Source organism: Hydrogenophaga sp. L310, assembly GCF_055703065.1.
Genome location: NZ_JBVPZA010000016.1, coordinates 1 through 56,245 on the forward strand (window position 1 = coordinate 1; position 56,245 = coordinate 56,245).

General features: G+C 66.6%; 49 protein-coding genes and 1 pseudogene (1 of these 50 cut by a window edge). 15 read left to right on the top strand and 35 right to left on the bottom strand.

What is annotated here, in order from left to right:
- On the top strand, window positions 1-797 hold a 797-nt coding region (locus tag AC0GNO_RS20260), incomplete at its 5' end, for an IS5 family transposase (RefSeq protein WP_472904386.1).
- A gap of 98 nt (window positions 798-895) precedes the next feature.
- On the opposite strand, the gene AC0GNO_RS20265 is transcribed toward AC0GNO_RS20260, so the two are convergent.
- The 4 genes from AC0GNO_RS20265 to AC0GNO_RS20280 form a co-directional block, all read right to left on the bottom strand.
- On the bottom strand, window positions 896-1,558 hold the full coding sequence (locus AC0GNO_RS20265; protein ID WP_472905266.1) for a hypothetical protein: 663 nt from the start codon (window positions 1,556-1,558) through the stop codon (window positions 896-898).
- Window positions 1,559-1,638: 80 nt separating this feature from the next.
- Window positions 1,639-2,097, bottom strand: a complete 459-nt coding sequence (locus AC0GNO_RS20270; RefSeq protein ID WP_472905267.1) for a hypothetical protein — start codon at window positions 2,095-2,097, stop codon at window positions 1,639-1,641.
- 4 nt (window positions 2,098-2,101) lie between these two features.
- Complete coding sequence (locus tag AC0GNO_RS20275; RefSeq protein WP_472905268.1) at window positions 2,102-2,263, bottom strand: hypothetical protein; 162 nt, start codon at window positions 2,261-2,263, stop codon at window positions 2,102-2,104.
- A gap of 243 nt (window positions 2,264-2,506) precedes the next feature.
- On the bottom strand, window positions 2,507-2,755 hold the full coding sequence (locus AC0GNO_RS20280) for a hypothetical protein (RefSeq protein ID WP_472905269.1): 249 nt from the start codon (window positions 2,753-2,755) through the stop codon (window positions 2,507-2,509).
- A gap of 145 nt (window positions 2,756-2,900) precedes the next feature.
- On the opposite strand from AC0GNO_RS20280, the gene AC0GNO_RS20285 reads away from it, so the two are divergent.
- Window positions 2,901-3,740 carry a ParB N-terminal domain-containing protein gene (locus tag AC0GNO_RS20285; RefSeq protein ID WP_472905270.1) on the top strand — a complete coding sequence of 280 codons (840 nt, stop codon included), beginning with the start codon at window positions 2,901-2,903 and terminating at the stop codon, window positions 3,738-3,740.
- 20 nt (window positions 3,741-3,760) lie between these two features.
- Here AC0GNO_RS20285 and AC0GNO_RS20290 read toward each other — a convergent pair whose 3' ends face one another.
- Both AC0GNO_RS20290 and AC0GNO_RS20295 read right to left on the bottom strand, forming a co-directional pair.
- Window positions 3,761-4,714 (bottom strand): extracellular catalytic domain type 1 short-chain-length polyhydroxyalkanoate depolymerase, encoded by a 954-nt coding sequence (locus AC0GNO_RS20290; RefSeq protein WP_472905271.1) that lies wholly within the window; start codon window positions 4,712-4,714, stop codon window positions 3,761-3,763.
- A gap of 235 nt (window positions 4,715-4,949) precedes the next feature.
- A complete protein-coding gene (locus AC0GNO_RS20295; RefSeq protein ID WP_472905272.1) occupies window positions 4,950-9,080 on the bottom strand; it encodes a PAS domain-containing protein in 4,131 nt (1,376 codons plus the stop codon).
- Between the two features lie 580 nt (window positions 9,081-9,660).
- Between AC0GNO_RS20295 and AC0GNO_RS20300 the strand changes: the two genes are divergently transcribed.
- The 4 genes and pseudogenes from AC0GNO_RS20300 to AC0GNO_RS20315 all read left to right on the top strand — a co-directional run bounded on the left by AC0GNO_RS20300 (window position 9,661) and on the right by AC0GNO_RS20315 (window position 10,976).
- Window positions 9,661-9,927, top strand: a complete 267-nt coding sequence (locus AC0GNO_RS20300) for a hypothetical protein (protein ID WP_472905273.1) — start codon at window positions 9,661-9,663, stop codon at window positions 9,925-9,927.
- Window positions 9,928-9,944: 17 nt separating this feature from the next.
- Window positions 9,945-10,274, top strand: a pseudogene (locus AC0GNO_RS20305) (hypothetical protein); the annotation flags it as partial.
- A 111-nt stretch (window positions 10,275-10,385) separates the two neighbouring features.
- Entirely contained in the window at window positions 10,386-10,781 is a 396-nt protein-coding gene (locus AC0GNO_RS20310; RefSeq protein ID WP_472905316.1) for a CBS domain-containing protein, read from the top strand.
- Between the two features lie 51 nt (window positions 10,782-10,832).
- Window positions 10,833-10,976 carry a hypothetical protein gene (locus tag AC0GNO_RS20315; RefSeq protein WP_472905274.1) on the top strand — a complete coding sequence of 48 codons (144 nt, stop codon included), beginning with the start codon at window positions 10,833-10,835 and terminating at the stop codon, window positions 10,974-10,976.
- A gap of 1 nt (window position 10,977) precedes the next feature.
- Here AC0GNO_RS20315 and AC0GNO_RS20320 read toward each other — a convergent pair whose 3' ends face one another.
- On the bottom strand, window positions 10,978-11,811 hold the full coding sequence (locus AC0GNO_RS20320; RefSeq protein ID WP_472905275.1) for a hypothetical protein: 834 nt from the start codon (window positions 11,809-11,811) through the stop codon (window positions 10,978-10,980).
- A gap of 49 nt (window positions 11,812-11,860) precedes the next feature.
- Here AC0GNO_RS20320 and AC0GNO_RS20325 point away from each other — a divergent pair, with 49 nt between their 5' ends.
- A complete protein-coding gene (locus tag AC0GNO_RS20325) occupies window positions 11,861-14,206 on the top strand; it encodes an ATP-dependent DNA helicase (RefSeq protein WP_472905276.1) in 2,346 nt (781 codons plus the stop codon).
- 115 nt (window positions 14,207-14,321) lie between these two features.
- Here AC0GNO_RS20325 and AC0GNO_RS20330 read toward each other — a convergent pair whose 3' ends face one another.
- The 4 genes from AC0GNO_RS20330 to AC0GNO_RS20345 all read right to left on the bottom strand — a co-directional run bounded on the left by AC0GNO_RS20330 (window position 14,322) and on the right by AC0GNO_RS20345 (window position 17,444).
- Window positions 14,322-15,293 (bottom strand): PDR/VanB family oxidoreductase, encoded by a 972-nt coding sequence (locus AC0GNO_RS20330; protein ID WP_472905277.1) that lies wholly within the window; start codon window positions 15,291-15,293, stop codon window positions 14,322-14,324.
- A gap of 20 nt (window positions 15,294-15,313) precedes the next feature.
- Window positions 15,314-16,354: an aromatic ring-hydroxylating dioxygenase subunit alpha gene (locus AC0GNO_RS20335; RefSeq protein WP_472905278.1), complete on the bottom strand. Its 1,041-nt coding sequence runs from the start codon at window positions 16,352-16,354 to the stop codon at window positions 15,314-15,316.
- A gap of 88 nt (window positions 16,355-16,442) precedes the next feature.
- Complete coding sequence (locus AC0GNO_RS20340; RefSeq protein ID WP_472905279.1) at window positions 16,443-16,940, bottom strand: MarR family winged helix-turn-helix transcriptional regulator; 498 nt, start codon at window positions 16,938-16,940, stop codon at window positions 16,443-16,445.
- Between the two features lie 84 nt (window positions 16,941-17,024).
- Window positions 17,025-17,444: an Lrp/AsnC family transcriptional regulator gene (locus AC0GNO_RS20345; RefSeq protein ID WP_472905280.1), complete on the bottom strand. Its 420-nt coding sequence runs from the start codon at window positions 17,442-17,444 to the stop codon at window positions 17,025-17,027.
- 153 nt (window positions 17,445-17,597) lie between these two features.
- Here AC0GNO_RS20345 and AC0GNO_RS20350 point away from each other — a divergent pair, with 153 nt between their 5' ends.
- Entirely contained in the window at window positions 17,598-18,698 is a 1,101-nt protein-coding gene (locus tag AC0GNO_RS20350) for an ornithine cyclodeaminase (protein ID WP_472905281.1), read from the top strand.
- A gap of 12 nt (window positions 18,699-18,710) precedes the next feature.
- Here the strand turns inward: AC0GNO_RS20350 and AC0GNO_RS20355 are convergent, their stop codons facing one another.
- The 3 genes from AC0GNO_RS20355 to AC0GNO_RS20365 form a co-directional block, all read right to left on the bottom strand.
- Entirely contained in the window at window positions 18,711-21,002 is a 2,292-nt protein-coding gene (locus AC0GNO_RS20355; protein ID WP_472905282.1) for a nitric oxide reductase activation protein NorD, read from the bottom strand.
- Window positions 21,003-21,018: 16 nt separating this feature from the next.
- Entirely contained in the window at window positions 21,019-21,822 is an 804-nt protein-coding gene (locus AC0GNO_RS20360) for an AAA family ATPase (RefSeq protein ID WP_472905283.1), read from the bottom strand.
- Window positions 21,823-22,266: 444 nt separating this feature from the next.
- A complete protein-coding gene (locus tag AC0GNO_RS20365; RefSeq protein WP_472905284.1) occupies window positions 22,267-23,646 on the bottom strand; it encodes a ribulose-bisphosphate carboxylase in 1,380 nt (459 codons plus the stop codon).
- A 114-nt stretch (window positions 23,647-23,760) separates the two neighbouring features.
- On the opposite strand from AC0GNO_RS20365, the gene AC0GNO_RS20370 reads away from it, so the two are divergent.
- Window positions 23,761-24,714, top strand: coding sequence for a LysR substrate-binding domain-containing protein (locus tag AC0GNO_RS20370; protein ID WP_472888391.1), 954 nt, complete (start codon window positions 23,761-23,763; stop codon window positions 24,712-24,714).
- 107 nt (window positions 24,715-24,821) lie between these two features.
- Here AC0GNO_RS20370 and AC0GNO_RS20375 read toward each other — a convergent pair whose 3' ends face one another.
- The 5 genes from AC0GNO_RS20375 to AC0GNO_RS20395 all read right to left on the bottom strand — a co-directional run bounded on the left by AC0GNO_RS20375 (window position 24,822) and on the right by AC0GNO_RS20395 (window position 30,517).
- Window positions 24,822-25,139: a hypothetical protein gene (locus AC0GNO_RS20375; RefSeq protein ID WP_472888392.1), complete on the bottom strand. Its 318-nt coding sequence runs from the start codon at window positions 25,137-25,139 to the stop codon at window positions 24,822-24,824.
- 14 nt (window positions 25,140-25,153) lie between these two features.
- On the bottom strand, window positions 25,154-27,511 hold the full coding sequence (locus tag AC0GNO_RS20380) for a nitric oxide reductase activation protein NorD (protein WP_472905285.1): 2,358 nt from the start codon (window positions 27,509-27,511) through the stop codon (window positions 25,154-25,156).
- Window positions 27,512-27,518: 7 nt separating this feature from the next.
- Window positions 27,519-28,322, bottom strand: a complete 804-nt coding sequence (locus tag AC0GNO_RS20385) for a CbbQ/NirQ/NorQ domain-containing protein (protein ID WP_472905286.1) — start codon at window positions 28,320-28,322, stop codon at window positions 27,519-27,521.
- Window positions 28,323-28,609: 287 nt separating this feature from the next.
- Window positions 28,610-28,963, bottom strand: coding sequence for a ribulose bisphosphate carboxylase small subunit (locus tag AC0GNO_RS20390; RefSeq protein ID WP_472888395.1), 354 nt, complete (start codon window positions 28,961-28,963; stop codon window positions 28,610-28,612).
- Window positions 28,964-29,095: 132 nt separating this feature from the next.
- Window positions 29,096-30,517 carry a form I ribulose bisphosphate carboxylase large subunit gene (locus tag AC0GNO_RS20395; protein ID WP_472888396.1) on the bottom strand — a complete coding sequence of 474 codons (1,422 nt, stop codon included), beginning with the start codon at window positions 30,515-30,517 and terminating at the stop codon, window positions 29,096-29,098.
- Window positions 30,518-30,700: 183 nt separating this feature from the next.
- Here AC0GNO_RS20395 and AC0GNO_RS20400 point away from each other — a divergent pair, with 183 nt between their 5' ends.
- Complete coding sequence (locus tag AC0GNO_RS20400; RefSeq protein WP_472905287.1) at window positions 30,701-31,609, top strand: LysR family transcriptional regulator; 909 nt, start codon at window positions 30,701-30,703, stop codon at window positions 31,607-31,609.
- 16 nt (window positions 31,610-31,625) lie between these two features.
- Here AC0GNO_RS20400 and AC0GNO_RS20405 read toward each other — a convergent pair whose 3' ends face one another.
- On the bottom strand, window positions 31,626-32,924 hold the full coding sequence (locus AC0GNO_RS20405) for a hemolysin family protein (protein ID WP_472905288.1): 1,299 nt from the start codon (window positions 32,922-32,924) through the stop codon (window positions 31,626-31,628).
- 9 nt (window positions 32,925-32,933) lie between these two features.
- On the opposite strand from AC0GNO_RS20405, the gene AC0GNO_RS20410 reads away from it, so the two are divergent.
- Window positions 32,934-33,773 (top strand): symmetrical bis(5'-nucleosyl)-tetraphosphatase, encoded by an 840-nt coding sequence (locus AC0GNO_RS20410; RefSeq protein WP_472905289.1) that lies wholly within the window; start codon window positions 32,934-32,936, stop codon window positions 33,771-33,773.
- Window positions 33,774-33,778: 5 nt separating this feature from the next.
- Here the strand turns inward: AC0GNO_RS20410 and AC0GNO_RS20415 are convergent, their stop codons facing one another.
- From AC0GNO_RS20415 to AC0GNO_RS20470, 12 genes are all read right to left on the bottom strand, one after another.
- On the bottom strand, window positions 33,779-35,254 hold the full coding sequence (locus AC0GNO_RS20415; protein ID WP_472905290.1) for a DEAD/DEAH box helicase: 1,476 nt from the start codon (window positions 35,252-35,254) through the stop codon (window positions 33,779-33,781).
- Between the two features lie 133 nt (window positions 35,255-35,387).
- Window positions 35,388-36,287, bottom strand: a complete 900-nt coding sequence (ypfJ, locus tag AC0GNO_RS20420; RefSeq protein ID WP_472905291.1) for a KPN_02809 family neutral zinc metallopeptidase — start codon at window positions 36,285-36,287, stop codon at window positions 35,388-35,390.
- A 106-nt stretch (window positions 36,288-36,393) separates the two neighbouring features.
- Window positions 36,394-36,969, bottom strand: coding sequence for a dCTP deaminase (gene dcd, locus AC0GNO_RS20425; protein ID WP_472888402.1), 576 nt, complete (start codon window positions 36,967-36,969; stop codon window positions 36,394-36,396).
- Window positions 36,970-37,103: 134 nt separating this feature from the next.
- On the bottom strand, window positions 37,104-38,378 hold the full coding sequence (gene guaD / locus AC0GNO_RS20430; protein WP_472905292.1) for a guanine deaminase: 1,275 nt from the start codon (window positions 38,376-38,378) through the stop codon (window positions 37,104-37,106).
- Window positions 38,379-38,475: 97 nt separating this feature from the next.
- Entirely contained in the window at window positions 38,476-39,579 is a 1,104-nt protein-coding gene (locus AC0GNO_RS20435) for a BMP family ABC transporter substrate-binding protein (protein WP_472888404.1), read from the bottom strand.
- Between the two features lie 100 nt (window positions 39,580-39,679).
- On the bottom strand, window positions 39,680-40,717 hold the full coding sequence (locus tag AC0GNO_RS20440; protein ID WP_472905293.1) for an adenosine deaminase: 1,038 nt from the start codon (window positions 40,715-40,717) through the stop codon (window positions 39,680-39,682).
- 72 nt (window positions 40,718-40,789) lie between these two features.
- A complete protein-coding gene (locus AC0GNO_RS20445; RefSeq protein WP_472905294.1) occupies window positions 40,790-41,851 on the bottom strand; it encodes a Rieske 2Fe-2S domain-containing protein in 1,062 nt (353 codons plus the stop codon).
- 158 nt (window positions 41,852-42,009) lie between these two features.
- Window positions 42,010-43,155, bottom strand: a complete 1,146-nt coding sequence (locus tag AC0GNO_RS20450) for a BMP family ABC transporter substrate-binding protein (protein ID WP_472888407.1) — start codon at window positions 43,153-43,155, stop codon at window positions 42,010-42,012.
- 61 nt (window positions 43,156-43,216) lie between these two features.
- On the bottom strand, window positions 43,217-44,137 hold the full coding sequence (locus AC0GNO_RS20455) for an ABC transporter permease (protein WP_472905295.1): 921 nt from the start codon (window positions 44,135-44,137) through the stop codon (window positions 43,217-43,219).
- A complete protein-coding gene (locus AC0GNO_RS20460; RefSeq protein WP_472888409.1) occupies window positions 44,137-45,192 on the bottom strand; it encodes an ABC transporter permease in 1,056 nt (351 codons plus the stop codon). Before AC0GNO_RS20460 ends, AC0GNO_RS20455 begins: the two co-directional genes overlap by 1 nt.
- Complete coding sequence (locus AC0GNO_RS20465; RefSeq protein WP_472905296.1) at window positions 45,179-46,729, bottom strand: ABC transporter ATP-binding protein; 1,551 nt, start codon at window positions 46,727-46,729, stop codon at window positions 45,179-45,181. The genes AC0GNO_RS20460 and AC0GNO_RS20465 overlap by 14 nt, the downstream gene beginning before the upstream one ends.
- On the bottom strand, window positions 46,726-47,697 hold the full coding sequence (locus tag AC0GNO_RS20470) for a LysR family transcriptional regulator (protein ID WP_472905297.1): 972 nt from the start codon (window positions 47,695-47,697) through the stop codon (window positions 46,726-46,728). The genes AC0GNO_RS20465 and AC0GNO_RS20470 overlap by 4 nt, the downstream gene beginning before the upstream one ends.
- A 94-nt stretch (window positions 47,698-47,791) precedes the next feature.
- On the opposite strand from AC0GNO_RS20470, the gene xdhA reads away from it, so the two are divergent.
- Window positions 47,792-49,315, top strand: coding sequence for a xanthine dehydrogenase small subunit (gene xdhA / locus AC0GNO_RS20475; protein WP_472905298.1), 1,524 nt, complete (start codon window positions 47,792-47,794; stop codon window positions 49,313-49,315).
- Window positions 49,312-51,714, top strand: a complete 2,403-nt coding sequence (gene xdhB, locus AC0GNO_RS20480) for a xanthine dehydrogenase molybdopterin binding subunit (RefSeq protein ID WP_472905299.1) — start codon at window positions 49,312-49,314, stop codon at window positions 51,712-51,714. Before xdhA ends, xdhB begins: the two co-directional genes overlap by 4 nt.
- 18 nt (window positions 51,715-51,732) lie before the next feature.
- On the opposite strand, the gene AC0GNO_RS20485 is transcribed toward xdhB, so the two are convergent.
- Window positions 51,733-52,152: an enoyl-CoA hydratase-related protein gene (locus AC0GNO_RS20485; protein ID WP_472905300.1), complete on the bottom strand. Its 420-nt coding sequence runs from the start codon at window positions 52,150-52,152 to the stop codon at window positions 51,733-51,735.
- Between the two features lie 27 nt (window positions 52,153-52,179).
- The gene (locus AC0GNO_RS20490) at window positions 52,180-53,472 is read right to left on the bottom strand and encodes an aspartate aminotransferase family protein (protein WP_472905301.1); all 1,293 of its coding nucleotides are present in this window, start codon (window positions 53,470-53,472) and stop codon (window positions 52,180-52,182) included.
- Between the two features lie 80 nt (window positions 53,473-53,552).
- Between AC0GNO_RS20490 and AC0GNO_RS20495 the strand changes: the two genes are divergently transcribed.
- Window positions 53,553-54,290, top strand: a complete 738-nt coding sequence (locus AC0GNO_RS20495; RefSeq protein ID WP_472905302.1) for a TetR/AcrR family transcriptional regulator — start codon at window positions 53,553-53,555, stop codon at window positions 54,288-54,290.
- A gap of 43 nt (window positions 54,291-54,333) precedes the next feature.
- Complete coding sequence (locus tag AC0GNO_RS20500; protein WP_472905303.1) at window positions 54,334-55,278, top strand: ketopantoate reductase family protein; 945 nt, start codon at window positions 54,334-54,336, stop codon at window positions 55,276-55,278.
- 56 nt (window positions 55,279-55,334) lie between these two features.
- Here the strand turns inward: AC0GNO_RS20500 and AC0GNO_RS20505 are convergent, their stop codons facing one another.
- Window positions 55,335-56,245, bottom strand: partial view of an NAD(P)-dependent alcohol dehydrogenase gene (locus tag AC0GNO_RS20505; RefSeq protein WP_472905304.1) — the 3' portion only. It continues 187 nt past the right edge of the window; 911 of the gene's 1,098 nt are visible here — the last part of the coding sequence; the start codon falls outside the window, past its right edge; it ends in the stop codon at window positions 55,335-55,337.

The window sequence follows — 56,245 nt, forward strand, 5'->3', positions numbered from 1 at the left end:
TGCGCATTCATTTTTTGCAGCAGTGGTTCGGCCTGTCGGACCTGGCCATGGAAGAAGCCCTGTTCGAGACGCCGCTGTACCGTGAATTCGCTGGTCTCTCGGGCAGCGAGCGCATTCCGGATCGCGTGAGCATCCTGCGCTTTCGCCACCTGCTCGAAGAGCACCAACTCAGCCTGCAGATACTGGCCACCGTCAACAGCACGCTGGCCGCCAAAGGGCTGCTGCTCAAGAACGGCACAGCCATCGACGCCACGCTGATCGCAGCACCCAGCTCGACCAAGAACAGCAGCGGCGAGCGTGATCCTGAGATGCACCAAACGAAGAAGGGAAACCAATGGCACTTCGGCATGAAGGCGCACATTGGCGTGGATGCCGATTCGGGACTGGTGCACACGGTGGTGGGCACAGCGGCCAACGTCAACGATGTGACGCAGGCCGGCGCGCTGGTGCATGGTGAAGAGAGCGATGTGTTCGCTGACGCAGGCTACCAGGGTGTGGCCAAGCGCGAGGAGACGCAGGCGATCAATGCCAACTGGCACGTGGCCATGCGCCCGGGCAAACGCAAAGCGTTGGACAAGAGCACGCCCATGGGCGCGATCATGGACAAGCTCGAACATGTGAAGGCCAGCATCCGGGCCAAGGTGGAGCACCCGTTTCGGGTGATCAAGCGCCAGTTCGGGTTTGTGAAGGTGCGCTACCGCGGATTGGTCAAGAACACGGCGCAACTGCACACGCTGTTCGCACTTTCCAACTTGTGGATGGCGCGGCACCGGCTTTTGCAGAAGGCGCAGGGATGAGTGCGCCTGCAACGCGCCCATGGGCCTCGATGAGGCCCCGAAAGGCCGGTAAATCGACCTTTGAACGGTGGAAACTGATCGAAACGGGCACGGCGGTTTCATGTCGCGAGATCCATGCGCTCAACGCCCTTCACCGCTCCGGTTTTGAACATCATCCTTAACATCGGATCCGTTAGAGACATGGTTTGCAGTATTACTGGCAATATCTTTCTAAAGGCATCTTCATATTTAGTAGGTACACGGTCCTTTTGATCCAAACGCCATCTAAAATTCGCAAGTGATGACGGATGCCGTTGCACGAAATAGAGTGGCGAAAGCTTAAGTATCGCGTGAAAAAGCTCTAGTTGACAAATCAGTTGAGTATAAAGTTGGATCGGCAATGAACGAATTTGCTCGGACAAATCCATCAGACCATGTCGCGCAACTTCATGCCGCATTTTTCCTTGATGTTCGATCACCTTTTCGGCCTGCTTGTTCCGATGCAGTTCAATTGCCTCCGGGCGATGTAGTCCAACATCGACGGCTACGGAAAAAGCCAGTCCACCCAATTTTTCCAATTCTTGCAGAAACCAGATGTATTGATCTTCTGTGAGGTGCTTGCTCTTCGTTTCTGCACCCATATTTAGTGCTCGAACACGTGACATCAGGGCATCGATTTGTCGTTTTTTGTGTTCCGAAGCGACATAAGCTGCAACCACACACCACGAATCGAGGCTGGGAGATTGGGTGAAGGTCCCCGATTCATCAACAAAGATATACACGGCTCAGATTCATTTCTCATATTGGCGCTGCTACCGGTGCGCCGTCGTTACAGAATATTATTTTTTAACGAAACAGCGACTCAACAGCGGTAGCTCTTGATGGCAACGCGGGTAATGAGCTTTCCATCACTACCGCTGTAGAGGTAAACGTACTCGACTCCGAGGTCTATTAGGTTCCGCGTTGCCTTACTCAGGCAGGCCGTATGGTTGAGGTTCTCTTTTACGACCTGAGCCAGTATGTTTGGGTTTACATCCGAGGAGCTCGCTCCAGAGAGGCGCATGTTGAACGTGATTGTCTTCTGCAGTGCGATCACACTCATCATCCTTGTATCCTCGTCAAGTTGAATAGGTGCCTGAGAGTTAAATTCACCTGCCATTTTTTTCAAGGTGGCACCAATAAATGCATCCTGCTCTTGCTTGGAATCGAAGTTTCCGTTCTTATCGAGTGCCGATGCGCTACAAGCAATGCCCAAGTAAGCGACGGCAACGGTTAACCGCAGAGCAATGACTCTATAAACCGAAGGAAGTACTGACTTCATTCTTTCACTCCGGGGTGCGACGAACCACGATGTACTCGTAAGCGATTGCGAAACCGAAGGTCATTAGGAGGACAGGAATTCCTTGGATTGAATAGTAGCCAATGAGCAAGAGATTTAAAAGCAATATGGCGCCACCAAGAAGTCGCAGCTTGGTTCGAGCTTTCATGTTAGTTGTCCTTCCAATTAGATCTACGTATGAGTAACAGGCGTGCGCGCTTTGTAGCCCAGTGTATGCGGCGGATCTTGCAGCATACGCTGGAAGGACGGCCGCTAGTGCGCAAAGGATGACCGTTAATGACGACAAGGAACCGTTGAGATCGGATGAAGCACGTGCAAAGGGAACAGCCATCAGGCCAGCGGGTTTTTTGCCTGCGGTCTGCAAGTAAGAACTGCGTGCCATGCCACCCAGTCATTTCCCCGATTCAGCGTGCTCCATCTGCTTGGCCCGCTCAGTGGCCAGATCATTGACGTAGCCCTCCACCTGCCGTTCAAACCCGGGCACATCCTGAGGCCTTGTGGGAACAGCTGGCACAGCGGGCACAGCCACATCCGAAATGGCCTCCGGCTTCTGAACCTGGGCTGGCGCGCCGCCGCCCAGTTGGCGGGCCACGAGAAGACCGACCACCAGAAGAGCCAGCAACAAAACCACGAGTCTCATGAGCACCCTCCTCCTTCAAGGTCATCGAGTGTTCGAACCGGGCGCATCCCGGTCCGTCTGACCCGGATCATTCTGCCGGTTTCTGGGGCCCGCGGCGCCCCTCTACAATTCGCGCCCCCAAGCCATTTCCCCGAACCCCGACTTCATGAACATCAATGTCAACCCGGACCTCAAAGCCTATATCGACCCCTTGACCCCGGAGGAACACGAGGCGCTGGAGCGCAGCATCCTGGCCGAGGGCTGCCGCGATGCGCTGGTGCTCTGGGGCGATGTGCTTGTGGACGGACACAACCGCTACGGCATCTGCCAGAAACACGGCCTGCCCTTCGAGACGGTGCAGAACCCGCGCTTCCAGTCCATGGAGGACGTGCACCTGTGGATGATCGACCAGCACCTGGGGCGGCGCAGCGTGTCGGACTTCCAGCGCGGCGTGCTGGCGCTGCGCAAGCGCGAAATCATCGCCGAGCGGCGCGCGCGGTTTCTGGCTGCGCCGCGCGAGGAAACATCGCCCGAGCCGGCTGAGCAGGACGAGCCTTCAGCCAACCCGGCGGCCACAACACCTGTGCCGGAGCCCCGGCCGCTGAACAGCCGCGAAGACATCGCCCGTGCGGCGCGACTCAGCAGCAGCCAGGTGGTGATGATCGAAAAGATCCAGAAGCAGGCCGAGCCCGAACTGGTGGCGGCGCTGAAGTCCGGGGCGATCTCGCTCAACGCGGCGGCGGCCGTGGCCAGCTTGCCGGCCGAAGAGCAGAAGGCCGCGGCGCTGGCCGGCAAGGACGAGCTCAAACTGGCGGCCAAGCGGGTTCGCGACGCGAAGCGCAAGCCGTCGGAAGCGGCGCCCGATCAGCCGGCCGATCAGCCGGCCAATGAATCGGGCGATGAACTGCAGCGCTTGCGTGCCCAGGTCAGCGCGTTGCAGGCGGAAAACGCGGCGCTGCGTCAGCAGCTGGAGGTTTTGCGCTCAGGGCATGAGGTGCCGTTCTAGACGCCTGCCCTGGCCAGCGCTCAGACCCCGGCCCGAAACTGTTTGGCCGCAAAAGCCCAGACCATGCGCGACGCATCCGGCCCCTGGCCGTCGCTGAAGGCCTTGCTCGCGGCGCCACCGCTCCACGCGTGGGCCAGGCCGCTCACGGCGACCAGCGTCGCCACCGTGCTGCCCTTGCGTTTGAAATCGGTGACCGACATCGGGTAGCGCTTGCCCCGTTGCACGCTGCGCGCCTCGCTCGCCTTCGCCCCCGCCGCGTCGGCCCAGACCTGCGCTGCGGCCTGGCCGTTCTTGGGTGAGACCACGGCGTCGGCGTCACCGTGGATCACCAGCAGGGGTGGCCAGTGGGCCTCCATCGCGTTCGGCGTGGTCATCAACGGGGTCGTGACGCGGTGGCCGTGCATGGCGCCCAGCGCCGACAGGGTGGAGTGCGCGGTGCCGGGTGGAATGCCCGAATGCATGACAACGGCCTTGAAACGCCCCGGGTGCCGGGTGACCAGCAAGGCGGCCATGCTCGCGCCGGCCGACAGGCCGGCGATGGCCACGCGGGTCTTGTCCACGGGATGCAGCAGGCAGACCTGGTCAACCGCCTGCATGATCAAAGCGGCTTCGCCATAGGCACGGCCGGTCTTGGTGTCGAACCAGTTCCAGCAACCCTGCCCGTTGGCGAGCCGGTCCTGCTCGGGGTAGAGCACCAGAAAACGTTCGCGCATCGCGATGCGGTTCATGCGCGTGCTGGCCGCGAAGCTGTTGGCGTCCTGACCGCAACCATGCAGCATCACCACCAGCGGCAGCTTCTCGCCGAACCCGACCCCTGGCGGCCGGTAGACCCTGAAGCGCCGTGCGCCGGCCGCGCCCATGACGACGCCGGGCATCCACGCGCCGGCACCGGGCGGCGGCGCGCGCTTGGCCGCCGCGGGCTTGAGGGTTTTCTTGAGCGCCCGGGTACTGGAAGCGGTGGCGAGTCGTGTCATCGCCTTGAGGTTCCGCTCGAAGCTTTTGGCCCAAGCGGACGGGCGTGATCGTTTTTTCATTCGGGTCATTCTGCGCTGACCGGGGTGCGTGCGCGAGCGCACAGACCGCCCTGGCCCGTGTCCTTACGGTCGAAACACGCGACTCCCAGATGGTCCAGGCCCAGCGCGACATCGACATGCACGCGGAGCGCCGCGCCAGCCTGGTGCCCGGCCCCGGCGGCAAGCCGCCACGGCCCTATCGTTGATCGAGAAAGGCGTGAACCGCTCGCAGCTCGACCTCAAAATCGGCCACCAGCGGATCGAGCACCGAGATGTGTGGCGGGGGGCGTGTGACGGCGGTCTTTTCGATGTCGGCGCAGATCTGCCCGAGGCGCGCTGCGCCGATGGCCCGAGCGGTCGACTTCAGCTTGTGGGCGAGATCCGACATGGTCTTCACCTCACCGCCGGCGTGGGCCCGGACCATCGCCTGCGCCGAGCCCGTGGTGCCCGCCCGAAAGGCCGCCAGCACCTCCTGCACCACCTGCGGTTCATCACCGAGCAGATCGGCCAGCACGCCGAGGTCGACCGGTGGCGAGGCGGTGGATGACGCCACTTCGTCAGCCACGGCCCCGCTCGGCCGCGTTGCCGTGGGCTGCAGCCAGGCATTGATGGTCGATTTCAGCTGTGCCAGGCGAACCGGCTTGCTCAGGTAGACGTCCATGCCGGCCTGGTGGCAACGCAGTTCTTCCTCGCGCAGGGCGTTCGCGGTCAGGGCGATGATGGGCAGGCGCGGACCACCACCCTCCTCGGCCCGCACCGCGGCGGCCAGCGTGTAGCCGTCCATGATCGGCATGTGCAGGTCGGTCAGCAGCAGGGCATGGCCCCTCTGGCGCCAGCAGGCCAGGGCCTCGGCACCGTTGGCCACCATCTCGGAGCGGTAACCGAGCAGCGAGAGCTGCTGGGCCAGCACCTTCTGGTTGATCTCGTTGTCTTCGGCCACCAGGATCAACGGTTTCGCTTCGTGGCGGTTCGCATCAGGCTGCGGCGCCGGATGCCGCGGGACCGGAGCGGCGTCCACCTCGGCGAGCGGCTCGACCGGTTCTTCCGCCGGCTGGAGCCGGGCCGCCAGGGCCACGCCGTGCAGGAATTTGTCGCGGTGCAGGCATTCACCGTACAACCACATCGGATCCGACGTTTGCCGGCGCGGCCGGCGCTGGCTGCCCCGCTCGATGACCACGAAAGCCAGCACCAGCTCGGGGCGCTCCGACCCGACGGAACGGCAGGCCGCGAGCATCGGGTCGCTGCCTTCGGTGGCGTCTTTGGCGTCGGCGACGACGACGACGCACCGGCCCGGGTCGACACGGCGCAACCAGGCCTGGGCCTGCGCCACGGTCTGCCGGCAGGTCGTGGCGGCGCCCGCGTGGACCAGGTAGTCGGCCAGGTCGGCGGCCGGACCGGCGGCAGCGCCGACCACCAGACAGGGCAGCCCTGCCAGCGGTTGCGGAAACGGGGCGGGCTTCGTGTCGTTGTCGGCCGGCACCCGCACGATGGGCAGGCGCACCGTGAAGGTCGCCCCCTCACCCGCCGCACTGCGCACCGTCACTTCGCCACCCATCAGCGTCAACAGGCGGTGCGAAATGCTGAGCCCCAGCCCGGAGCCGCCGAAGCGCCGGGTGGTGCTGGCGTCGGCCTGGGTGAACGGCGAGAACAGGCGCGCCTGGGTGTCGGGGTCCATGCCGATGCCGTTGTCGGACACCTCCAGCGCCAGCGTGTCGTCGCCGCCGGGGCCGGCCACGCGCAGGGCGCGCAAGGACACCGAGCCGGGGCGCGACAGCCCGCGGCTGAACTTGATCGCGTTGCCGACCAGGTTCATCAGCACCTGGCGCAGCCGCGCGGCGTCACCCAGCATGTCTGGGGGCAGGCGCGGGTCGGTGTACAGGTGGAGGCCCACACCCTGGTTCACGGCCAGCGGGTACAGGGCATCGCTGACCCCCTCGACGACCGCCGTCACGTCCATCGGCTCGTGATCGATGTCGAACTGGCCGGCTTCGATTTTCGAGAAGTCCAGCACGTCGTCGACGATGGCCATCAGCGCGTAGGCCGATTCGCGCGCGGTCTTCACCAGGTCGCGCTGCTCCGGGTCCAGCCGGCTCTCTTCCAGCACGTCAATCATGCCGACAACGCCGTTCATTGGCGTGCGGATCTCGTGACTCATGGTCGCGAGGAAAGCGGACTTGGCGCGGTTGGCCTGCTCGGCCAGCTCACGCGCCTGCTCCAGTTCCAGCGTGCGGTGGCGCACCCGCTCCTCGAGCCCGGCGTTCAGCTCAAGCAGTGCCTGTTCGCTGCGGCGGCGTTCGCTGATGTCGCGTATGACGGAGACGAAGTGCGTGAAGCCCTCGCCGGCCGTGGCCACCGGTGTGATGTCGATCTCGACGGGGTACTCCCGGCCATCCTTGGTGGACCGCATCAGCTCGACGTGCACCGGCGCGAAACGGTCGACCGCGTCGCGGATACGCGCCAGCTCGGCCGCATCCGTCGAGGGGCCGTCGAGCAAGCCGGGCGACTGGCCGATCACCTCCTCCCGCGCGTAGCCGGTCAGGCGCACGAAGGCATCGTTGACGAACACGATGCGCCGGCCGTGCTGCAGTTCGGGCGCCGGCTCGGTGATGATGACGACGTCGTTCAACTGCGCCACGCTGGCTTCGAGCAGCTTCAGCTGCTGACGCGCCGCGCGGCTGGCGGTGACGTCGCGGAAGTACACCGACAGCCCGTCGCCCGACGGGTGGCAGTCGACACCGAACCAGGCCTGCAAAGGCAGGAAAAAGGCCTCGAAGGTGACGCCTGTTTCGCCGTTCATCGCGCGCTGGTATGAGCGGTCGAAGACCGTGCCCACCGCTTCGGGGAAAATTTCCCAGATCACACGCCCGAGTGTCGTGTCGCGCTTGCGCCCCAACAGGCGCTCGGCCTCGCGGTTGAAGTAGGTGAAGCGCCAGTCGCGGTCGAGGGCGAAGAAGCCGTCGCTGATGCTTTCGAGTGTGTTGCTCAGCCGTTGCGCCAGCTTCTGCGTTTCCAGCGCCGCCAGCTTGCGTTCGGTGATGTCCTGCAGCGCGCCCTGGATGCGAACGATGCGGCCCTCGGCGTCGCGCACCGCTTCGCCGATGGTGCGCACCCAGAAACGGCGCCCGGTGGCCGATATCTTCTCGGCTTCCAGGTCATAGGGCGTGCCGGACGCAATGCAGCGCTGGACGGCTTCCTGGACAGTGGCGCGGTGCTCGGGGACGAAGGCGGCCAGGCCCAGCTCCATCGAGGGCGAATAGCCGGCCGGTTCGTCGTGCAGGCTGGCAACCATGTCGGACCAGTGCAGGCGCCGCTGCGTCACGTCGAAAGTCCAGCCGCCGACCTTGGCGCTGCGGCCCGCGATGTCGAGCATCGCCTTGCTGTCGCGCAGCGCCTGCTCGGCGAGCCTGTCGTCGGTGATGTCGCGGGCGATGCCGATGACGCCGATCACCTCTCCGCGGGCGTTGCGGTAGGGGGCACGAGTCGAATTGAAGATGCGCCGGCCGCTCACGCCGGTGAGCCACTTCTCGGAGGTGTGCACCTCCCCCGTTGCGAGCAGCGTGCGGTCGTTCTCGACGATCTGCGATGCCTCCGCTGCGTCGTACAGGTCCCGGTCGTCGCAGCCCAGGATCTGTTCGACCGTGCGCCCGGTGAAACGGGCCAGTGCGCTGTTGCACAGCAGATAACGGCCCTGCAGGTCCTTGACGTAGACAACGTCGGGCGTGCCGTCGGCCACCGCCTGCAGCAGTTCCGCACTGCGAAGGGAGGCCTGTTCGGCACGCGCCCGGTCGCTGACGTTCACATGCATGACCACCGCGCCGGCGCGTCGTCCCGGCTCCAGCGGAGCCGCCGTCAGGAGAAAGCGCCTTTGCTCCTGCGGCGAGTCGCAGGGGTACTCGATCGCGAGGGTGCTGCGCTCGCCCGCCAGCACGGCGCGCAGCGCGGCTGCCACGCCCGGGTTCAGGGCGGCGTCCGGGCTGGCGCCCGGGTCGAAGACGTCGAGGTAGTTGCGGCCCACGCCGTGGTTGGTATCCCGCAGGCCGTTCGCGTCACCAAAGCGTTTCCACGCCTCGTTCACAGCGACGATCACGCCGTCTGCATCGAGCAACGCGACATTCGACGGCAGCGCGTCGAGCATCGCGGCCCGCTTCCGGGCTTCCTGGCGACGCAACTGTTCCAGGGCGTTGAGCAGCAGGTTGCTGCCCGCCCGGTTGGCCACGGTGTCGATCTCATCCGCTGTCAGCGCCTGCAGCTGCTGCTCCACATCGTGCAGGGTGTCGATGAGCGCCGCGATGCGCGCCTGGCGGCCGGGGTCGGCGTCGGAAGGCACCACCGGCATCACAGGCCGCTGCGCGGCTGGCTCAGGGCGCGCGCCGGGTTCGCGGCATGGCCGGCGGTGGTGGCTGGAGAGAGCGGAGCGGTCATGGGATTGTTTGCAGGGAATCGAACGTGTCGGTCTGGCCGAGCGTCATTGTTTCAGCGATCGGCGTTGCAGGCTACACAGAAAACGCCGGAGGAAGGGATACGCCGTCGAAAGCCCCATGCGCAGCCGTACCTATTGGCCATGATCACCGCCCGGCGCACCGGATTCGATGCGCATGACGGCCGAGGTCAACAACCGACCGAGCCGGGAGCGCATGAACGCATCGTCATCGACGACAAGGACCATCGGGGACACGGGCACGCCGTCTGCGGGGGTGAAGCCGGTTGGAGGGGCGCACCCCTTGTGTGACGAACTGTTGCATTCAGCATGGCGGGCGCCAGCCAGCGTCTGTGAGACAGCACACCCACCCCGGGTCCTGGGGTGTGCGCAACCGCACAGACCGGTGGTATCGGCGAGTCAATGATGTCTTTTCCCGTCCCGGATACCCGCTTCCAGGCGCCCTCGCCCACCTTGAAAGGCCCGTTCCGTGAACCGCCTCGCTGACCTGCCCGTCACATCCCAACCGCCTGTCCTGGCGCCGATCCCGGTCCAGTCGCCGGTGCCCGGACCCTGGCCCGAACCCGAACCGTCCCTGCCACCGGGGCAAGCGCCGTCACCCGACGGCGTGCCGCTGCCCCTGGAGCCGCTGGACATACCGCCTCAGATCCCACCCGAAATCCGCGAGCCGCACCAGCCCGGCGAGCACCTCCCCCTCAGCACCGACCCGGGCCTTTCACCCCCAACGCGTCACTGACGCACAGGAGAGCCATCATGAATCCATCCACTTCTCCCCTGGCAAAGCCGGTACCGCTTGACGGAGACCTCGCTGAGCAAGCCCGTCCCGGGCACGGCATTCCGTCGCAGGATCTGAACCCCGCAGCCCAGTCGTTGCTGGAACCCGAGGAAGCCCGGCGCGAGGCCAACTCGGTGCTGACGGGCGGTGGGGTGGTGGCCGGTGCGGCCGCGGGTGTTGCCGTCGGCAGCGTGGTCGCGGGACCCGTGGGTGCGGTGGTGGGTGGCACGGTGGGGGCCGTTGCGGGCGCACTGGGTGGCGCCGCGGCCGGCAGCCTGGTGGGCCCGGAGGATTCGAGCGCAGTCGGTCAAGCGCCAGCGCAAGCGACTGCAGTCCGCGCGGGCAACCCCGCAAAACCTGTGGCCACACACGCCACCAACCTCAACCCGGAGACAAAGATGCAACTACTCAAAGACGTGATGAGCCACGACGTGCAGGTGATCAGCCCCGAGGCAACGATCCAGGAAGCCGCTGCCCGGATGCGGGACGACGGCTTCGGGATGCTGCCCGTCGGCGAGCACGACCGCATGATCGGCGCCGTGACCGACCGCGACATGGCCGTGCGTGCCGTCGCCGAAGGCAAGGGCAGCGACACGCTGGTTCGCGACGTGATGTCGGAGGACGTGATCTGGTGCTATGAGGACGACACCGTGGAGACGGGTGCCGACAAGATGAGCCAGTATCAGGTCAGGCGCCTGCCGGTGGTGAACCGCGAGAAGCGCCTGGTGGGCATCGTGTCACTCGGCGACTTTGCCGTCGCAGCCGACGACATCCAGCCCACCGCCGATGCCTTGGTAGCCATCTCGCAACCGTAGGCCTGGGCCGCGACACATCTGCGGGTCCATCGAACACCCAGGAGAAGCGAGATGTACGGATTCCATGCCACCCTCGAACTTTCGTTCGACGACGCCCTTGAGCGCGTCATGGCTGTGCTCAAGCAGGAGGCCTCTCGCAGGGTCGTTCGAAACTACCGGCTCGGGCAGGCTCACATTCGCCAGCGCGCAGGTTGACTCAAAACCGCGCCTGACCCGATTCCTCCAGCCGCACGGCGGGCTCGGTCTGCGCCAGCGTCATCCACACATGGAACGGCAGGCGCTCAATGGCGCGGCGCGGCGCTTCGCGGGCGATGCTGAGCTCGCCATCGCGGGCGTACATCACGCCGCATTCGGGCGGCACCTCTTCGGGTTTTGCAATGGGTCGGCCCCTGGCGTCGTGGCCGAGCACGTACCAGCAGGCGCTGGCCATCTCCAGGTAGGCGGCGCGCTTGGCGGGTTTCTTCAGGTCGCCCAGCAGGTCGGCGCGACTGACCTTGATCTCGTGCACCACCGGTTCCAGGTAGGACTCGACCGAGCTGCGGCGGATGGAAAACACGTCGGGGCAGGCCATGCACCAGGCGTGTTCGGGTGCTGCGGGGTTGGTGGTCACTTCGGATTCAAACGCCGCCATCTGCGCCGCCCAGCTGGGCGCGGGCTCCGCCGCCAGGGGCGCAGCGGCCTCGCCCAGCAGCAGCGCGCGGGGCAGCGGCACACGCAGCATCAGCCCGCGCCAGGCCAGGCGGCCCGCGCGCGTCATGGCCACCGCGACCTGCTCGACCAGGGCCTCGTGCGGCGTGCGCGCGGCCTTGTTGCTGGCGAACACGCGCGCCAGCGTCTGGATGCCGGCGTCGGTCACGCGCAGGGTCTCAAAGCCATCGGCGGACACCCGGCGCTCCAGCAAGCCGGCCGCCAACAGCTCGACCTCGACCATGTCGGCGCAGGGCCAGCCGGCCGAGCGGTAAATGTCGCGCAGGCGCCGGTGGTGCTGGCGGTTGAGCGGGGGCGGTTCGGGGGAAAAGGCGGACTCCATGAACTGACTATATATCCAGTACCATGCACGCCACAAGCCGAAACCGCCCTTGAACACCGCCACGCCCCGACTGGTTGACGAAGCCGCCGCCGACGCCCCGCTGGGCGCCGTGGCGGTGCGCACGCTGTGCGATTTCGCGGCGCGCCGCGGTGACCTCGATCTGCGCTTCACGCCCTCGCCTTCCGGCAGCGAAGGCGTGGCCGGCCATGGCGAGGTGACGTCGCGGCGCGGCGCGGGTTACCAGCGCGAAGTGCCGCTGGCCAGCCAGTGGCGCGACCTGCGTGTGCAGGGCCGGGCGGACGGCTGGGACGCCAGCGTGATGCGCCTGGAAGAGATCAAGACGCACCGTGGCGACGCGGCGCTGATCGCAGACAACGCGCGCGCCCTGCACTGGGCGCAGGCCCGGGTCTACGGCTGGATGCTGTGTGAACAGCTCGGGCTGGAGCGCATCGAGCTGGTGCTGGTGTACTTCAACATCGACAGCGGCCACGAAACGCCGCTGTCGGAAAACCACAGCGCCAGCGCCCTGCGCGCGCACTTTGAAGACCTGTGCGAACGCTACAGCGGCTGGGCCCGGCAGGAGCGCGCGCACCGCACGGCGCGCGACGCCGCCTTGCGCGCCCTGGCCTTTCCCTTTCCCGAATTCCGCGCCGGCCAGCGGGCGCTGGCCGAGGCCGTCTACCGCGCCCACGCGGCGGGGCGTGTGCTCATGGCGCAGGCGCCGACCGGCATCGGCAAGACGGCGGCGACGCTGTTCGCCGCGCTCAAGGCCGCGCCCGCGCAGGGGCTGGACAAACTCTTCTACCTCACCGCGCGAACCACCGGCCGCCAGCTCGCGCTGGACGCGCTGGCGCGGCTCGGCGCCGCCGGCCACCCGCCCGCGCGCCCGGTGCTGCCGCTGCGCGTGCTCGAACGCGTGGCGCGCGACAAGGCCTGCGAGCACCCGGACAAGGCCTGCCACGGCGAGTCCTGCCCGCTCGCGCGCGGCTTCTACGACCGCCTGCCCGCGGCCCGCGCCGCCGCGGCGCAGGCCGGCTGGCTGGACAAAGCCGCGCTGCGCGAACTCGCCCTCGAACACAGCGTGTGCCCCTACTACCTGGGGCAGGAGATGCTGCGCTGGAGCGATGTGGCGGTGGGCGACGTGAACCACTTCTTCGACATCGGCGCCCACTGGCACGGCCTCACGCTCGAACACGGCTGGCAGAGCGCGCTGCTGGTGGACGAGGCGCACAACCTGATCGAACGCGCCCGCGCCATGTACAGCGCCCAGCTCGACCCTGCCCCCTTCCAGGCGCTGCGCCGCGGCGCGCCGGCCGCCCTGAAAACGGGCCTCGACCGGCTGCACCGGCAATGGAACACGCTGGCGCGGGAACAGGCGGGCGATTACACCGTGCTGCCCGACCCCCCGGGCGCGTTCAACGCCGCGCTGCAACAGCTCTGCGGCGAGATCGGCGACCACCTGGCGCTGCACCCACAAGACGCCGCGGGTGGCCCGCTGCAGACCTGGTTCTTCGATGCGCTGCACTTCCAGCGCGTGGCCGAGCTGCACGGCGACCACAGCCTCTGCGACCTCACGCGCACGCCCCACCCCGCACCGGGCACGCGCGTGGCACAACCGCTGATCAGCCTGCGCAATCTGGTGCCCGGCCCGCTGCTGCAGGACCGCTGGAGCGCCGTGCGCAGCGCCACGCTGTTCTCGGCCACGCTCGCGCCCATGGACTACGTGGCCGACCTGCTGGGCCTGCCGGCCGACACGCTGCGCGTGGACGTGCCCTCACCGTTTGCCGGCGAACAGCTCGCGGTGCGCGTGGCGCCACACATCTCCACCCGCTGGACCGACCGGCTGGCCTCGCTCACGCCCATGGCCGACACGATGGCGGCGCAGTTCGCGGCCGATCCCGGCAACTACCTGGCGTTTTTCAGCAGCTTCGACTACCTGGCGCAGGCGCTCGACCGGCTGCAGCAGCGCCACCCGTCCATTCCGGTCTGGGTGCAGTCGCGCGGCATGGGCGAGCCCGAGCGCGAGGCTTTCATCGCCCGCTTCACCGACAGCGGCCAGGGCATCGGCTTTGCCGTGCTCGGCGGCGCATTCGGCGAGGGCATCGACCTGCCCGGGCGCCGGCTCATCGGCGCCTTCATCGCCACGCTGGGTCTGCCGCAGGTGAACCCGGTGAACGAACAGCTCAAGGCCCGCCTGCAGGCGAAGTTTGGCCGCGGTTACGACTACACCTACCTGTTCCCCGGCGTGCAGAAGGTGGTGCAGGCCGCGGGCCGCGTGATCCGCAGCGAGCAGGACCACGGCACGGTCTGGCTGCTCGACGACCGCTACGCGCGCGCCGAGGTGCGGCGGCTGCTGCCGGCGTGGTGGGTGGTGAATGGGCGGCCGTTGCGGTGAAAACCGGTGATCAGACCGGGGCTGCGCCGGGCCATCCGGCGCAGCGGCGCAAGCTCGAGGTCTGCCGAGCTGGCCCCGAGCTACCGGACCCGGAAACTCGGCATCAGCCCTCTGGTCAGAGATCGAGCACCAAGCGCGCGCTGGTGGCGCGCGAGCAGCAGGGCAGGAACTGCTCGTTCGCCGCCTGTTCTTCGGGGGTGAGGTACTGGTCGCGGTGGTCGGGCGTGCCCGCTTTCACGCACGTCAGGCAGGTGCCACACACGCCCTGTTCGCACGACATGGGGATGTCGATGCCCGCTGCCAGCAGGGCGGCCAGCGCGGACTGGTCGGCACGCACCGGGATCACGCGGCCGGTGCTGGCGATCTCCAGTTCGAAGCCGCCGTCGTTGGCGTGGTCCACCGGCGCGGCCGCGAAGTACTCGCGGTGCAGGCGCTCTTCGGGCCAGCCGGCGGCGCGCCCGGCGTTGAGCACCGCGTCCATGAAGCCTTGCGGACCGCACACGTAGAGGTGCGCACCCTCGGGCGCGCGCTGCAGCGTGGCGGCGATGTCCAGCTTCTGCACCGCATCGCCATCGTCGAAGTGGTGGTGGGTGTGTCGGTCAAACGCCGATGCCGCGACCCGTTCCAGAAACGGCGTGCGGTCTCGCGAACGCGTGCAGTGGTGCAGCTCGAAACACTCGCCAGCGCTGGTCAGGCGCTCGGCCATGGCCAGCAGCGGCGTGATGCCGATGCCACCGGCCAGCAGCAGGTGGTGCGCTGCATCGGTGGCGAGCGGGAAGTGGTTTTTCGGCGCGCTGATGTGCAGCGTCGAGCCCTCGGCCACGGCTTCGTGCACCGCCAACGAGCCGCCGCGCGAAGCGGCGTCGCGCAGCACCGCGATCTGGTAGCGGCCGGTCTCGCCGGGCGGGTTGCACAGCGAGTACTGGCGCACCAGGCCGTTGGGCAGGGCGACGTCGATGTGCGCGCCGGCGCTGAAGCCTGGCAGGGTGTGGCCGGGCTCGGCCACCAGGTCCAGGCTGCAGATGTCCAGCGCTTCGGTGTGCTTGCGCGCCACGCGCACCAGCAAGGGGGTCTGGGGGTCACTCATGGGGGTTCGGGCGGGTGCGGTCAGGCGGTGACGCCTTGTTCGGCCGCGAGCACGCGGTCGATCAGCTTTCGCGACTGCACGCCGCCGGTGTCGATGTTGAGCATGAGCAGCTTGCGGTCGGGGAAGTCGCTCAGGTTCTTCTGCTGGCGTTCCAGCATCTCCAGGTCTTCCGCAAAGATCTTGCCCTGGCCTTCGCGGATCTGCCCGGTGAGCGACGCATCCTCCGGCTTGAACTTGCGCGCCATGCCCCAGAAGTAGTGCATCGAGCTGTCGGTTTCGGGGGTGATGAAGTCGACCACCCAGCTCGCCGCTTTCACTTCGTCGGGCGCGGCGTGGCCGCCGTTGCCGGCCAGCGCCACGCCGACCTCGATCATGATGTGGCTGGGCGGCGTGAAGTGGCAGATCTGCCAGCGGTCCACCGGCTGGTCGTCGGGCAGGCCGTTCATGCGCAGCGCCATCTTCCAGAACGGCGGCGCCTCGATGCCTTCCATGAAGCGCTCGGTGACCACGTGCTCGCCGTCCACGCGCGTCTGGCACGGCACTTCGTCGATCTCCTTCTGGCCGATGCTGGTCGAGTGCACGTAAGTCTCGTGCGTCAGGTCCATCAGGTTGTCGATCATGAGGCGGTAGTCGCAGGCGATGTGGTACAGGCCACCGCCGTAGGCGAAGGCGGGGTTGTCCTGCCACTCGAACTTCGGCACCAGCGCGGTGTCGGCCAGCGCGGCGTCGCCCGGCCAGACCCACACGAAGCCGTGCGCCTCGTGCACCGGGAAACTCTGGATGGCCGGGAACGCGCGCACGCGCTGGCAGGGCATCGAGACGGTCTTGCCGTCGCAGCCCATGGCCAGGCCGTGGTAACCGCAGACCAGGGTGTCGCCTTCCACCTTGCCCAGCGACAGCGGCGCGCCGCGGTGGGGGCAGAAATCGAGCACGGCGGCCACCTGGCCGGCGCTGTTGCGGAACAGGGCCATGGGCTGCTTGCAGATGCGCCGGCCGAGCGGCCGGTCGGCGGGGATTTCATCGCTGCGGGCAGCGACGTACCAGGTGTTGAGGGGGAACATGTTGCGTCTCCGGAGGTGTTGTGCCGACTTCATTCAGTATGCTGAATGAAGCGGATTGTACGGACGCAGACGGGTGGCGAACAGGGGTTCAGACCTCGGGTTTTCCCGAGTCCGGATCGCCGGGCGATGGCGTGTTGAGGTGCACGAACTTGCGCAGCAGGCGCAGGAATTCGGCCTGCTCGGCGGGCTCCAGTGGCTGCAGCAGCTGGCGGTACATGGGCACCACGCGCGGCAGCATGTCGGCCAGCACCGCCGCCCCTTCGGGCGTGAGGCGCAGGGCGCGCTGGCGCCGCGGCAGCAGCTCGCGCACGATCCAGCCCTTGGCCTCCAGCCGGGTGGCGATGTCGGCGGTGGTGGAGGTGTCCAGCGCCACCTTGTCGGCCAGCGTCACCTGGTCGATGCCCGGTGCGTCCTGCAGGGCGCGCAACAGGGCGTACTGCACGGGCGTGATCTGGCGGCCGTGCGTTTCGTGGAAGGTGGACACCGCCAGCTGGTGCGCGCGACGGATCAGGTGGCCGGGCTCGGCCTGCAGGGCAATGACGCTGTCGGGCAGGGGACTGGCGGCAGCCTGAAGAATGGGTTTCATGGTGGTGGCGTGCTGTGTGCGACGACTATAGGACAGGACCTCGGCAGGGCGGGACCGCATCGCGCGCGCCAGCGGCGGCGACTGTCAGCGGTAGCTGGCGAGGTGGATGCTGGTCTCGGTCGAGCGGATGCCGCTGATCAGGCGCACGCGCTCCAGCACGTCGGACAGCTCTTTCATCGAACCCACCTCCAGCTCGGCCAGCAGGTCCCAGCGACCGTTGGTGTCGTGCAGCGCAGCCACGCCGGGCTCGCCCAGCAGGCTGGCGATCACGAGCCGGGTCTGGTTGCCCTCGACCTGCACGCTCATCCAGGCCTTGATGCGCTCGGGCTGCGCCTCGGGTTTCAGGCGCACGGTGTAGCCCACGATCACCTGCGTGTCTTCGAGCTTGCGCAGCCGGTTGGTGACGGTGCCGCGCGAGACCTTGAGTTTGTAAGCGAGGTCGGCCACGGCGAGCCGCGCGTCCTGCCGCAGCAGGGCAATGAGTTGCTGATCGAGCTGGTCCATGGTCAAAACGCCAATCAAGGTTGCCGAATGGGTGGATTTTCTGCCATTTCTCTACTTTGTTGCCGATTTTCATTGTCTCGCTCCACCGGCAAACTCTGGGGACCGGTTGGCGGACTTCTGTTCGCACCGTTTTCCGCACAACACGAGACGACCATGAAGAACACCGCACTCACCCAATTCCGCGACACCGGCACCCTGTACCTGAGCGCGCCCGAAGCCGCCGAGCTGATCCGCCGCCTCGGCCTGCCGCACTGCCTGCGACACATGGCACAACACATCCGCGCCGACTTCCTGCGCTGGGCCGATTTCGACAAGACCGCCCGCGTGGCCGCGCACTCCAAAGACGGCGTCATCGAGCTCATGCCCGTGGCCGATGACCACCGCTACAGCTTCAAATACGTCAACGGCCACCCGGGCAACACGCGTTTCGGCATGTCCACGGTGATGGCCTTCGGCGTGCTGGCGGACGTGGACACCGGCGCCCCGCTCTTCCTGAGTGAGCTCACACTCACCACCGCGCTGCGCACCGCCGCCATGTCGGCCCTGGCCGCCCAGACATTGGCGCGCCCCGCCAGCCGCGTGATGGCGCTGATCGGCAACGGCGCGCAGAGCGAGTTCCAGGCCCTGGCCTTCCAGCACCTGGTCGGTATCGAAGAACTGCGCGTGTACGACGTGGACCCCGCCGCCAGCGCCAAGCTGGTGGCCAACCTGCAGGGCAGCGGGCTGGAGATCACGGTGTGCCAGAGCACGGCCGAGGCGGTCAAGGGTGCCGACATCGTGACCACCGTCACCGCCGACAAGGCCATGGCCCTGATCCTCACGCCCGACATGATCCAACCCGGCATGCACCTCAACGCCGTGGGCGGCGACTGCCCGGGCAAGACCGAACTGCACGGCACCATCCTCGACGCGGCCAAGGTGTTTGTGGAATACGAGCCGCAATCGCGCATCGAAGGCGAGATCCAGCACCAGCCCGCGGACTTCGCCGTCACCGAACTCTGGCAGGTGCTGCGCGGCGAACGCGCCGGCCGCGACAACGCAGAGCAGGTCACCGTGTTCGATTCGGTCGGCTTCGCGCTGGAAGACTTCTCCGCCCTGCGTTTCATGATGGACAGCGCGGTCCGGCTGGGCATGGGCGAACGCATCGCGCTGATCCCGCAGCTGGCCGATCCGAAGAATCTGTTTGGCATGCTGGCCGCGCCCGTTTCGGTGTCGGAACGGCTGACGCAGATCGCCACCACCGCGCACGCCTGAGCGGCGCGCGCTTCAGCGCGTGAGCGACATGAACAGCTGCGGCAGCCGCTCGGGCAGGCGCTGCACGTTCTCGATCACGGTGTGCCGCCCGCCGAAGATGTCGCTCACGTAGGCATCGGCCTTGGGGTCGAGGCTGATGCAGTGGGTGTAGATACCGCCCTGCCCGAGTTCGCGCACGGCCTCGCGCGCGTCTTCGATCAACGTGCGCTCGTCGGGCGTGTCGATGTCGCTGGGTTGGCCGTCGGTGAGGATCAGCAGCAATTTCTTGTCCGCCTGGCGCGCGCCCAGGTAGTGGCCGGCGTGGCGCAGGGCCGCGCCCATGCGCGTGGAATACCCCGCCTCGATGCCCGCCAGGCGGCCCTTCACGTCTTCGTCGAAGCCTTCGTCGAAACCCTTGATGTGCTGGTAGCGAACGTCGTGCCGGGTGTTGGAGTGAAAGCCCGCGATGGCGAAGGGATCGCCCAGCTGTTGAATCGCCCAGGCCAGCAGGGTGACGGCTTCGCGGCTGAGGTCGAGCACGGTCTGTTCACTGCCAGCGGCCGGCTCGTTCAATGACTGCGACAGGTCAAGCAACAGCAGCACCGCGATGTCGCGCCCGTCGGTTCGGTGGCTCATGTTGATGCGCGGGTCGGGCGCGGCGCCGCTCTTGAAATCGATCAGGGAGCGGATCGCCACGTCCAGGTCGAGCTCGCTGCCCTCTTCCTGGAAACGGATGCGCACTTTGTCCTGCGGTTTGAGCAGGTCGAGCAGGCGCTTGAGCTGCTTCGCCAGCGCCGCGTGGCGCGCGAGGATGCGGTGGATGTCGGCGGGGTTGCCCCTGGGTTGCAGGCGCTCGTAGAGGCTCACCCAGTCGGGCCGGTAGGTCTGGCTGGCCGGGTCCCACTCGGGGTAGTGGCGCGGCGGCAGGCCGTCTATTTCAGGCGGCGCTTCGCTCTGTCGATGGTCATCGAAGCTCTCTTCTTCGTCACCGGCCTCGATGTAGATCCACAGGTGGCGGTTGTCGTCGCGGTAGTCCACCTCGGTGTCGGTGAAAAACACGTTCGGCTGCTGGTCGCTCTGGCGGCGGATGCGAGCCACGCACAAGAGCGCGAGGCTGGCCATTTCTTGCGTGCTCGACTCGCCCGCGGCCAGCGCCTGGTGGAAGCGCTGACGGAAATGAAGCAGATCCGGATCGGTGTAGCCGTGCCGCGCATCGAGCATGGCGCGCGAGAGCATGGCCAGGCGGTGGCGCAGGCACGAGTGCGTGGCCGGGTCGCAGGCGCCCTCCAACGGGCGCGGGTGCAGGCGCAGCAGCGTGCTGCGCAGGCCAGGGTATTCGCGCAGCAGCAGGGTGTCGATGCGCGCGTCTTCAAACATCTCCACCGCCAGGCGCTGGAACGGGCTCCAGTTGTCGGCCACCTGCGGCTGGCTCCAGCGGCGGTGGCCGGCCATGTGGGCGAGCGCGGCGCGGTAGCGGTCGATGCCGCGCACGCCGCCGCGGTCTTCGTACACGTCGGGCAGGCGGATGCCCAGCGCGTCGAAATACGGCTGGCTGTGGTGCTGTGCGCTCAGTGAAGCGCTGTCGTCACCCAGATGGGCGGTGGCGTAGGGCACGAGCAGGGCTTCTTCTTGCCACAGGGCCTGCAGGTACAGGTCGAGCACGCGGGTGTGGTCGGCCAGCAGGGTGCCGCGGCGCTCGCGCTGCAGCACGGCCTTGGCGTCGGCCGACCGCAGGCTGAAGTAGTCGCGTTGGCGCTCGGGGTGGTGGTGGTAGTTGCGCACGCCGTATTCGACCCAGCGCTTGAGCCCGCCCACGCTGAGCAGGCCCAGCAGCTGCGGCGCACGCTCGAAGAACAGCGGCAGCCCCGGGCTGGCGAAGGTCTTGTGGTGGCCGTGGATGGAGCCGGTGGTGCGCTCCATGAAGTCGAGCGAGAGGCTCAGGTAGCGCTGGAACGGTTCGCGCGAAGGCAGGCGCCGGGCCACGGCCGCCAGGCTCTGCAGAAACGGCGTGATGGCCTTGCCGTTGGGCGACTTGTAGAGCGTGTGGATGGTGGCCGCGATGGCGGGCAAGGCGTCTTCACCCAGCGAGCGCGCGATCTGCGGCCACTCGGCCAGAAAGATCAACATCGGTTCGACGCCGCGGCCCAGCTTGCCGAGTGTGCGCGCGTAGTCGATGTAGGCGTCCAGCCCCTCGGGACTGAGCACGCCCACCGCATCCACCAGGCACGCCTCGAACACCGGATCCACCTCGGGAAAACGCGTGTCGAGCCGGGCGCGCCAGGCCTGCAGGTGGTCGGCGGGCAGGTCGGTGGCGGCGGTGGTCATGCCGGGCTCCGCGGGTTCAAGCGGCGTCAAAAACGGCGTCGATGGCGTGGTCCAGCGTCTCGCGGATGTCGGCGTCGTCGGTGATGGGCCGCACCAGCGCCATGCGGCAGGCGTCGCGCGGCGCCACGCCACCCTTCATGAGCGTGGCGGCGTAGACCATCAGGCGGGTGGAGATGCCTTCGACCAGACCGTGGCCCTTGAGGTTGCGCGCGGTGATGGCGATCTTCACCAGCCGGGCGGCGAGGACTTCGTCGATGCCGGTTTCGCTGGCCACGATGCGCGCTTCCTGCTCGGGCGGCGGGTAGTCGAAGTCGAACGCGACGAAGCGCTGTTTGGTCGAGGGCTTCAGGTCCTTCATGAGGTTCTGGTAGCCGGGGTTGTAGGAGATGACGAGCTGGAAGTCCGGGTGGGCACGCACCTGCTCGCCCTTCTTGTCCAGCGGCAGGGTGCGGCGGTGGTCGGTGAGCGGGTGGATCACGACGGTGGTGTCCTGGCGTGCTTCGACGATTTCGTCGAGGTAGCAGATGGCGCCCAAACGCGCGGCCATGGTGAGCGGGCCGTCGAGCCAGCGCGTGCCGCCGGCTTCGAGCAGGTAGCGGCCCACGAGGTCGGAGGCGGTCATGTCTTCGTTGCAGGCCACGGTGATGAGCGGGCGCTGAAGCTTCCAGGCCATGTATTCGACGAAGCGCGACTTGCCGCAGCCGGTGGGGCCTTTGAGCATGACCGGCAGGCGCGCGACGTAGGCGGCCTCGTACAGCGCAACCTCGTTGCTTTGCGGCTGGTAGTAGGGTTCTTGTTCGATGCGGTAGTCGGTGGTCATCTCTTGTCTCCTGCTGGTGCGTTCGTTCGGAGGGGCGTTGTTTCGTTCGCGCTATGAAGACACTTCGCTCCCGCGTTTGGAGCGCTGGGCATCCAACTACGCTCATGTCCCCCGGGTCGGGCTGCGCCCGCCCCTCCTCCTTTACTTCGCTGCGTCGGACACCCAGCGCTCCAAACGCAGCACCTGGGCTCCAATCCCCCACCTTGGAACGCCAAAGCTGCTTCGGCCTCGGGGCCGCTGGGTGTACTGCAAAGCGAGGTAAAGGAGGAGGCGGCCGCAGGCCGGCGGGGGACACGAGCGTCGCAGTGCGCCCAGCGGCCCCGAGGCCGAAGCAGCCCCTACGGCGCGCGTGACTTCCGTCCAGGGCACCCGTGGAACCGGCTTCGCCGGGCCACCAGGTGCGTTCCCCCACCGGGGGGAAGCCGCGTCAGCGGCGCAGGGGGGTCACTTATGACTGCCGAGCTTCTCACGCCAGCCAGGGTACAGCTTGTCGGCATCGCCCGGGAACGAGGCAAACGCGCGGGCGAATTCCTTGTGCTCCTTGGCGTAGGCGATCGGGTCGGCGCCCGACTTCCAGCACTCGTACGACTGGCGCAGCGAGATCGCACCGGCAGCGGGCGAATCGATGTGACCGTAGGCGCCGCCACCCGAGGTGTTGATCACGTTGCCGTGGCCCAGGTTTTCAAAGAAGCCCGGCAGACGCAGCGCGTTCATGCCGCCCGAGATGATCGGGGTGGTGGGCTTCATGCCGTACCACTTCTGGTGGTAGACAGGGCCTTGCGCTTCGTCGCGCTCGATCATGTAGGCGATGTTCTTGTCCGAGTTCTCGCCTTCCATCTTGCCGTAGCCCATGGTTCCGACGTGGATGCCCGAGGCACCTTGCAGACGCGAAATCTTGGCCAGCACGAAGGCGGTGTAGCCGCGCTTGGCGCTCGGGCTGGTGATCATGCCGTGGCCGGCGCGGTGGTAGTGCAGGTACTGGCCTGGGTACTGGCGGCGGGCGGTGGTGATCATGCCCGGGCCACCCACGAAGCCGTCCACCAGGAAGGCCAGTTTGTCGGCATCGGGGCCGAAGGTTTCCAGCGCGAAATCGGCACGGGCCAGCATTTCGTAGTGGTCATCGGCGGTGATGTTCATCGAGAACAGCTTGGCCTCGCCGGTTTCGTCCTGGGCGCGCTTCATGGCGTCGTACACCAGCGGCAACACCTTCTTCAGCGGACAGAACACCTGGTTGCCCTGGGGCTCGTCGTTCTTGATGAAGTCGCCACCCAGCCAGAACTGATACGCCGCGGCCGCGAACGGCTCGGGGCGCAGGCCCAGCTTGGGTTTGATGATCGTGCCGGCGATGTAGCCGCCATCCTTGATCGGGCGACCCAGCACGCGCCACATGTCCGAGATGTCCTTGCTCGGACCGTCGAACAGCTGAATGGCGCGCTCGGGGAAGTAGATGTCGTGGATCTTGGCGTGCTCGATGTCGCCCATGCCCTGGTTGTTGCCGATCACCAGCGTCAGGATGGAGACCATCATCATGCGGCCGTCGGTGACGTTGCGGTCGAACAGGTCCATCGGGTACGCGATGCGCATGTCTTCCGTGGCTTCGTCGATGGAGTACACCAGCGCGTCGACGCCCTTGGTGAAGTCGTCGGTGGTGCTCACTTCAACGTTAGTGCCGGTGGACGACTCGGCCGCAAAGTGGGCCGCGGCCTCCAGGTAGCCGTGGCCGGCCTTGGGCTTCATCTTGTAGGCCACGAGGATGTGTCCCCCTTTGGCGATCAGGTCTTCTTCCTTGAGGCTAAGGTCGGCGTAACGTGCGCTTTGGTCCATGCTTGTCTCCGTTGAGGTTCAGGGGGTTCAGGTTTTGGATAAGACTGGACTTTAGAAAACCTTTAGCATCAGGTAAATTCAAATATTGTCGTCATTCGATTCAGCTTTACCTTAATGAAAAACACCACCTTCCGCCAATTGCGCGTCTTCAACGAGGTGGCGCGGCAGTTGAGCTTTGCCCGCGCGGCCGAAGCACTGCACCTGACGCCGCCCGCTGTGACCATGCAGATCAAGGAGTTTGAGGAGCGTGTGGGCATGCCCCTGTTTGAGCGCAGTGGTCGGCAGGTCAGCCTGACCACTGCGGGCGAGTACATCCTCGTGCACGCGCGCAAGATCCTGGCCTCGCTCAAGGATGCCGAAGACGTGGCCGCGCGGCTCAAGCGTGCCGAAGTCGGCGTGCTGACGGTGGGCATGGTGGGCACGGCCAAGTATTTCCTCATGGGCCTGCTCGGCGAATTCCTCGACAAGCACCGCGGTGTCGAATTGAGGCTGGCCATCGGCAACCGCGACCAGCTGGTGGGCATGCTGCAGAACAACGATGTGGACATCGCCGTCATGGGGCGTCCGCCCAAAGAACTGGACACGCGGGCCGAGCCCTTCGCTGCGCATCCGCACGTTTTTGTGAGCGCACCCAAACACCCGCTGGGCCAGCAAGGCGATCTGGAGGTCGAAGACCTGCGCCCCTACGACTTCATCGTGCGTGAGGTCGGCTCCGGCACGCGCGCCGCAATGGAGAAATTCTTTGTCGATGCACGCGTCGAGCCCCGCCTGCAGATGCAGCTCAACAGCAACGAAACCATCAAGCAGGCCGTCATGGCCGGGCTGGGCCTGGGCTTCCTGTCACTGCACACCATAGGGCTTGAGCTGGAAAACGGCCTGATCCAGGTGCTGGACGTGCGCGGCGCGCCGGTGGTGCGGGCGTGGAACATCGTGCACACGCGCGCGAAACTTCTCTCACCCGCGGCTGAAGCCTTCCGCTACTTCATGCTCGAACACGCTGAAGGACACTTGGCCGCCAAGTACGGTCCCCTGCTGAAGTTGCCCCAGGCCAGCTCCGCCATGCCTTGAGACGCATACGGTTCATACCGATTGGCATTCAAGGCGCAAAGCGGCAGATCGTGCTGTCACGGCCAGGACTTCAGCAACGAAGTGATCGCGCTGAAGGCAAAGCGGCTTCAGTCGTCTTCGCCCAGCTCGGCGTCCCAACCCATCCCCTTGGCGCGTTCCACCGCTTCGGCGTGGATGCGCGCGTGGCGCTCGGCCAGCTCGGTCGGCAGGCGACTGGGCAACTGCCCATAGGGCTCCCAGGCCTTGTGCACGGCCTCGAACAGGTTCTGGAGATCGCCCGCGTTCTTGCCGGCAAAACCCTCGCCCTCGGGCAGCAGGCCGAAGACCCAAGCATCGCGGATGATGCGCCCGGTCATGGTCATGCCGTTGTGTTCTTCGTTGTCGATACCCGCATAGGTTTTCGTACGGCTTTGGATGATGCTCATGGTGGGAGTCCAGGTTATCGGGTCAATCCAGCATACAGGACCGGCAGCTTCTCGGGCAGGCGTTCCACCTTGTCCACCACCAGGTAGTTGCGCTCGCCGAAGATGCGGCGCACGTACTGGTCGGCGCGCGGGTCCAGGCTCATGCAGTAGGTCATGACGCCGTTTCGGCCCGCTTCTTCCACCGCTTTTTTCGTGTCGTGACGCAGGTACTGCGGGTCGCGCACGTCCACGTCGGCGGGTTCACCGTCGGTGATGACCAGAAGCAGCTTTTTGCTGCTGCGCTGCGCCTTCAGCGCCGCCGCGGCGTGGCGGACGGCCGCGCCCATGCGGGTGGAGAGCTGCCCTTCCATGCCGGCCAGGCGCGCCTTGGCCACACTGTCGTAGGGTTGGTCAAAGTCCTTGAATCGCCAGTAGTTCACGTCGTGGCGGCCATCGGAGCAGAAGCCGTGGATGGCGAACGGGTCACCCACTTTCTGGATCGCATCCGCCAGCAGCGCGCAGGCCGAACGCGTGAGTTCGAGCACCGTGTGGTCCTGCCCGGCCACCTTGTCGTTGGTGGACTGCGAGAGATCAAGCAGCACCAGCACCGAGATGTCGCGCGTCTTGCGCACACTGCGCATCATGATGCGCGGATCGGGCTGGCGGCCCATGCGCATCTCGATCACCGACGCGAGCGCCGCGTTGAGGTCGATGTCGTCGCCGTCTTCGAGCTTGCGGATGCGCTGCACACCTTGTGGCTGCATCGCGTCCAGGATGTACTTCATGCGGCCGATCAGGCGCCGGTGCTCGACGAGGATGCCGTCGATCACCGCCACGTCGCCGACCTTGGGTCGGCGTTCCTGCACCGTGGCCCAGGCCGGGCGTTCGAGCTGGATCATGTGGTCCCATTCGCCGTAGTGCACCGGCGGCAGCACCGGCTCGCGGCCTTCGCTTTGGTTGAAGGACACACCCAGATCTTCGTACGGGAAGAGCTCGGTGCCCAGCACCCAGACCTCCTGCGCATCGTCGCCCGCGCCCTCCACTTCCAGCTCGTTGACGAACTCCATCAGACCGACCTGCTTGCGCACCTGCTGCGGTGGCTCGTACCCCGCAGCGATGGAACGTTCAAAGTCAAAACCGTCAAAGGCCCAGAAGTAGCGGTTGTCGTCGCGATAGGTCGCGCTTTGCAGATCGGTGCGCGGCTGGTAGCTGGGCCCCAACGTGAGCTCGCGGTAGCTGTGCGCCAGTTGCACGCCGAGTTCCCACGACACGGTGTTGTCATGCGGTGCTGCCTGCATGCGCGGCAGCGCCTCGGCCAGCAGCGCGCGGCCCTGGGCGATCCAGGGATGCGCGTCTTCAAAGGCGGGGTCGAGCAGCGCGCGCGCCAGGCGGTTGAGCCAGTCGCCTGCCGTGGCGCACTGAGTGGCGGTCACGGTGTGCAGTTGGGCCCAGAGCGGGCGCATGCCGGGAAAGCGCGCCAGCGTCAGCGATTCCACCCGAGCGTCTTCCATCAGACCGATCACCGCCATCTGCCACGGGTTCAGCGATTCGGCCGAGATCGGCTGGCGCGTGAACACCACGTGCGAGGCGGCGTGCGCGGCGGCGGCGCGGTAGAGCTGTGTGGCGTCCACCTGGCCGGCGTTGCCGTCCACCGCGTCATACGCGTCGGGCAGGTGGATGAAATAGTCCTCGATGAAGGGGCGGTAGCCCTCACGGCTCTCGTAGTCGCCCGCCGTGGGGCGCATGAAGAAGTCGCGCCCCCAGAGCGCGCGCAGGTACATGTTGATGCGCCGCTGCACGTCCACCAGCAGCGTGCCCTTGCGTTCCTTCTGCAACATGGCCAGCGACTCTTTGGACTGCAGGCCGAAGTACGCGACCTGTTCTTCGAAGTTCGTGCGGTGCGCCTGCGCGCCCCAGGTAGCCCAGCGCCGCAGGCCGCCGAGCGTGAGCTGACCGAACAGCGCGTCCAGCTGGCCCAGCATGGGCCGCAGCCCGCGCGGCGCCTGCGCCACCAGGGTGTTGAGGAACTGGAGGTACTGCATGAACAGCGCGCCATCGGCCAGGCGGCGCGCGGCGGTGGGCGCGGTCGCCAGCATCAGCTCGATCACCGCACCCGATGTCTTGGACGCGAGCATGAGCGCGGTGGTGGCCAGTTCACCAACCACGTCCTCGCCGATCTCCTGCGCCACCTGTGGCGCGCCGTCGATCCAGGCGTTGACCAGTTCGTGGCCACGGCCCAGACCGCGCAGCGCGGCGGCGCCCTTCACGTAGTTGTCCAGTCCACGCGCCGAAAACACCTTGGTCGCATCGGGCCAGCTGCGCTCCAGCAGCTCGCGCGAAGCCGGCTCCAGCTGGTCGGTCCACTCGGTGTGGTCGTGCAGGTGAACGCTCATGGCGAGATCAGAAGAATGTCGAAACCGCTGCATCCAGCGCGTCGCGCATGTCCGGGTCGTCCGTGATCGGGCGCACCAGGGCCACGCGGCAGGCGGCCTGAGCGGCCACGCCTTTGGCGATCAGGCTGCCCGCGTAGATCAGCATGCGGGTGGAGATGCCTTCATCCAGGCCATGGCCCTTGAGGTTGCGTGCACGCTCGGCGATGCCGACCAGCTTGCCCGCCACGTCCAGGCTCACGCCGGTTTCGTGGGCCACGATCTCCGCTTCGATGTCGTGTTCCGGGTAGTTGAAATCCAGCGCACCGAAGCGCTGCTTGGTGGACTGTTTCAAGTCCTTCATCAGACTCTGGTAGCCCGGGTTGTAGGAGATGACGATCTGGAAGTCCGGGTGGGCCTTGACCAGCTCGCCCTTTTTCTCCAGCGGCAACACGCGGCGGTTGTCGGTCAGCGGATGGATCACCACGGTGGTGTCTTGCCGCGCCTCAACGACTTCGTCAAGGTAGCAGATGGCGCCCAGGCGCGCGGCCATGGCCAGCGGGCCGTCCTGCCAGCGGGTGCCCTGGGCGTCGAGCAGGAAGCGGCCGACGAGGTCACTGGCCGTCATGTCTTCGTTGCAGGCCACGGTGATCAGCGGCTTGTTCAGCTTCCACGCCATGTACTCGACAAAGCGTGTCTTGCCGCAGCCGGTGGGGCCCTTGAGCATCATGGGCATGCGCACCGAGTACGCGGCCTCGTACAGTTCGACCTCATCGGCCACCGGGCGGTAATAGGGTTGCTGTGCGACGCGGTAGGCGTCGAGTGTTTCGCTCATGTTCGTCTCCTTGTCTCGTTCGTCGCGTTGGCTCGTTGACGCTGCACCGCGTGCTGCGGCGCGGCCAACTCCGTTCGTGTCCCCCGCCGGCCTGCGGTCGGCTCCTCCTTTACCTCACTGCGTCGGCCACACCGCACCACGCTCACGAGCGATCAGTTGAGAAGAAATTCCAACCAAACGTCCGGAGCGCGTGCAGTAACCAGAGATGCCGTGGAACCGGCTTCGCCGGGCCACAGGCATCGCCCCCTGGGGGGGTGACGCCGCAGGCGGCGCGGGGGGATCAACAGTTACACCGTTTTTCCGCGATAGATCACCATCGAGGTGCCCTGCGACTGCGAGAAGTTGTTGTAGCCGATCAGGCGCACATGGTTGTCCGGGTTGGCCTTGCGGCAGGCTGCGGCTTCGGCCAGCACCTTGTCCACGTCGGTCTCACCGAACATCGGCAACTTCCACATATACCAGTAGGAGTCCATCAGGTACTGCGGCTCGGTGTGTTCGATCGCGGGGTTCCAGCCCTTTTTCACCAGGTACTCGACCTGTTTGCGGATATCCGCATCGGTCATGGCCGGCAGGTAGGAAAAGGTCTCGAACTTGCGGCTGGCAGGGTCGGAGAGTCGTGAGGTGTAGTCTTGCATGCTCATGATGGGTTCCTTTAAAAAATAGCGCTGCGTCCGAACCTGTCAAGTTCGATTCAGGACGCGAAGCAAAGCCGCAGACAGTGCTGAAGGCACGGCAAGGCTTTGCGACAAAGTCATGGATCGAAATCGACAGGCTCACTTGTGCGCCACGTCGAGCTTGTCCACTGTGTCGAACTCGAACTTGATCTCTTTCCAGGTTTCCATGGCGATCTTGAGTTCGGGCGAGTGCTTGGCGGCATCCATCAGCACGGTCTTGCCCTCTTTTTCCACCGCCACGCCTTCGTTGCGGGCCTTGACGCAGGCCTCGACCGCCACGCGGTTGGCACAGGCGCCCGCCGCATTGCCCCAGGGGTGACCCAGCGTTCCGCCACCGAACTGCAGGCAGGAGTCGTCGCCGAAGATGTTGACCAGCGCGGGCATGTGCCACACGTGGATGCCGCCCGAGGCGACCGGGAACATGCCCGGCATCGAACCGAAGTCCTGGTCGAAAAAGATGCCGCGGCTGCGGTCTTCCTTGATGAACGAGTCGCGCATGATGTCGATCCAGCCCAGCGTGGCCTCACGATCGCCTTCGAGCTTGCCCACCACGGTGCCGGAGTGCAGGTGGTCACCACCCGACAGGCGCAGGCACTTGCTGAGCACGCGGAAGTGGATGCCGTGGTGCGGGTTGCGGTCCAGCACGGCGTGCATGGCACGGTGGATGTGCAGCAGCATGCCGTTGTCACGGCACCAGTTGGCCAGGCTCGTGTTGGCGGTGAAGCCGCCGGTGAGGAAGTCGTGCATGATGATCGGAGCGCCCAGTTCCTTGGCGAACTCGGCGCGCTTGAACATCTCTTCCACCGTCGGTGAGGTCACGTTCAGGTAGTGACCCTTGCGCTCGCCGGTTTCGCGCTCGGCCTTCTGGCAGGCTTCGACCACGAATTCGAAACGATCACGCCAACGCATGAACGGCTGGCTGTTGACGTTCTCGTCGTCCTTGGTCAGGTCCAGACCACCGCGCAGGCACTCGTACACCGCACGGCCGTAGTTTTTGGCCGAGAGGCCCAACTTGGGTTTGATGGTGCAACCCAGCAGCGGGCGACCGTACTTGTTGAAACGGTCGCGTTCGACCTGGATGCCGGCCGGAGGACCGCCGCAGGTCTTGACATAGGCAATCGGGAAGCGGATGTCTTCCAGGCGCAGGGCCCGCAGTGCCTTGAAGCCGAACACGTTGCCCACCAGCGAGGTCAGCACGTTGACGATGGAGCCTTCTTCGAACAGGTCGATCGGGTAGGCCACGAAGGCGTAGAAGCAGGTGTCGTCGCCGGGCACGTCTTCGATGCGGTAGGCGCGTCCCTTGTAGTGGTCCAGGTCGGTCAGCAGGTCGGTCCAGACCGTGGTCCAGGTGCCGGTGGACGATTCGGCCGCCACGGCTGCGGCCACTTCTTCGCGGTCCACGCCGGCCTGCGGCGTGATCTTGAAACACGCGAGGATGTCAGTGTCCTTGGGGGTGTAGTGGGGTTCCCAGTACGTGCTGCGGTATTCCTTGACACCGGCGCTGTAGATCTTCGTAGCCATTGCGGGTTGCTCCTTTTCGGGGTGGTCAAACGTCTCACTGTGGTGCTCAAAGCGGCCCCGGTGTGCTGAGATGGGGCGCCGTTGCTCTGAACTGGTGCGGATTGTTGACTGCACAATCAATAAATAAAAGTAAAATGTTTTTAATATTACGGTTTATTAAACTCAAACATTAGAGACAAGCCCATGAACCTGCGCCACGCCACCTTGCACCAGCTGCGCATCTTTCTCGCTGTGGCTCGGCACAGCAGCTTTGCCCGCGCCGCCGAAGACTTGCACCTCTCCCCGCCCACGCTGTCGCTGCAGGTCAAGCAACTGGCGGAAACGGTGGGCCAGCCGCTGTTCGAACAGCTGGGAAAAAAGATCTACCTCACGGCCGCCGGCAAGACATTGGCCGAGGCGTGTGAAGACATTCAAAGTCGCATGGAACGCCTCTCCGAAGATCTCGCGGCTCTGCAAGGTGTGGAACGTGGCAGCCTGAAACTCGCGATCCTCACCACGGTGAAATACACCGTGCCCAAGCTGTTGGGCGGCTTCTGCGCGGCGCACCCGGGCATCGAAGTGGCCATGCTGGTGGGCAACCGCGAAAAGCTGCTGCAACGCCTGGCCAACAACGAGGACGACCTCTACATCATGGGACAACCACCCGAGCAAATGGACGTGGTCAGCGAGGCTTTTGCAGACAACCCGCTGGTGCTGGTGGCGCCGCCCGACCACCCGCTGACGGGCAAGAAAAAGATCGCTCCCAGCCGCCTGAACAGCGAACCTTTCATCCTGCGCGAACCTGGCTCGGGCACACGGCTTACCGCCGAGAAGTTCTTCGCCAGCCAAGGCGTGACGCTGAAGAACCGGCTGGAGGTGGGCAGCAACGAAGCGATCAAGCAGACCGTGGCCGGTGGCCTGGGTCTGGCGGTGTTGTCGGCCACCACGGTCACCTCAGAGCTGGCGCTGGGCGAGCTGGTGCTGCTGGATGTGGTGGGTTTTCCGCTGATCCGCCGCTGGCACGTGGTCTACCCGCGTGGCAAGCGGCTGTCGGCCGCGGCGCTGGCGTTCAAGGACTGGCTGTTCGAGCACCGGCCGCAGCCGATCGGCTGAACACCCGGGACGGTCCTCAGGCCATGTCTTCGGCGGGCTCCAGCGGGGTGATGAGGATCTGGTCGATGCGGCGGCCGTCAAGCACCAGCACCTCGAAGCGCCAGCCCGCGCAATCAACGGTGTCGCCCTGCGCAAGCAACTCCCCGGCCACGGTCTGCATCAGCCCGGCCACGGTGTTGTAGCGGCCCTTGTCTTCGTCGGGCAGTTCCTCGATGTCCAGCCGGGCCTTGAGTTCAGCCACCGGCATGGCCCCGTCCACCAGCCAGCTACCGTCCTCGCGTTGCGTGGCCCAGGCATCCAGTGCCTCGTGGGGGTAGAGTTCGCCGGTGATGGCTTCGAGCATGTCCAGCGGTGTGAGCAATCCCTGCACCACCCCGTATTCGTCCACCACCAGCACCATGCGCGTGGAGCGCTCGCGGAACTGCTCCAGCAGCTCCATGCCCGAGAGCGTTTCGGGCACGAACACCGCCGGTTGCACGTGGCGCATGATCGGCTCGTTGTTGCCCTCGGCCTGCAGCGCCAGCATGCGGGGCAGGTGGATCACCCCGACCACATCGGAGAGCCCGCCGCGGCAGACCGGGTACCACGAATGGCCGGTGGTCCAGGCCTTTTGCACCGCTTCGTCGATGGCGCTTTCCGCATCCAGCCATTCGATGTCGGCGTGCGGCACCATGATGGAGGTGAGCTGGCGGTCGTCGAGCAGGAACACGTTGCGCACCATCTGGTGTTCGTGCTCCTCGATGAGGCCCGCGTCGACCCCCTCTTCCAGGCTGGCGTTGATTTCTTCTTCGGTCACGTGCTGCACGGCGTTGGTATCGACGCGCAGCAGCTTGAGCGTGCCCTGCGTGGTCACCGACAGCAGCAGCACGAAGGGGCGCGCGATTTTCGCCACCCAGGCCATGGGCCTCGAAACCCAGCGCGAGACCGTTTCCGGGTAGAGCTGACCGATCCGCTTGGGCACCAGTTCGCCGAACACGATGGTGATGAAGGTGATCACCACCACCACCACCGCGGTGGCGCTCACACTGGCCGTGGCCTCGGTCAGCCCCAGACCCTGCAGCCAGGCCGCCAGGTCACCGCTGAATGCGGCTTCACCGACGATACCGTTGAGCATGCCGATGGAGGTGATGCCCACCTGCACCGAAGAGAGGAACTGCGTGGGATCTTCGAGCAGCTTCAGAGCGGTCTCAGCGCCCTTGTCACCAGCTTCCGCCATGGCCGACAGCCGGGCCTTGCGACTGGACGCCAGTGCCAGTTCCGACATGGCAAAGGCGCCATTGAGCAGGGTGAGAAAGATGATTAAGAGGGTATCCATAATGGGCGCATGGCACTTTACATGATTGGCGACGTGCAGGGCTGCGACGAGGCCCTCGGACGTCTGATGGACGAGATCGGTTTTTCACCCAGCCGCGACACGCTGTACCTGCTGGGCGACCTGGTCAATCGCGGTCCGTCGTCGCTGGCGGTGTTGCGCCGCTTGATGGCGCTCGAAGGGGCGGCGCATTGCCTGCTGGGCAACCACGACCTGCACCTGCTCGCCGTGGCGCACGGCGTGCGCAAGCCGCACCGCAGCGATACCGTGGCCGACATCCTGAACGCCCCCGACCGCGACGACCTGCTGGACTGGCTGCGCACGCGCTCCATGGCGCTGCAGGCCCACGGCTGGCTGATGGTGCACGCAGGCGTGCTGCCCCAGTGGGATGCGGCGCAGACCCTGGCGCTGGCGGGCGAGCTGGAAGCGGCACTGCGCAGCGCGGACTGGGGCGTTTTCCTGCACGGGATGTACGGCAACCAGCCCGACTTCTGGAGCGACGGCCTGCGCGGCGCCGCGCGGCTGCGCGTGATTGTCAATGCGCTCACGCGGCTGCGTTTCTGTTCGCCGCAGGGCGTGATGGAGTTCGACACCAAAGACAGCGCGGACAGCGCACCGGCGGGCTTCATGCCGTGGTTCGAGGTGCCGGGGCGGCGCACCGAAGGCACGCCGGTGGCGTTCGGCCACTGGTCGACGCTGGACGCCGACGTGCAGCGCCCGGGTGTGCTGGCACTGGACACGGGTTGTGTGTGGGGGGGCTGCCTGACGGCCGCGCGACTGGGGTCGCAACCGGGCGAGGTCGAACGCATCGCCGTGCGCTGCCCGCAGACCCGCCAACCGGGCAAGGGCTGATGGATTCAGCTGTTGTCGGTCACAGGGGCCACCGGCGCGCTCTTGAACAGCGCCGGCACCTTCTTGCGGGTCTTGATGTTGGGCGACAGGCGGCTGGCCGGCTTCTGCGCGGCTTCCCAGGACGGCGTGGCCTCGGCGGCCAGGCTGGGCTCGTAAGGCTTGTCGAACAGGGGATCGGCGGGCGCACGGGGTGCGCGCACCGGGCGGCTGGACGGCGCACGCGCTTCGCGCTCGGGACGCGCGCCACGGCTCTCGCGGATCTCGCGTTGTTCGCGGACCTCTTCGGGCTGCTGCCAGGCACGCTGGCCGTCGTTGAAGTGGCCGGCCGGTCGTTTGTCGGCCTCCAGCTCCAGCGCTTCGAGTTCCAGCTTCTTGCCCAGCAGTTTTTCCAGATCGCCCATCAGGCGCGTGTCGCGCGCGCTGACAAACGACACCGCCAGACCCGACGCGCCCGCGCGGCCGGTGCGGCCGATGCGGTGCACATAATCTTCGGCGTTGAACGGGATGTCGAAGTTGAAGACCGCCGGCACGTCCTTGATGTCCAGGCCGCGCGCGGCCACATCGGTACACACCAGCAGGTCGACCGCGCCGCTCTTGAAGGCTTCGAGCGCCTTCAGGCGCTCGTCCTGGCTCTTGTCGCCGTGCAGGGCCGTGGTGTTCAGGCCTTCGCGCTCCAGCGAACGCGCCAGGCGGGCACATCCGAGCTTGCTGTTGACGAACACGAAGGCCTGCTTGAGACCTCGCTCGGCCAGGATCTTCTTGAGCACACCGCGCTTGTCGTCGTCGTCGACCCGGTAGAAATGTTGCTCCACCGTGGAAGCTGTCGCGTTGGAGCGTGCGACCTCGATGGTCACCGGGTCCTGCAGGTAGCTGTTGGCCAGGCGCTTGATCTCGGTCGAGAACGTGGCCGAGAACAGCAGCGTGGTGCGCTGCTTGGGCAGGAAAGACAGGATGCGCTGCAGATCGGGCAGGAAGCCGATGTCGAGCATGCGGTCGGCCTCGTCGAGCACCACGTATTCGACCTGGTTGAGCACGCAGTTCTTGGCTTCGATGTGGTCCAGCAGACGCCCCGGCGTGGCCACCAGCACCTCGACACCCTTTTTCAGCTCGGCGGTCTGCGGCTTCATGTCCATGCCACCGAACACCACGGTGCTGCGCAGGTTGGTGTACTTGGCGTAGAGCTTGACCTGCTCGGCCACCTGGTCGGCGAGCTCGCGCGTGGGCAACAGCACCAAGGCGCGCACCGGGTGGCGCGCGGGCGAGGTAGACGTGTTGTCGTGCTTCATCATGCGCTGCAGCAGGGGCAGCGTGAAGGCGGCGGTCTTGCCGGTACCGGTCTGGGCGGCACCCATCACGTCACGTCCCTGCAGCACCACGGGGATGGCCTGTGCCTGGATCGGCGTCATGTTCTCGTAGCCCATTTCGGCCACGGCGCGCTCCAGCGAAGGAGAGAGAGAGAGTTGGGAGAAGGATAGGGTCATTTCAATGCGCGTTGCGTGTCCATGCGCGCTGGCAGGGCTTTAGCCTGATATTGTCGCACTTTGAGCGCTTTTCACCCAGCGCAGACGGCGAAGCCCCGGGTGGCACCCGCCAGACGCCACCCGCAGGCAGGCGTCAGATCTGCCGCGCGTTGAAGGTGTCGCAGGCCTTGACGCTGCCGGTTTCCAGCCCTTTGTGGAACCAGCGCTGGCGCTGTTCGCTGGTGCCGTGGGTGAAGCTGTCGGGCACCACCTGCCCCTGGCTCTTGCGCTGGATGGCGTCGTCACCGATGGCCGCGGCTGCGTTCAGCGCCTCTTCCACGTCGCCCGGCTCCAGGATGGCGTTGGTCTTGTGGTTGTGGTGCGCCCAGATGCCGGCAAAACAGTCGGCCTGCAGCTCCAGCCGCACGGACAGCGCGTTGTATTCGCGCTCGCTCACGCGCTGCCGGGCCTGCTCCATCTGCTGGGTCAGGCCCATCAGGTTCTGCACATGGTGGCCCACCTCGTGCGCAATGACGTAGGCCTGGGCAAAGTCGCCGGGCGCGCCGAGCTGGCTGCGCAGCGTCTCGTAGAAGCTCAGGTCGATGTAGACCTTCTGGTCACCCGGGCAATAAAACGGGCCCATGGCCGACTGGCCGGTGCCGCAGGCCGTGGGCACGGCGCCACGGAACAGCACCAGGCGCGGTTTCTGGTACTGCGAGCCGCTCTGCTGGAACACGGTCATCCACACATCTTCGGTGCCGCCCAGCACGGCTGCGACGAACTGGCCCATTTCATCGGTCGGTTTGCCCGCCGGGGCCGATGCCGGCGCGTTCTGCGTCTGTGTCGGTGCGAGGTCGCCCGCGCCGCCCAGGAAGCTCAGGATGGTCATGGGGTTGATGCCGAAGATCCAGCCGCCGATCAGCGCGATCACGATGGTGCCCAGGCCGATGTTGCGTCCGCCGGTGCGCCGACCTCCACCGCCGAACATGCCGCCCCCCGATGAGGAGCGACGGTCTTCAACCTGGTCCGACTGGCGGTTGTTTCCCCATTTCATGGTGCGTTCTCCTCGGGTCTGGCGACACAGCCAGACCCATTATGCAAAGCTCCAAACAAAAAGCGCTGCCGGGGGCAGCGCTTCCGTTGCGATCGGTGTGGCGATTTCAGGTCTTGGGCAGCGTCACACCCACCTGGCCCTGGTATTTGCCGCCGCGGTCCTTGTAGCTGGTCTCGCAGACGTCGTCCTTGTCGCTCTCGAAGAACAGCACCTGGGCACAGCCCTCACCGGCGTAGATCTTGGCGGGCAGCGGCGTGGTGTTGCTGAATTCCAGCGTCACGTAGCCTTCCCACTCGGGCTCGAACGGCGTCACATTGACGATGATGCCGCAGCGCGCGTAGGTGCTCTTGCCCAGGCAGATGGTCAGCACATTGCGCGGGATGCGGAAATACTCCAGGGTGCGCGCCAGCGCGAAGCTGTTGGGCGGGATGACGCAGACATCCTTGTTGATGTCCACAAAGCTGTTTTCGTCGAAGTTCTTCGGATCCACCACCGTGCTGTGGATGTTGGTGAAGACCTTGAATTCGGGCGCGCAGCGGATGTCGTAGCCGTAGCTGCTGGTGCCGTAGCTCACGATCTTTTCGCCGGCGGCGTTCTGCCGGATCTGGCCCGGTTCGAAGGGCTCGATCATGCCGTGCTGCTCGGCCATGCGGCGGATCCATCTGTCGCTCTTGATGCTCATGTATTTGCTCCGGTTGCCCCGGATTGTAGGCACTCAGGACCACCCAACGATCTGGCGCCGGGCCGCCCCCAGCCAGATCAGCCCCCATAAGCGGCTGCAACCCGCGCAGCGGCGGAGCGTGGAGCGCGCGGTCTTCAGGCCGTGTGCGTTCGCTCCACCACCCGGTCATCGCCCAGCACGATCAGCGCGAACAGCAGTTCGTCCAGGCTGTTCGCCTGAGCCGTCTTGCGCGCCAGCAGCGGCGTGGCCTGCGGGTCGAGCACGACGAAGTCGGCCTCACAGCCGGGCTGCAGGTTGCCCACCACGCCGTCCAGCCCCAGCGCCCGGGCCGCACCCGCCGTGTGTTGCCACCAGAGCTGGCCTGGCGTGAGGCTCAGGCCTGTCTTGCTCTGGCCTTCGCGGCCCACGTAATACGCTGCGAGCATGGTGTGGAAAGGAGAAAAGCTGGTGCCGCCGCCCACGTCGCTGGCCAGGCCGTAGCGCATGCCGGCGGCGTCGGCCGCGGCGAAGTCAAAGAATCCACTGCCCAGGAACAGGTTGCTGGTGGGGCTCACCGCCGCTGCGGCACCGGTTTCGCGCATGAGCGCCCGGTCGTCCGCATCGAGGTGGATGCAGTGGGCGTACACCGCGCGCTCGCGCAGCAGGCCGTGGTCGCCATAAACGCCGAGGTAGCTGCGCGCGTCCGGGAACAGTTCGGCCGCCCATTTCACCTCGTCCAAGTTTTCGGCCACGTGCGACTGGATCCACACGCCGGTGTATTTCGCCGCCAGCTCGCCGGCGCCTCGCAGCTGGGCGGGTGTGCTGGTGGGCGCAAAACGCGGTGTGATGGCGTAACCCAGGCGGTCCACGCCGTGCCAGCGCTGGATCAGGTTCTCGGTGTCGATCAGGCTCTGTTCGGTGTCATCGCGCACACCATCGGGACTGTGGCGGTCCTGCAGCACCTTGCCGGTGATGAAACGCAGGCCGCGCGCCTGGGCCTCCTTGAACGCCGCGTCCACCGACTGCGGGTGCGAGGTGGCGAAGGTCAAGGCCGTGGTGACGCCATGGCGCTGCAATTCGTCAAAGAAAAAGCCCGCCACCTCGCGTGCGTGGTCTTCGTTGCTGAAGCGCGATTCGTGCGGGAAGGTGTAGTTTTCCAGCCAGGGCAGCAGGCCCGCGGCGGGTGCACCGATCACGTCGGTCTGCGGGTAGTGGACGTGCATGTCCAAGAAACCGGGCGCGATCAGCTTGCCACGCAGGTCTTCCACAGCCACGCCGGGAAAGCGGTCCACCAGCGCGTCATAGGATCCCACCGCCCGCACGACCCGGCGCCCGTTCGCGTCGGGGCCGACCACGAGCAGGCCATCGGATTCGTAGAGGGGGGTGTGGTCGTCGGAGAAACGAAGAAGGGCGGCTCGGTAGGCTTTCATGCAGTCTGAAGCTTACCGGCACCGCCCGCCTGCGGCATACGGCGGGGCAGATAACCCCATGACGAACGTCACGCGGCCCGCCGGGCGCACCCCGCCTTCAGCGCGCCAGCTTGCCCACCACGCCCTCGACCAGCCAGTTCATGTTCAGGATCTCGGCGTCGCTGAGCGACTGGCCGGCGGCCATCACCACCTGGCCTTCGTTGTTCCGCACGTCGGCCTTCGTGGCAAACGGTTGCAGCCGGCCCGCGGCCATGTCGGCCTGGCGCGCCAGCACCTCCGCCTGCACGGCGGCGGGCACCTTGCTGCCAAACCCGTCGACGCGGATCATGCCGTCCTTCACGCCGCCCCAGACGCTGCCACTCTTCCAGCTGCCGTCCAACACGGCCTTGACGCGGCGGGTGTAGTAGTCGCCCCAGAGGTGGGTCACCGCCACCACCTGCGCGTCGGGTGCGACCTTGCGCATGTCCGAGTGGTAGGCCACGGCGAGCTTGCCGCGCTCCTGCGCCGCCGTCATCACGGCGGTGGAGCCGGTGTGGAAAGCCAGCACCTCGGCGCCCTGGTTCATCAGCGTCATGGCCGCCTCGCGCTCGCGCGGCGGGTTGAACCACTCGCCCAGGAACACCACGCGCACCGTGGCCGCCGGGTTCACCGAACGCATGCCAAGCGTGAAGGCGTTGATGCCCTGCACCACCTCGGGAATCGGGAAACCCGCCACGTAGCCGGCCTGCGTGGCCAAACGCCCGGCCGCCACACCGGCCAGGTAACGGCCTTCGTAATAACGCGCATTGGACGTGGCCACGTTGGGCGCGGTCTTGTAACCCGTGACCGACTCGAACTTCACGTTCGGAAATTCACGCGCCACCTTCAGCGTGGGCTCCATGTAGCCGAAGCTGGGCGTGAAGATGATCTGGTGCCCCTGCTGCGCGAGGTCGCGGATCACGCGCTCGGCGTCCGGGCCTTCGGCCACGTTTTCCACGAAGGTGGTCTGCACCTTGCCGGACAGCGCCGCTTCCACGGCCTTGCGGCCCTGGTCGTGCTGTCGCACCCAGCCGGCGTCGGTCAGCGGCGCGACGTAGACGAACGCGGCCTTGACCGGTGGCGCGACGGGCGCCGTCTGGGCTTGTGCGGAGAAGGGAAAAGAAAAGAAAAAGCTGGTGACCGCCAGGGCGCAGGCGCGCCGGGCCACGAGGTTTTTGTACATGGTGTTCCTCTACATGGCTTCCGAAGGACAAAAAAAGCGAGCCGGGGAAGCACCGGCTCGCAGGGGGCAGATTGTACCGTGGGGCGTTGATGCCGCCCGTTCAGGCGAGTGCGGCCAGGCCGACCGAACGGTCCAGCGCGTCAACCATCGCGGCCCGCTGTGCCTCACTGACGAAGCTCGCTTCAAAACTGTTTTTCGCCAGCTTGATCACGTCGGCCTCCGTCAACGCCAGGGCGCGCACGGTCTGTTCGAAGTTCGCGTTGAGGTAACCGCCGAAATAGGCCGGATCGTCCGAATTGACGGTGGCGCACAGGCCCGCGTCGAGCAGCTGTTTCATCGGGTGGTCGGCCAGGTCGTCAACCACGCAGAGTTTCAGGTTGGACAGCGGACACACGGTCAGCGGCGTGCGGCGCTTCGCCAGTTCGGCCACCAGCACCGGGTCCTCCAGGCAGCGCACGCCGTGGTCGATGCGTTCGGCCTGCAGCAGCTCCAGCGCTTCCCAGATGTACTCGGGCGGACCTTCTTCGCCCGCGTGCGCGACGATGCGCAAACCCAGTTCACGGCAGCGCGCGAACACGCGCACAAACTTCTCGGGCGGATGGTCCACCTCGCTGGAATCCAGCCCCACGCCGATGAAGTGTTCGCGGTACGGCAGTGCGGCTTCCAGCGTGGCGAAGGCTTCGGCTTCGCTCAGGTGGCGCAGGAAACACAGGATCAGCGCCGAACTGATGCCCAGCTTGCTCTGCGCGTCGGCGCAGGCGCGTGACAGGCCCTGGACCACCGTCGCCATAGAGACGCCCCGCGCGGTGTGCGTCTGCGGGTCAAAAAAGATCTCGGTGTGAATCACGTGATCGGCCTTGGCCCGCTCGAAATAGGCCCAGGCCATGTCGTAGAAATCGGCCTCCTGCAGCAGCACGCTGGCACCCGCGTAGTAGATGTCCAGGAAGCTCTGCAGGTCGGTGAAGGCGTAGGCCGCGCGCAGGGCTTCGACATCGGCATAGGGCAGCTGCACGCCGTTGCGCTGCGCCAGCGCAAAGATCAGCTCGGGCTCCAGCGAACCCTCGATGTGGATGTGCAGCTCGGCCTTCGGGATCACCCGGGCCAGGGCCACGGCGCGTTCAATGGCGGGGTTCTTCATGACGGTGCTCCTTGCTGTCGAACTGGAATTTACAGGCTGTCGATACCCACAGACCCTGCATGGGGTCGTGCTTCAACACACGCCCAAAGACACACCCAGCCGGGCCAGGTAGCGCCGGTAGGCGCTGGACATGCGGTCGGCCGGGCTGTGCACCTCGTTGATCGGTCCGTCCTGGCCGATCGGCAGCGTCTTCGGCACCTGGGATTCGACGATGGGGCGGTCCTGGGCGAACACGGCGTCCTGGAAAGCACGCAGTTCCTCGTCGTCCGACAGGTCGCCCAGCGTGGCCATGGCGAACCAGGCGGTGCAACCCGTCGCCGAATCGGGCCGGATGAACAGCGCGATCGCGTTGCTCACCGGATCGCCCTCGGCCGCGTCCTTGCGCAGCACCGCGGCAAACGGGTGCGGGACCGTGTAGCGGTAGGTGATGAAGCCACCCTCGCTGGCGCCCGCGTAGGCACGCGGCTGCCAGGCCTTGCAGTCGCGGGCCACCAGACCCTCGGCGCCCTCTTCCACCCGGCCCGTTTCCACCTGCGCATGGCTGCGCTCACCGAGCCAGCCCTCGTGCACAAAACCGAAATGGCTCAGGTCCAGGAAGTTCTCGACCAGGCGTGGCGCGCTGGTGGCCACCTCGTAGGGACCGCACAGCACCTGGCGCCAGAGCGGATCGCTCCAGGGCTCGAACGCGGGCGGTTCCGTCAGGGCCGTTGGCACGCGGGTGCGGTCGGGCCGCTCCAGGCGCACCCACACCAGCCCGTGGCGCTCGACCGCCTCAAACACGGTCGCACAATGGGACGCGGGCGGCTCAAACACCGGTGCCGCCGGCACATGCACACAACGCCCCACGGCCACCGGCACCACCGCCTGCTGGGCCGCGGTGTCGCCGCCGAACTGCCAGCCGTGGTACGGGCACTCCAGCCGCGCGCCATGCAGGTGGTTCAGCACACGACCGAGCGACAGGCGTGCACCGCGGTGGGGACAGCGGTCCGCCCAGGCGTGCACCACACCGTGTGCGCCCTCGTGTCCCGGCTCGCGCCAGAGCACCAGGGGCTTGCCCAGCAGCTCCACCGCCACCGGCGCATCGCGCACCATGTGCGACGCGGTCACCGGATGCCAGAGTTGTGTCTCGATCATGGGTGTGATCCTTCAAAAAGCAAATCGCCGCTGCAAAAAAGGCAGCGGCGATGGTCTCCGGCGCGCGTGTCTTCACCCCAGGATGCGGTGGAACCGGCTTCGCCGGGCCACTCGCATCGCCCCCTCGGGGGGTGACGCGAAGCGGCGCGGGGGGTGCATCAATTGGGCACTTTGCCTTCCACACCCTTCACATAGAACTTCACGCCGCCCAGGAACGCGTCGTCAGCGACCACGTCCTTGGCCAGCACTTCCTTGCCCGCCTGGTCCATGAGCGGACCCTTCCAGATCGCGAAACTGCCGTCTTTCAGACCGGCCTTGATTTCGTCGATCCTGGCCTTGGCTTCGGCCGGCACGTCTTCGGCGATGGACACCATGTCGATCGCGCCTTCCTTGTGCCCCCACCACACGCCGCCGGTGCTCCAGGTGCCTTCCAGCGCGTCCTTGGTGGACTTGATGTAGTACGGCGCCCAGTTGATCACGGCCGAACCCAGGTGGGCCTTGGGGCCGTAGGCGGTCATGTCGGAATCCCAGCCGAAGGCACGCTTGCCCATCTTCTCGGCGGTCTGCAGCACGGCCGAGGAGTCGGTGTTCTGCATCAGCACGTCGGCGCCGCCGTTGATCAGCGAGGTGGCCGCTTCGGTTTCCTTTGGTGGATCAAACCAGCTGTTGATCCAGACCACCTTGGTGCTGACCTTGGGGTTGACCGACTGCGCACCCAGCGTGAAGCTGTTGATGTTGCGGATCACCTCGGGAATCGGAATCGAGGCCACCACGCCCAGCGTGTTGGTCTTGGTCATGGAACCGGCGATCACGCCGGCCATGTAGGCGCCTTCGTAGGTGCGGCTGTCGTAGGTGCGCAGGTTGGCGGCCGTCTTGTAGCCGGTGGCGTGCTCGAACTTCACGTCGGCGAAGTCGGGCGCGACCTTGAGCATGGGCTCCATGTAGCCAAAGGTGGTGCCGAAGATCAGCTTGTTGCCCTGGCTGGCCAGGTCGCGGATCACGCGCTCGGCGTCAGCGCTCTCGGGCACGTTCTCCACGAAGCTGGTCACCACCTTGTCGCCGAACTCGGCCTCGACGGCCTTGCGGCCGTTGTCGTGCGCGAAGGTCCAGCCACCGTCACCCACCGGGCCGACGTAGGCAAACGCGATCTTCAGCGGCTCGGCCTTGGGCGCCTCGACCACGGCAGGTGCGGGCGCCGGCGCGGGTGCGGCTTCTTCCTTCTTGCCGCAGCCGATCAGCGCAGCGCTGGCCACCGCGGTCAACGCGGCGAGCTTCATCAGGGAACGTTTGCTCAGGTCAGTCATGGAAACCTCTTTGTTGGGAGAGTTGGTGGTAACGGAAACAGTGACAAAAACCGAAAAAAGATTATGCGCCGGGATAAAAGGGCTTCCCGATCGACGAAGGCATGTTGATGCGGATCCAGGTCGGGTTGCGCGAGATCAGCACCAGCACCACGATGGTGGCCAGGTAGGGCATCATGGTCAGGAACTGGCTGGGCACATTCACACCGACACCCTGCAGGTGGAACTGCAACATGGTCACGCCACCGAACAGGTAGGCACCAAGCAACACCCGTGCCGGGCGCCAGGTGGCGAAGGTGGTGAGCGCCAGCGCGATCCAGCCCTTGCCGGCGATCATGCCCTCGACCCACAGCGGCGTGTAGATGGTCGACACATAGGCGCCGGCCAGCCCGCAGAGCGCACCCCCGGCCATCACCGCCATCAGGCGGATGCGGCGCACCGGGTAGCCCAGCGCGTGGGCCGACTCCGGGCTTTCGCCCACGCTGCGCAGCACCAGTCCGGCGCGTGTGCGGTAGAGGAACCAGATCAGGCCGAACACGATGCCGATGCAGACGTAGACCATGGGGTGGTGGCGGAACAGCGCCGGGCCCAGCAGCGGGATGTCGCTCAACACGGGAATGTTGAACTGCATCTGCTCGGGCAGTTTCTCCTGCACGTAACGGCTACCCGCAAAGGCGGAGAACCCCGCACCGAACAGCGACAGCGCCAGGCCGGTCGCGTACTGGTTGGTGTTGAGCCAGATCACCAGGCCGCCGAAGATCGCCGCCAGCAACGCGCCCGCCGCCATGCCCGCGGCAAAGCCGGCCAGCGTGCTGCCGGTGTGCACCACGGTGGCGAAACCGGCCAGCGCGGCACAGAGCATCATGCCCTCGGCCCCGAGGTTGACGATACCGGCCTTTTCGTTGATCAGCAGGCCCAGCGAAGCGATGGCCAGCACGGTGCCCGCGTTGAGCGATGCGCCAATGAGAAGAGCGATGGATTCCATCATTTACTCCACTTGATGCGATAAGCGATCAGCGTGTCACAGGCCAGCAGCGCAAACAGCAGCAAGCCCTGGAACACGCCGGTGATGGACTTCGGCAGGCCCAGGCGCGACTGCGCCAGCTCACCGCCGATGTAGAACATGCTCATCAGGATGGCCGAGAACACGATGCCCACCGGGTGCAGGCGCCCGACAAAGGCCACGATGATGGCTGCGAAGCCGTAACCCGCCGGCACATAGGGCGTGAGCTGCCCAATGGGGCCGGCCACTTCCAGCGCACCGGCCAGACCGGCGGCACCACCCGAAGTGAGCAGCGCGATCCACAGCGCCTTGCGCGAGGAAAAGCCCGCGTAGCGCGCGGCCGCCGGCGCCAGGCCACCCACCAGCTGGCCGTAGCCCGCGTAGGTGCGGAACAGGAAGACCCAGACCGCGGCCACGCCGGCCAGCGCCAGCAGCAGACCGATGTTGACGCGCGAACCCTGCATCAGCTTGGGGATCTGCGTGACCGACTCGAAGGTCTTGGTCTGCGGAAAGTTGTAGCCCAGCGGGTCTTTCCAGGGGCCGTAGACCAGGAAGTTGAGCACCTGGATCGCCACATAGACCAGCATCAGGCTGACCAGGATTTCGTTGGCATTGAAACGGTCGCGCAGCAACGCCACGATGCCCGCCCAGACCATGCCGCCGACGATGCCTGCGACGATGATGGCCGGGACGATCCAGGGCCCGGTGGTCTTGTCGGCCGTCAGCGCCACACCCGCGGCGAAGATGGCGCCAATCAGGTACTGGCCCTCGGCGCCGATGTTCCACACGTTGGAGCGGAAACACACCGCCAGCCCGAGCGCGATGATCAGCAGGGGTGTGGCCTTGACCATCAGCTCCGACAACGCATAGGTGTTCTTGATGGGCTCCCAGAAGAACACCTGCAGGCCGCGCACCGGGTCTTTGCCGAGCACCGCAAACAGGATCACGCCGATCACCACCGTGATGGCCAGGGCCAGCAAAGGCGAGGCGTAGCCCCAGCGCGCCGAGGGCTGGGGACGGACTTCAAGCCGCAGCATGGGCGGTCTCCTCATTCTTGTTGTTGTCCGGTGCGCCCTGGGCATCCCACAGACCCGACATCCATTCGCCGATGTGCTCGATGGTGGCGTCGGCCCGGTCCAGGCTGGGCGAGAGCCGCCCCTTGGCGATCACGTGCAGGCGGTCGCTGATCTCGAACAGCTCGTCCAGCTCTTCGCTCACCACCAGCACCGCACAACCGGCATCGCGCAGCGCCAGGATCTCGCCGCGGATCTGCGCCGAGGCGCCCACGTCCACGCCCCAGGTGGGCTGGCTCACGATCAGCAACTTCGGTTTGGCCTCGATCTCTCGGCCGACGATGAATTTCTGCAGGTTGCCGCCCGAGAGCGATTTGGCCGCCGCATCCGGCCCGTTGGCCTTGACGTTGTAGCGCTGGATGATGCCGGCCGCCTGGGTCTTGAGCACACCCAGCTTGAGCCAGCCGCCCGCACCCAGCGCGTCGCTCCGCGTCAACAACAGGTTGTGCGCCAGCGAGAGCGTGGGCACGGCGCCGCGGCCCAGGCGTTCCTCGGGCACAAAATGCAGGCCCAGGGCGCGGCGCTTGCCCGGCCCGTGGTGCGAAGCGTCCTTGCCCGTCACCCGGATGCTTCCCGCCGGCGCGCGGCGGTCTTCACCCGAGAGCGCAAACAGCAGTTCGCTCTGGCCGTTGCCCGACACACCCGCGATGCCCACCACCTCGCCGCTGCGCACGGTGAGCGCAACGTCGGCCAGATCGGTCCCGAAGGGATCGTCGCTCGCCAGCGTCAGGCCTTGCACCTCCAGCACTGCGGCGCCGGCGTTGAGCGCGCGCACCTCCAGTGCGGGCGGTTCGGCGCCGATCATCAGGCGCGAGAGCGAGGCGTTGCTTTCTTCGCGCGGGTCGCACACGCCGGTGACCTTGCCGCCACGCAGCACGGTGCAGGCGGTGCAAAGTTCGCGGATTTCGTGCAGCTTGTGGCTGATATAGAGAATGCTGCAGCCCTCGGCGGCCAGCTTGTTGAGCACGACGAAGAGCTTTTCCACCGCCTGCGGCGTGAGCACCGACGTGGGCTCATCCAGGATCAGCAGCTGCGGGTTGGTCAGCAGCGCGCGGATGATCTCCACCCGCTGCATCTCGCCCACGCTGAGCGTGTGCACCGGGCGCTTGGGGTCGATGTCCAGGCCGTACTGGGAAGCGGTGACGTCGATGCTGGCGCTGACCTCGGCGAGCGTGAGCGATTTGTCCAGCCCGAGCCAGACGTTTTCGGCCACGGTCAGCGTGTCGAACAGGCTGAAGTGCTGGAACACCATGCTGATGCCCAGCGCACGCGCTTCCTGCGGGTTGCGCACGTGCACCGGCTGGCCGTTGAACATGACCGCGCCTTCATCGGGCTTGACCGAGCCGTAGATGATCTTCATCAGCGTGGACTTGCCGGCGCCGTTTTCGCCCAGCACGGCGTGGATCTGGCCCGGCGCCACGCTGAGCGAGACGCCGTTGTTGGCCACCACGCCGGGGTAACGTTTGGTGATGCCGGTGAGTTGCAGTCGTGGCGTGGTCACGGGTTCTCCTCTTGGGGTGTTCGGGCCGCGTCGTCGTCCGGGCGGCGCAGCGAAGCCGCCACGCCCTTGATCTGCTCACGCAGCCAGCGCCCGGCGCTGGAAGCGTGGGTGCGTTCGTGCCAGAGCTGGTAATACATCATGCGGGGGAACTCCACCGGACACGCCAGCACCTGCACCGGCAGCACGCCGGTGTAGCGCTCGCAGTACTGGCGCCCGGTGGTCAGCACCAGCAGGCTGCCCGCCACCATGGCCGGAATGAGCCCGAAATGCGGGCAGCGCGCGGTGATGTTGCGCACCAGGCCCTTGGCGGCCAGGTGGTCGTCGATCACGCCGCGCGCGCCGGGGTGGGTGGGCGTGGGCGCGATGTGTTCGGCGCTGAGCCAGGCCTCCACGTCCCAGCCACGGCGCACCGCCGGGTGCTGGTTCGACACCAGGCACACCACCTCGTCGCCAAACAACCGGCCCAGGTGCAGGTCGCCGGGGGGCAGCGGCCAGTTGCCGATCACCACGTCGAAGTCGCCCTGGGCGAGGTGGTGGCGGTAGTCGGAGTCGGCCGAGAGCGGGTGGATATCGATCGGGCACTGCGGCGCCAGGCTCTTGATCTGGGCCACCAGTTGGGGCAGGAACAGCGGGTCCAGGTAGTCGCTGGCGGCCAGGCTGAAGGTGTGGTGGGCGGTGGCGGGGTCGAAACTGCGGGCGTCGGAAAACAGCACCTCGGCGCTGCGCAGGATGTCGGCCGCCGGCTCGATCATGCGCAACCCGGCCACCGTGGGCACCATGCCGGAGCCCGAGCGCACCAAAAGCGGGTCGCCAGCGAGTTCGCGCAAGCGCTTGAGCGACGCACTGACCGCCGGCTGGTACATGCCCAGCCGCAGCGCCGCACGCGACACGCTGCGCTCGGTGAGCACGGTGTAGAGCACGCGGATCAGGTGCAGGTCAATCTTGTCGAACATGGACACGTATTTCATACCCTGAGGCTATGCGTGTGGATGGTGGTTTGGGCATTCTTCCCATATGCCTGAGCATATGTTGTGCCATGGGGTGGGCGCTATGCTGGCGCGCATGAATTCAAAAATCTCCGCACAAACCCTGAGATTCGTGCGCCGCGGCCAGACCGTGGCGCTCGGCAATGTAGCACCCGACCGCACCCTGCTGGAGGTGCTGCGCGAGGACCTGCAGCTCACCGCCACCAAGGAGGGCTGCGGCGAAGGCGACTGCGGCGCCTGCACCGTGGTGCTGGCGCAGGCCGTCAACGGGAAGCTGCAATACCAGGCCATCAACAGCTGCATCCGGCTGGCGCATTCGGTGGACGGCATGGCGGTGTTCACGGCCGAGGACCTGTCTGCCCCCACGCTCAAGGCGGGCGCATCCCCCGACCTGCATCCCTGCCAGGAAGCCCTGGTGCAGTGCCACGGCAGCCAGTGCGGCTTCTGCACGCCGGGCTTCGTCATGAGCCTGTTCGGCATGTACCAGAACAACCAGAACGGTCAGGCGATTTCCCGCGAACAAGCCCAGGTCGATCTCTCGGGCAACCTCTGCCGCTGCACCGGCTACCGCCCCATCCTCGACGCTGCTGAAAAAATGGGCAGTTTGCCGCTGCCCGCCGGCTGTGGCGTGGACGAAGCGGCCACCGTCGCCGCCCTCAAGGCGCTGAAGCCGAAACAGAACGGCGATGAAAGTTACCTGCGCCCCACCTCCCTGGCCGCTCTGCTGCAGGCCCGCTCTGCTCACCCCAGGGCGCAGGTCGTGGCCGGGTGCACCGACGTGGGCCTCTGGGTCACCAAGCTGCACAAGCGCTTCGAGCGCGTGCTGGACGTGACCGCGGCGCGCGAATTGCAGCGCGTGGAAACCTACCCGCACCACATCGCCATCGGCGCCGCCGTCTCGCTGACCGACGCCTTTGCCGCGCTGGTGAAGGAACGCCCCCAGCTCAAGACCTTCTCGCAACGGTTCGCCGGCCTGCCGGTGCGCAACTCGGGCACGCTGGGCGGTAACGTGGCGAACGGCTCACCCATCGGCGACGCCATGCCGCTGTTGATTGCACTCGGCGCCAGCGTGGTGCTGATGCGCTGGAAGAAGACCGCCGCCGGCGGCGAGATCGCCCATCGCGAGCTGCGGCTGGAGGACCTGTACACCGGCTACCGGACGAATGTGATGCGGTCGGACGAGCTGCTGTGCTGGATCAAGGTGCCGCGGCCCACGGGGCATGGGCTGGAAATGGTCTACAAGATCAGCAAACGCTTCGACGACGACATCTCCGCCGTCTGCCTGGCGATCCAGATGACCCTGAAAGACGGCACCGTGCAACAGGTCTCCATCGGCGCGGGCGGCGTGGCCGCGACACCGGCCCGCGCGCGCCGGACGGAGGCTGCCCTGCTCGGCCAGCCCTGGAACGCCGACACCGTGATGGCCGCCGCCGCCGCGCTGCGCACCGAGTTCCAGCCCATCAGCGACATGCGCGCCAGCGCCGCCTACCGCCTGACCGTGCTGGGCAACCTGCTGCGGCGCTTCTGGCTGGAAAGCCAGGGCCTGCAACACATCAACCTGGAAAACCTCACCGCATCCGATCTGGAGGCCACGGCATGAACGCCCGCGACAAAAATTCAACCGAACCACCGGTGGTGACTTCTACCCGGGCGGATGCGGCAGCCCCTTCCGTTCGGGCTGAGCCTGTCGAAGCCCCCACCAGCCCTTCGACGGGCTCCGGGCGAACGGCATTGCGCGCCGCCGGCCAATCCCGTTTCCACGAAAGCGCCCGCGCCCAGGTGGCCGGCGCCGCCACCTACATCGACGACATCCCCGAGGTGCGTGGCACGCTGCACGCCGCGCCGGTCTGTTCGCCCGTGGCCCACGGCATCCTGCGCAAGCTCGACGCCTCCGCCGCGCTGGCCCTGCCCGGCGTGCGGGCGGTGATCGACGCCGGCGACATCCCCGGCGACACCACGCTCGCCGCCTTCGCGCACGACGAGCCGGTGTTCGCGCTCGACACGGTGATGTTCACCGGCCAGGTGATCGCGCTGGTGGTGGCCGACGACGTGATGACCGCGCGCCGCGCCGCGCGGCTCGTGAAGCTGGACATCGAACCCCTGCCCGCCGTGCTCAATGTGCACGAAGCCCATGCGCTGGAAAGTTATGTGCTGCCACCGGTGCAGGTGAGCCGCGGCGATGCGGGTGCCGCCCTGAAGCGCGCACCGCACCAGCTCGAAGGCCGCTTCGAAGTCGGCGGCCAGGAACACTTCTACCTCGAAGGCCAGGTCGCCTACGTGCTGCCGCTGGAGCAGAACCAGTGGTGGGTCTACACCAGCACCCAGCACCCCGGCGAGGTGCAGCACTGGGTCTCACATGCGCTGGGCATTGCCAACAACGCCGTCACGGTCGAGTGTCGGCGCATGGGCGGCGGCTTCGGGGGCAAGGAGACGCAGGCCGGCCACCTGGCCGTGTGGGCCGCCATCGCCGCCAACCAGCTGAAGTGCCCGGTCAAGCTGCGGCTGGACCGCGACGACGATTTCATGATCACCGGCAAGCGCCACCCGTTCGCCTACCACTACCGAGTGGGTTTCGACGACTCCGGCCTGCTCTGCGGCCTGGAGCTGGAAATGCTGGCCAATTGCGGCTTCAGCGCCGACCTTTCCGGCCCGGTGGCCGACCGCGCCATCTTCCACGCCGACAACGCCTACTTCCTTGAAGACGTCGCCGTGGCCAGCTACCGCTGCAAGACCAACACACAGAGCCACACCGCCTTCCGCGGCTTCGGCGGCCCGCAAGGCGTGATCGTGATCGAGCGCATTCTGGGCGACATCGCGCGAACGCTGGGCCTGGACCCGCTGGACGTGCGGCTGCGCAACCTGTACGGCATCACGGAGCGCAACGTCACGCACTACCAGATGCAGGTGGAAGACAACATCCTCGACCCGCTGATCAACACCCTGGTGCTCACCAGTGGCTACCGCGAACGCCGGGAACAGATCGCCGCGTGGAACGCCAGCAGCCCCGTCATCAAGAAAGGCCTGGCGCTCACACCGGTCAAGTTCGGCATCAGCTTCACCGCCACGCTGTTCAACCAGGCCGGCGCGCTGGTGCACGTGTACACCGACGGCAGTGTGCAAGTGAACCACGGCGGCACCGAGATGGGCCAGGGCCTGAACACCAAGGTGGCGCAGATCGTGGCCGACGAACTCGGCGTGCCGTTCGAGCGCGTGCTGGCCACCGCCAGCGACACCAGCAAGGTGCCCAACGCCAGCGCCACCGCAGCCTCCAGCGGCACCGACCTGAACGGCCGCGCGGCGCAGTTCGCCGCCCGCCATGTGCGCGACAACCTCGCCGCCTTCGTGGCCGGTCTCGACGGCTGCGGCGCGGGTGCCGTGCGCTTCGAAGGCGGCCAGGTCATCACCGACAAGAGCACACGCCGCTGGGAAGACGTGGTGGGCGCGGCCTACGCCAACCGCATCCAGCTCTGGAGCGACGGCTTCTACCGCACGCCCAAGATCCACTACGACAAGACCACGCTCACCGGCCGGCCGTTCTACTACTTCGCCTACGGCGCGGCGGTGAGCGAAGTCGCCATCGACACGCTCACCGGCGAGTACCGCGTGCTGAAGGTGGACATCCTGCACGACGTCGGCCGCAGCATCAACCCGGCGATCGACATCGGCCAGATCGAAGGCGGCTTCATCCAGGGCATGGGCTGGCTCACCACCGAACAGCTGGTGTGGAACGGCAAAGGCTATCTGCAGACCCACGCCCCCAGCACCTACAAGATCCCCGCCACCGGCGACGTGCCCGCGCATTTCAAGGTCGAGCTCTGGCCCGAAGCCAACCGCGAAGACAACGTGCACGGCAGCAAGGCGGTGGGCGAACCCCCGTTCATGCTGGCCATCAGCGTGTACGAGGCGCTGCGGGACGCGGTGGCGCAGGCGGGCGGTGACCCCCTGCTGGTGAACGCACCGGCCACGGCCGAAGAGGTGTTGCGCGCGCTGGGCGCCTGAAGGCCTGCGCAGGAAAACTCAGGTTGGCCCGGGCTCTGATCCCAGCAGCCGTTGCGCCCCGTTTTCGGCCTCGATGTCCCGATCAAAAACCGGCAGGCCGATCTGGTTCATGACCGGTCTGAATGCCCGGGCCACCACAGGCTCGAGCGCGGCCAGTGCGGTCGCGACATGCCAGGAGGCCTCCTCCCGGTCCGGACCGTTCACCACCCGGTAGACGAGCCCCCATTCCAGCGCCGGCTGGACATCCAACGCCTCGCAGAGAAAAAGCAGCAAACGCGCGCAGAAAGCGCGCCCCTTGCCGCGCAGTCGCACCACCCGGACACCCGGGTCTGCAGCCGCCGACCGCAAGGCATCGAGCAGGCGCAGTGCGAGATCGTTGTTGATCGCATTGAGCTTGCCGGGACGGTTCAGCGTCCGTGTCAGAACGCCATCGCGCAAGTCCGAAGTCAGCGTCTTGCTCGCTCCTCAGCCCCGCAGCACATCGCGACGCGCCCGGACCGCGTCTTCGAACGCGCCCAGCATCTCGTCGCAGGCCGCGTCGTCGAACGGCAGCGACAGGGTCACCAGCCCCCGCTGCGCCATGTAGACCCCGCGCTCCAGCAGGTCGAAGAACAACAGCTCCTTCAACCAGGTGTTGGACGGGGCCAGGTCCGCCGCGCAGCGCACCGGCCCGGTCATGCCGTGCAGGTTCATGACCGAGCCCAGGCCGGTGAACTGCGCCGCCACACCATGCGTCTGCAGCACGGTGTTCAGGCGCTCGCGCAGCCGGTCGCCACGCTGGTTGAGCGCGGCGAGCGCCTCCGGCGTCAGCACCTGCTGCAGGCCGGCCAGACCGGCGGCCATCGACAGCACGTTGTTGTTGAAGGTGCCCGCATGCGACAGGGCGTTCGCGCGGCGGGGGTCGAACTGCGCCATGCAGTCCACACGCCCGCCAAAGGCGCCGAAGGACAAGCCCCCGCCGAAGTACTTGCCGATCACCGTCAGGTCGGGGGTGATGCCCAGTTGCGCCTGCCGCCCGCCGATGGACAGGCGCGAGGTCTGCACCTCGTCGAACACCAGCAGGGCGCCACAGCCGCTGGCCAGCGCGCGCAGGCCGTGCAGGAACGCGGGTTCACCCGGAATGCAGCCGCCCGCTCCCAGCATGGGCTCGACGATGATCGCCGCCAGCGCCGGGCCGTGCTCGCGCACCAGCGCTTCCGCGGCGGCCAGATCGTTGTAGGGCGCCACCACGTATTCGTGGGGCACGTTGATCGGCGAGCCGCCCCGGCCGAAGCTCAGCAGCCCCCCGTGGTACGCCCCGTCGAACACCATGATCTTGGGCCGGGCGGTGAAAGCCTTGGCTGCGGCCAGCGCCAGCAGGCTGGCCTCCGTGCCGGAGTTGGTGAAACGCATCAGGGCCATCGACGGAAAACGCCGCTGGATCTCGGCCGCCAGCGCCACCTCGCGCCGGTTGTGGGACGACAGGCTCACGCCACCGGCCAGCGCATCGACGATGGCCTGCCGGATCGCGGCGTTCGAGTGGCCGTACAGCCCCGCGGTGAACTCGCCCAGGGCATCGAGGTAGCGGTGGCCGTCGGCGTCCCACAGGCGGGCGCCCTCTCCCCGCACCATGGTCAGTGGAAAGGGGGCGTGAAACAGCACGCTGCGCGTATTGCCCCCGGGCATGACGGTGGCCGCCTGGGCCAGCTGGCGCTCGCTGGCCGGGTTGCGTTCGCGGTAGCGCGCGCGGGCGGCTTCGAGGGTATCGATGAGGTTCATGGTCGCTCCTTCACACCGTTGCTTCCTGTACAGTGTACAAGGCGTTGTGAGGTTTTCAAACGCCGGTATCCTCGCACACCATGACCACCGTCCCGCCCGCTTCCGCTCCACCGAAACCCGGCGGCGGCCTCACCCGCGACGCCGTGCTGGCCGCCGCTTTGGCGCTGATCGACCGCAAAGGCGTGGCGGCTTTCAGTGTTCGTGATCTGGCGCGTGACCTGGGCGTGTACCCCACCGCCCTGTACTGGCACGTACCGGGTCGCAACGCCCTGATTGCCGGTGCCGTGGCGCTGGCCCTGGGCGACCTCAAGCCCGCGCGCCGGCCGGCCGACTGGGCCACGGGCGTGCGCTCGCTGTTCCGGCGCTACCGCAAGGCGGTGCGCGCGCACCCCGCCATCGCCCCGGTGCTCGGTGCCCAGCTGGTTTCCAACGAAAGCATGCCGTCCGAACTCGTCGAGCACATGCTGGCGCTGCTGGAGCGCGCGGGCTTTTCCGGCGACCGGCTGCGCCACGCCTACAACACGCTGGTCGCGGGCATGGTGGGCTTCGTCACACTGGAACTCGCGCCCCTGCCCGAAGAAGACCCCGAGGGCTGGGCCGCGGCGCACCGGCAACGCATGCAGGACGTGGACGCCCGGCAATGCCCCACGCTGGCACGCGAAATGCCCCATCTGGCGCGCGGCGCTTTCGTGGTGCGCGCATCCAGCGGCGTCGATCAGCCGCTGGAGCAGAGCTTCGAGTTCTGGACCGAGACGGTGATCCTGGGGCTGGCGGCCATGCGGGCCCGTTCGACCCCGGGTCCTGCGCAGACCACCTGAGTGTGGCAGCCGGGGCCGTGGGCTCGCCCCTAGAATGATTCGCATGAACGCGAACACCTCTCACCGACTCCAGATCGCCGTCATGGGCGCAGGCGCCGTCGGCTGTTACTACGGCGGCATGCTGGCACGCGCCGGCCACGCGGTCACGCTGATCGGCCGGCCCGCGCACGTGCAGGCCGTGACCGCGAACGGTCTGCGCATGCAGACGCTGAGCTTCGACGAAACCGTGCCCCTGTCCGCAAGCACCGGACCCTGTGCCGTGGCCGGGGCCGATGTGGTGCTGTTCGCCGTGAAGTCGCCCGACACCGAAAGCGCCGGCGAACAGATCCGGGCATCACTGGCACCGGGCGCGCTGGTGGTGTGCCTGCAGAACGGCGTGGACAATGCCGAGCGGCTGCGGCGGGTGTTGCCCGGTCAAGAGGTTGCGGCCGCCGTGGTCTATGTGGCCACCGAGATGGCCGGACCCGGCCACCTGCGGCACCACGGACGCGGCGAACTCGTGATCGAGCCTTCGTCGCGCAGCGCCGAGCTGGCGCAGGCGCTGGTCGCGGCCGGCGTACCCACCGCCATCTCCGACAACGTGCGCGGCGCGCTCTGGGCCAAGCTCATCCTCAACTGCGCCTACAACGCCCTCTCGGCCGTCGCGCGCCTGCCGTATGGCGAACTGGTGCAGCGCCCCGGCGTGCAGGGCGTGATGCGCGACGTGGTGGCCGAATGCCGCGCGGTGGCCGCGGCCGACGGCGTCACCCTGCCCGGCGACGTGGACACCGCCGTGCGCCGCATCGCCGAGACCATGCCTTCCCAATACTCCTCGACGGCGCAGGACCTGATGCGCGGCAAGCCGAGCGAGATCGACCACCTCAACGGCTACGTGGTGCGGCGCGGCGAAGCGCTGGAAGTGCCCGTGCCCGCGAACCGGGTACTGTGGACGCTGACGAAGCTGGTCGAAACCCCGGCTGCGGCGCAACCATTCACCCGGTCACTCTGACGAGCCTGTGGCTGTCAGCGACGCGGGGCAGATGGCGTTGCGCCGCCTCCGGAACTTCATGGCTTGATCGCCACCTTCAACACCCCATCGCGCTGGTTCGAAAACAGCTCGTAGGCGGCCACGATGTCCTCCAGCTTGAACTGGTGCGTCACCATCACGCCCAGGTCGATGCGGCCCGAGGCCACGACGTTCATCAGCCGGCGCATGCGCTCCTTGCCACCCGGGCACAGCGCGGTGACGATGCGGTGGTCGCCCAGTCCGGCGGCGAAGGCGCCCAGAGGAATGGTGAGGTCACTCGAATACACGCCCAGGCTGGACAAGGTGCCACCGGGTTTGAGCACGCGCAGGGCCGACTCGAAGGTGGACTGGGTACCCAGCGCCTCGATGGACGCATCCACGCCGCGCCCACCGGTGATCTTCATGATTTCGTCAACCACATCGCAATTCTTGAAGTTCAGCGTGAGATCGGCCCCCAGCTTCTTCGCGATGTCCAGGCGGTGATCGTTGCCGTCCACCGCGATGATGGTGGACGCGCCCAGCAGGCGCGCGCCCGCCGTGGCACACAGGCCGATGGGGCCTTGCGCAAACACCACCACGGTGTCGCCGATGCGGATGCGGGCGTTCTCCGCACCCTTGAAGCCGGTGGACATGATGTCGGGGCACATCAGCACCTGTTCATCGGTCAGGCCGTCGGGGATGGGCGCGAGGTTGGCCTGCGCATCGGGCACCAGCACGTACTCGGCCTGGGTGCCGTCGATCAGGTTGCCGAAGCGCCAGCCCGCTGTGGCCTTGAAACCATGGCAGCCACACAGGCCCTGGGGAATCAGGTAGCTGCCGTCTTGCGACGGCGCGCCATCCTGCGCCGCGTAGGAGTTGAAGTTGGGGCAGATGGCGCCGGCGATCACGCGCTGGCCTTCGGTGTAGCCCATCACGGCGCTGCCCAGCTTCTCGATCACGCCCACCGGCT

Bases quoted from the DNA above. Each gene is read 5' to 3' on its own strand.
- AC0GNO_RS20385 (WP_472905286.1), bottom strand. From the start codon at position 28,322: ATGAGCGAAACACTCGACGCCTACCGCGTCGCACAGCAACCCTATTAC.
- AC0GNO_RS20275 (WP_472905268.1), bottom strand. From the start codon at position 2,263: ATGAAAGCTCGAACCAAGCTGCGACTTCTTGGTGGCGCCATATTGCTT.
- AC0GNO_RS20310 (WP_472905316.1), top strand. From the start codon at position 10,386: ATGAGCCACGACGTGCAGGTGATCAGCCCCGAGGCAACGATCCAGGAA.
- AC0GNO_RS20470 (WP_472905297.1), bottom strand. From the start codon at position 47,697: ATGAAATACGTGTCCATGTTCGACAAGATTGACCTGCACCTGATCCGC.
- guaD (WP_472905292.1), bottom strand. From the start codon at position 38,378: ATGAAAGCCTACCGAGCCGCCCTTCTTCGTTTCTCCGACGACCACACC.
- AC0GNO_RS20500 (WP_472905303.1), top strand. From the start codon at position 54,334: ATGAACGCGAACACCTCTCACCGACTCCAGATCGCCGTCATGGGCGCA.
- AC0GNO_RS20270 (WP_472905267.1), bottom strand. From the start codon at position 2,097: ATGAAGTCAGTACTTCCTTCGGTTTATAGAGTCATTGCTCTGCGGTTA.
- AC0GNO_RS20330 (WP_472905277.1), bottom strand. From the start codon at position 15,293: ATGAGTGACCCCCAGACCCCCTTGCTGGTGCGCGTGGCGCGCAAGCAC.
- xdhB (WP_472905299.1), top strand. From the start codon at position 49,312: ATGAACGCCCGCGACAAAAATTCAACCGAACCACCGGTGGTGACTTCT.
- AC0GNO_RS20490 (WP_472905301.1), bottom strand. From the start codon at position 53,472: ATGAACCTCATCGATACCCTCGAAGCCGCCCGCGCGCGCTACCGCGAA.
- AC0GNO_RS20355 (WP_472905282.1), bottom strand. From the start codon at position 21,002: ATGACCACCGCCGCCACCGACCTGCCCGCCGACCACCTGCAGGCCTGG.
- AC0GNO_RS20460 (WP_472888409.1), bottom strand. From the start codon at position 45,192: ATGCTGCGGCTTGAAGTCCGTCCCCAGCCCTCGGCGCGCTGGGGCTAC.
- AC0GNO_RS20370 (WP_472888391.1), top strand. From the start codon at position 23,761: ATGAAAAACACCACCTTCCGCCAATTGCGCGTCTTCAACGAGGTGGCG.
- AC0GNO_RS20415 (WP_472905290.1), bottom strand. From the start codon at position 35,254: ATGACCCTATCCTTCTCCCAACTCTCTCTCTCTCCTTCGCTGGAGCGC.
- AC0GNO_RS20360 (WP_472905283.1), bottom strand. From the start codon at position 21,822: ATGACCACCGACTACCGCATCGAACAAGAACCCTACTACCAGCCGCAA.
- AC0GNO_RS20450 (WP_472888407.1), bottom strand. From the start codon at position 43,155: ATGACTGACCTGAGCAAACGTTCCCTGATGAAGCTCGCCGCGTTGACC.
- AC0GNO_RS20350 (WP_472905281.1), top strand. From the start codon at position 17,598: ATGAAGAACACCGCACTCACCCAATTCCGCGACACCGGCACCCTGTAC.
- AC0GNO_RS20320 (WP_472905275.1), bottom strand. From the start codon at position 11,811: ATGGAGTCCGCCTTTTCCCCCGAACCGCCCCCGCTCAACCGCCAGCAC.
- AC0GNO_RS20375 (WP_472888392.1), bottom strand. From the start codon at position 25,139: ATGAGCATCATCCAAAGCCGTACGAAAACCTATGCGGGTATCGACAAC.
- AC0GNO_RS20395 (WP_472888396.1), bottom strand. From the start codon at position 30,517: ATGGCTACGAAGATCTACAGCGCCGGTGTCAAGGAATACCGCAGCACG.
- dcd (WP_472888402.1), bottom strand. From the start codon at position 36,969: ATGAGCATCAAGAGCGACAGATGGATCCGCCGCATGGCCGAGCAGCAC.
- AC0GNO_RS20335 (WP_472905278.1), bottom strand. From the start codon at position 16,354: ATGTTCCCCCTCAACACCTGGTACGTCGCTGCCCGCAGCGATGAAATC.
- AC0GNO_RS20345 (WP_472905280.1), bottom strand. From the start codon at position 17,444: ATGGACCAGCTCGATCAGCAACTCATTGCCCTGCTGCGGCAGGACGCG.
- AC0GNO_RS20340 (WP_472905279.1), bottom strand. From the start codon at position 16,940: ATGAAACCCATTCTTCAGGCTGCCGCCAGTCCCCTGCCCGACAGCGTC.
- AC0GNO_RS20435 (WP_472888404.1), bottom strand. From the start codon at position 39,579: ATGTACAAAAACCTCGTGGCCCGGCGCGCCTGCGCCCTGGCGGTCACC.
- AC0GNO_RS20495 (WP_472905302.1), top strand. From the start codon at position 53,553: ATGACCACCGTCCCGCCCGCTTCCGCTCCACCGAAACCCGGCGGCGGC.
- AC0GNO_RS20405 (WP_472905288.1), bottom strand. From the start codon at position 32,924: ATGGATACCCTCTTAATCATCTTTCTCACCCTGCTCAATGGCGCCTTT.
- AC0GNO_RS20445 (WP_472905294.1), bottom strand. From the start codon at position 41,851: ATGATCGAGACACAACTCTGGCATCCGGTGACCGCGTCGCACATGGTG.
- AC0GNO_RS20380 (WP_472905285.1), bottom strand. From the start codon at position 27,511: ATGAGCGTTCACCTGCACGACCACACCGAGTGGACCGACCAGCTGGAG.
- AC0GNO_RS20400 (WP_472905287.1), top strand. From the start codon at position 30,701: ATGAACCTGCGCCACGCCACCTTGCACCAGCTGCGCATCTTTCTCGCT.
- AC0GNO_RS20290 (WP_472905271.1), bottom strand. From the start codon at position 4,714: ATGACACGACTCGCCACCGCTTCCAGTACCCGGGCGCTCAAGAAAACC.
- AC0GNO_RS20455 (WP_472905295.1), bottom strand. From the start codon at position 44,137: ATGGAATCCATCGCTCTTCTCATTGGCGCATCGCTCAACGCGGGCACC.
- AC0GNO_RS20410 (WP_472905289.1), top strand. From the start codon at position 32,934: ATGGCACTTTACATGATTGGCGACGTGCAGGGCTGCGACGAGGCCCTC.
- ypfJ (WP_472905291.1), bottom strand. From the start codon at position 36,287: ATGAAATGGGGAAACAACCGCCAGTCGGACCAGGTTGAAGACCGTCGC.
- xdhA (WP_472905298.1), top strand. From the start codon at position 47,792: ATGAATTCAAAAATCTCCGCACAAACCCTGAGATTCGTGCGCCGCGGC.
- AC0GNO_RS20315 (WP_472905274.1), top strand. From the start codon at position 10,833: ATGTACGGATTCCATGCCACCCTCGAACTTTCGTTCGACGACGCCCTT.
- AC0GNO_RS20285 (WP_472905270.1), top strand. From the start codon at position 2,901: ATGAACATCAATGTCAACCCGGACCTCAAAGCCTATATCGACCCCTTG.
- AC0GNO_RS20390 (WP_472888395.1), bottom strand. From the start codon at position 28,963: ATGAGCATGCAAGACTACACCTCACGACTCTCCGACCCTGCCAGCCGC.
- AC0GNO_RS20280 (WP_472905269.1), bottom strand. From the start codon at position 2,755: ATGAGACTCGTGGTTTTGTTGCTGGCTCTTCTGGTGGTCGGTCTTCTC.
- AC0GNO_RS20440 (WP_472905293.1), bottom strand. From the start codon at position 40,717: ATGAAGAACCCCGCCATTGAACGCGCCGTGGCCCTGGCCCGGGTGATC.
- AC0GNO_RS20365 (WP_472905284.1), bottom strand. From the start codon at position 23,646: ATGGACCAAAGCGCACGTTACGCCGACCTTAGCCTCAAGGAAGAAGAC.